This window comes from Nitratireductor sp. ZSWI3, assembly GCF_024655565.1.
Taxonomy (GTDB): Bacteria; Pseudomonadota; Alphaproteobacteria; order Rhizobiales; family Rhizobiaceae; genus Nitratireductor.
This window is the reverse complement of the sequence record NZ_JANKOF010000022.1, coordinates 1-57671: the sequence shown is the minus strand read 5'-3', so window position 1 is coordinate 57671 and position 57671 is coordinate 1. Positions and strand designations below refer to the sequence as shown.

Annotated in this window: 48 protein-coding genes (1 of these 48 running past the window's edge); 21 read left to right on the top strand and 27 right to left on the bottom strand. The window is 60.6% G+C overall.

The annotated features are described in order from the left end of the window. On the top strand, positions 1 to 73 hold part of the coding region annotated (locus NUU27_RS09695; RefSeq protein WP_257761896.1) for a hypothetical protein (this coding region is incomplete at its 5' end). Its footprint begins 498 nt before the window's first position; 73 of 571 annotated nt are visible. 219 nt (positions 74 to 292) lie between these two features. After that, positions 293 to 2038, top strand: coding sequence for a recombinase family protein (locus NUU27_RS09690; RefSeq protein ID WP_257761895.1), 1746 nt, complete (start codon positions 293 to 295; stop codon positions 2036 to 2038). Here NUU27_RS09690 and hflC read toward each other — a convergent pair. The 11 genes from hflC to NUU27_RS09635 form a co-directional block, all read right to left on the bottom strand. Next, entirely contained in the window at positions 2000 to 3031 is a 1032-nt protein-coding gene (gene hflC, locus NUU27_RS09685) for a protease modulator HflC (RefSeq protein ID WP_257761894.1), read from the bottom strand. The genes NUU27_RS09690 and hflC overlap by 39 nt on opposite strands. Further along, complete coding sequence (gene hflK, locus NUU27_RS09680; protein ID WP_257761893.1) at positions 3028 to 4092, bottom strand: FtsH protease activity modulator HflK; 1065 nt, start codon at positions 4090 to 4092, stop codon at positions 3028 to 3030. Before hflK ends, hflC begins: the two co-directional genes overlap by 4 nt. A gap of 173 nt (positions 4093 to 4265) precedes the next feature. Continuing rightward, a complete protein-coding gene (locus NUU27_RS09675; protein WP_257761892.1) occupies positions 4266 to 4484 on the bottom strand; it encodes a hypothetical protein in 219 nt (72 codons plus the stop codon). A 323-nt stretch (positions 4485 to 4807) separates the two neighbouring features. Continuing rightward, on the bottom strand, positions 4808 to 5554 hold the full coding sequence (locus NUU27_RS09670; protein ID WP_257761891.1) for a hypothetical protein: 747 nt from the start codon (positions 5552 to 5554) through the stop codon (positions 4808 to 4810). Further along, the gene (locus NUU27_RS09665) at positions 5551 to 6069 is read right to left on the bottom strand and encodes a hypothetical protein (RefSeq protein ID WP_257761890.1); all 519 of its coding nucleotides are present in this window, start codon (positions 6067 to 6069) and stop codon (positions 5551 to 5553) included. The genes NUU27_RS09670 and NUU27_RS09665 overlap by 4 nt, the downstream gene beginning before the upstream one ends. Positions 6070 to 6193: 124 nt before the next feature. After that, complete coding sequence (locus NUU27_RS09660) at positions 6194 to 14629, bottom strand: GH36-type glycosyl hydrolase domain-containing protein (RefSeq protein WP_257761889.1); 8436 nt, start codon at positions 14627 to 14629, stop codon at positions 6194 to 6196. Positions 14630 to 14835: 206 nt separating this feature from the next. Further along, the gene (locus tag NUU27_RS09655; protein ID WP_257761888.1) at positions 14836 to 15141 is read right to left on the bottom strand and encodes a hypothetical protein; all 306 of its coding nucleotides are present in this window, start codon (positions 15139 to 15141) and stop codon (positions 14836 to 14838) included. A gap of 6 nt (positions 15142 to 15147) precedes the next feature. Further along, complete coding sequence (locus tag NUU27_RS09650; RefSeq protein WP_257761887.1) at positions 15148 to 15426, bottom strand: hypothetical protein; 279 nt, start codon at positions 15424 to 15426, stop codon at positions 15148 to 15150. Positions 15427 to 15486: 60 nt separating this feature from the next. After that, entirely contained in the window at positions 15487 to 15741 is a 255-nt protein-coding gene (locus NUU27_RS09645) for a DUF1488 domain-containing protein (RefSeq protein ID WP_257761886.1), read from the bottom strand. Then, positions 15738 to 16097, bottom strand: a complete 360-nt coding sequence (locus NUU27_RS09640; protein ID WP_257761885.1) for a hypothetical protein — start codon at positions 16095 to 16097, stop codon at positions 15738 to 15740. The genes NUU27_RS09645 and NUU27_RS09640 overlap by 4 nt, the downstream gene beginning before the upstream one ends. A gap of 33 nt (positions 16098 to 16130) precedes the next feature. Then, positions 16131 to 16283 (bottom strand): hypothetical protein, encoded by a 153-nt coding sequence (locus NUU27_RS09635; protein ID WP_257761884.1) that lies wholly within the window; start codon positions 16281 to 16283, stop codon positions 16131 to 16133. Positions 16284 to 17405: 1122 nt separating this feature from the next. Here NUU27_RS09635 and NUU27_RS09630 point away from each other — a divergent pair. From NUU27_RS09630 to NUU27_RS09600, 7 genes are all read left to right on the top strand, one after another. Further along, entirely contained in the window at positions 17406 to 17756 is a 351-nt protein-coding gene (locus tag NUU27_RS09630; RefSeq protein ID WP_257761883.1) for a hypothetical protein, read from the top strand. A gap of 261 nt (positions 17757 to 18017) precedes the next feature. Continuing rightward, positions 18018 to 18227, top strand: coding sequence for a cold-shock protein (locus NUU27_RS09625; protein WP_257761882.1), 210 nt, complete (start codon positions 18018 to 18020; stop codon positions 18225 to 18227). Between the two features lie 17 nt (positions 18228 to 18244). Further along, positions 18245 to 18589: a hypothetical protein gene (locus NUU27_RS09620; protein ID WP_257761881.1), complete on the top strand. Its 345-nt coding sequence runs from the start codon at positions 18245 to 18247 to the stop codon at positions 18587 to 18589. After that, positions 18589 to 19617: a fatty acid desaturase gene (locus NUU27_RS09615; RefSeq protein ID WP_257761880.1), complete on the top strand. Its 1029-nt coding sequence runs from the start codon at positions 18589 to 18591 to the stop codon at positions 19615 to 19617. Before NUU27_RS09620 ends, NUU27_RS09615 begins: the two co-directional genes overlap by 1 nt. 462 nt (positions 19618 to 20079) lie before the next feature. Next, positions 20080 to 21165 (top strand): putative zinc-binding metallopeptidase, encoded by a 1086-nt coding sequence (locus NUU27_RS09610; protein ID WP_257761879.1) that lies wholly within the window; start codon positions 20080 to 20082, stop codon positions 21163 to 21165. Then, entirely contained in the window at positions 21162 to 22481 is a 1320-nt protein-coding gene (gene nhaA, locus NUU27_RS09605; RefSeq protein ID WP_257761878.1) for a Na+/H+ antiporter NhaA, read from the top strand. Before NUU27_RS09610 ends, nhaA begins: the two co-directional genes overlap by 4 nt. 725 nt (positions 22482 to 23206) lie before the next feature. Then, complete coding sequence (locus tag NUU27_RS09600; RefSeq protein WP_257761877.1) at positions 23207 to 23434, top strand: hypothetical protein; 228 nt, start codon at positions 23207 to 23209, stop codon at positions 23432 to 23434. A gap of 257 nt (positions 23435 to 23691) precedes the next feature. Here the strand turns inward: NUU27_RS09600 and NUU27_RS09595 are convergent, their stop codons facing one another. Beyond that, a complete protein-coding gene (locus NUU27_RS09595; RefSeq protein WP_257761876.1) occupies positions 23692 to 23958 on the bottom strand; it encodes a conjugal transfer protein TraD in 267 nt (88 codons plus the stop codon). Between the two features lies 1 nt (position 23959). Then, a complete protein-coding gene (locus NUU27_RS09590; RefSeq protein WP_257761897.1) occupies positions 23960 to 24286 on the bottom strand; it encodes a conjugal transfer protein TraD in 327 nt (108 codons plus the stop codon). Positions 24287 to 24467: 181 nt separating this feature from the next. Between NUU27_RS09590 and traA the strand changes: the two genes are divergently transcribed. The 6 genes from traA (at position 24468) to NUU27_RS09560 (ending at position 30533) form a co-directional block, all read left to right on the top strand. After that, positions 24468 to 27464, top strand: coding sequence for a Ti-type conjugative transfer relaxase TraA (gene traA / locus NUU27_RS09585; protein WP_257761875.1), 2997 nt, complete (start codon positions 24468 to 24470; stop codon positions 27462 to 27464). Between the two features lie 130 nt (positions 27465 to 27594). After that, positions 27595 to 27810 (top strand): AlpA family transcriptional regulator, encoded by a 216-nt coding sequence (locus NUU27_RS09580; RefSeq protein WP_257761874.1) that lies wholly within the window; start codon positions 27595 to 27597, stop codon positions 27808 to 27810. Continuing rightward, on the top strand, positions 27800 to 28027 hold the full coding sequence (locus tag NUU27_RS09575; protein WP_257761873.1) for a hypothetical protein: 228 nt from the start codon (positions 27800 to 27802) through the stop codon (positions 28025 to 28027). The genes NUU27_RS09580 and NUU27_RS09575 overlap by 11 nt, the downstream gene beginning before the upstream one ends. Before the next feature lie 48 nt (positions 28028 to 28075). Then, positions 28076 to 28540 carry a putative toxin-antitoxin system toxin component, PIN family gene (locus NUU27_RS09570; protein WP_257761872.1) on the top strand — a complete coding sequence of 155 codons (465 nt, stop codon included), beginning with the start codon at positions 28076 to 28078 and terminating at the stop codon, positions 28538 to 28540. Then, complete coding sequence (locus NUU27_RS09565) at positions 28537 to 28791, top strand: type II toxin-antitoxin system HicB family antitoxin (protein ID WP_257761871.1); 255 nt, start codon at positions 28537 to 28539, stop codon at positions 28789 to 28791. The genes NUU27_RS09570 and NUU27_RS09565 overlap by 4 nt, the downstream gene beginning before the upstream one ends. Before the next feature lie 71 nt (positions 28792 to 28862). Next, a complete protein-coding gene (locus NUU27_RS09560) occupies positions 28863 to 30533 on the top strand; it encodes a recombinase family protein (protein WP_257761870.1) in 1671 nt (556 codons plus the stop codon). Positions 30534 to 30799: 266 nt separating this feature from the next. On the opposite strand, the gene NUU27_RS09555 is transcribed toward NUU27_RS09560, so the two are convergent. Both NUU27_RS09555 and NUU27_RS09550 read right to left on the bottom strand, forming a co-directional pair. Beyond that, positions 30800 to 31669 carry a helix-turn-helix domain-containing protein gene (locus tag NUU27_RS09555; RefSeq protein WP_257761869.1) on the bottom strand — a complete coding sequence of 290 codons (870 nt, stop codon included), beginning with the start codon at positions 31667 to 31669 and terminating at the stop codon, positions 30800 to 30802. A 4-nt stretch (positions 31670 to 31673) separates the two neighbouring features. Further along, on the bottom strand, positions 31674 to 32264 hold the full coding sequence (locus tag NUU27_RS09550; protein WP_257761868.1) for a ComF family protein: 591 nt from the start codon (positions 32262 to 32264) through the stop codon (positions 31674 to 31676). Positions 32265 to 32446: 182 nt separating this feature from the next. On the opposite strand from NUU27_RS09550, the gene NUU27_RS09545 reads away from it, so the two are divergent. From NUU27_RS09545 to NUU27_RS09535, 3 genes are read left to right on the top strand one after another with little or no spacing between them, the layout of a single operon-like run. Continuing rightward, positions 32447 to 34501, top strand: a complete 2055-nt coding sequence (locus NUU27_RS09545; protein WP_257761867.1) for a DEAD/DEAH box helicase family protein — start codon at positions 32447 to 32449, stop codon at positions 34499 to 34501. Next, positions 34494 to 34736, top strand: coding sequence for a hypothetical protein (locus NUU27_RS09540; protein ID WP_257761866.1), 243 nt, complete (start codon positions 34494 to 34496; stop codon positions 34734 to 34736). The genes NUU27_RS09545 and NUU27_RS09540 overlap by 8 nt, the downstream gene beginning before the upstream one ends. A gap of 11 nt (positions 34737 to 34747) precedes the next feature. Continuing rightward, positions 34748 to 35215 (top strand): hypothetical protein, encoded by a 468-nt coding sequence (locus NUU27_RS09535; protein WP_257761865.1) that lies wholly within the window; start codon positions 34748 to 34750, stop codon positions 35213 to 35215. Between the two features lie 338 nt (positions 35216 to 35553). On the opposite strand, the gene NUU27_RS09530 is transcribed toward NUU27_RS09535, so the two are convergent. The 3 genes from NUU27_RS09530 to NUU27_RS09520 all read right to left on the bottom strand — a co-directional run bounded on the left by NUU27_RS09530 (position 35554) and on the right by NUU27_RS09520 (position 38899). Beyond that, positions 35554 to 36699 carry an ImmA/IrrE family metallo-endopeptidase gene (locus tag NUU27_RS09530; RefSeq protein WP_257761864.1) on the bottom strand — a complete coding sequence of 382 codons (1146 nt, stop codon included), beginning with the start codon at positions 36697 to 36699 and terminating at the stop codon, positions 35554 to 35556. A gap of 2 nt (positions 36700 to 36701) precedes the next feature. Then, positions 36702 to 37313, bottom strand: coding sequence for a hypothetical protein (locus NUU27_RS09525; protein WP_257761863.1), 612 nt, complete (start codon positions 37311 to 37313; stop codon positions 36702 to 36704). A gap of 224 nt (positions 37314 to 37537) precedes the next feature. Then, on the bottom strand, positions 37538 to 38899 hold the full coding sequence (locus tag NUU27_RS09520; RefSeq protein WP_257761862.1) for a hypothetical protein: 1362 nt from the start codon (positions 38897 to 38899) through the stop codon (positions 37538 to 37540). 177 nt (positions 38900 to 39076) lie between these two features. Between NUU27_RS09520 and NUU27_RS09515 the strand changes: the two genes are divergently transcribed. Next, entirely contained in the window at positions 39077 to 40633 is a 1557-nt protein-coding gene (locus NUU27_RS09515) for a Fic family protein (protein WP_257761861.1), read from the top strand. A gap of 67 nt (positions 40634 to 40700) precedes the next feature. Here NUU27_RS09515 and NUU27_RS09510 read toward each other — a convergent pair whose 3' ends face one another. The 9 genes from NUU27_RS09510 to NUU27_RS09470 form a co-directional block, all read right to left on the bottom strand. After that, positions 40701 to 44318 (bottom strand): DEAD/DEAH box helicase, encoded by a 3618-nt coding sequence (locus NUU27_RS09510; RefSeq protein ID WP_257761860.1) that lies wholly within the window; start codon positions 44316 to 44318, stop codon positions 40701 to 40703. Continuing rightward, positions 44311 to 45279, bottom strand: coding sequence for an aminotransferase (locus NUU27_RS09505; protein WP_257761859.1), 969 nt, complete (start codon positions 45277 to 45279; stop codon positions 44311 to 44313). The genes NUU27_RS09510 and NUU27_RS09505 overlap by 8 nt, the downstream gene beginning before the upstream one ends. 64 nt (positions 45280 to 45343) lie before the next feature. Next, a complete protein-coding gene (locus tag NUU27_RS09500) occupies positions 45344 to 46756 on the bottom strand; it encodes a nuclease PIN (RefSeq protein ID WP_257761858.1) in 1413 nt (470 codons plus the stop codon). Next, positions 46753 to 48528 carry an SIR2 family protein gene (locus tag NUU27_RS09495; RefSeq protein ID WP_257761857.1) on the bottom strand — a complete coding sequence of 592 codons (1776 nt, stop codon included), beginning with the start codon at positions 48526 to 48528 and terminating at the stop codon, positions 46753 to 46755. The genes NUU27_RS09500 and NUU27_RS09495 overlap by 4 nt, the downstream gene beginning before the upstream one ends. Further along, positions 48516 to 49598 carry a BsuBI/PstI family type II restriction endonuclease gene (locus NUU27_RS09490; RefSeq protein WP_257761856.1) on the bottom strand — a complete coding sequence of 361 codons (1083 nt, stop codon included), beginning with the start codon at positions 49596 to 49598 and terminating at the stop codon, positions 48516 to 48518. Before NUU27_RS09490 ends, NUU27_RS09495 begins: the two co-directional genes overlap by 13 nt. Beyond that, positions 49598 to 51430 carry a class I SAM-dependent DNA methyltransferase gene (locus NUU27_RS09485; protein WP_257761855.1) on the bottom strand — a complete coding sequence of 611 codons (1833 nt, stop codon included), beginning with the start codon at positions 51428 to 51430 and terminating at the stop codon, positions 49598 to 49600. Before NUU27_RS09485 ends, NUU27_RS09490 begins: the two co-directional genes overlap by 1 nt. Continuing rightward, a complete protein-coding gene (locus NUU27_RS09480) occupies positions 51430 to 51624 on the bottom strand; it encodes a ribbon-helix-helix protein, CopG family (protein WP_257761854.1) in 195 nt (64 codons plus the stop codon). The genes NUU27_RS09485 and NUU27_RS09480 overlap by 1 nt, the downstream gene beginning before the upstream one ends. 150 nt (positions 51625 to 51774) lie before the next feature. Continuing rightward, on the bottom strand, positions 51775 to 52299 hold the full coding sequence (locus NUU27_RS09475) for a DUF6650 family protein (RefSeq protein ID WP_257761853.1): 525 nt from the start codon (positions 52297 to 52299) through the stop codon (positions 51775 to 51777). A gap of 244 nt (positions 52300 to 52543) precedes the next feature. Further along, positions 52544 to 54181, bottom strand: coding sequence for a DUF6119 family protein (locus NUU27_RS09470; protein ID WP_257761852.1), 1638 nt, complete (start codon positions 54179 to 54181; stop codon positions 52544 to 52546). Between the two features lie 398 nt (positions 54182 to 54579). Here NUU27_RS09470 and NUU27_RS09465 point away from each other — a divergent pair, with 398 nt between their 5' ends. Beyond that, positions 54580 to 55773: a DUF932 domain-containing protein gene (locus NUU27_RS09465; RefSeq protein ID WP_257761851.1), complete on the top strand. Its 1194-nt coding sequence runs from the start codon at positions 54580 to 54582 to the stop codon at positions 55771 to 55773. Between the two features lie 174 nt (positions 55774 to 55947). Further along, positions 55948 to 57671: ParB/RepB/Spo0J family partition protein (locus tag NUU27_RS09460; RefSeq protein ID WP_257761850.1), on the top strand; the 1724-nt coding region annotated here is incomplete at its 3' end.

Here is a 57671-nt window from a genome sequence, read left to right as displayed (position 1 = left end):
GAATGGCGATGCCCCCGACGAGCGCACAATCCGCCGCCGCCTGAATCCCATCTGGCGAGAGCTGCGTGCGTAATCCGGCACTTCCGGTGGCGCGGGCGCGGACGCGCGCCGCCACCTCGCGCCATCCTGCCAATCCTCTGCGGTGACAGTCTCGCTGTCAGTCAAACGGCAGAGAACAGCACGCCTATGGCAGGCCGCAGCAGCACAGAGCGAAAACCCCAACGGCCCGAACTGGAGCCTGAAATCCGACGCATCGTCATAGCGCTTGCACTTGACGCGGCGCGGCGCGATCATGTCGCCCAAATCGCCGCCAACTCCAAGCAAAACGACGACGATGCCTAAAGCCGCCATCTACGCCCGCTTTTCCTCCGACCTGCAGCGCGACCGCTCCATTGAGGACCAGATTGCTGTCTGCCGCGATTACGCAGACCGGATGGGCCATGAGGTGGTGGAGGTTTATGCCGACCGCGCCCGGTCGGGAGCATCGCTCCATGGCCGCGACGGGATGCTACGCCTTCTCGCCGATGGCCGGGAGCGCATCTTTGACGTGGTCATAGCCGAAACGATGAGCCGCATCGGCCGCGACGAAGGCGACCGCGCCAACATCCGCAAGCAGCTCACATTTTCCGGGGTTAAGATCATGACCCCGACCGATGGCGAGGTGACGCGCCTGACCGATGGCATCAAGGCCATAATTGACAGCCAGTACCTCGAGGACTTGAAAGTGATGATCCGGCGCGGCATGGCGGGCGTCACTCGAGACGGGCGCCATGCCGGCGGGCGCGCTTACGGTTACCGGCCGGTGCCGGGCAAACCGGGCGAGTTGGAAATCCATGAAGAAGAAGCGCAGGTGGTGCGCCGGATCTTCGAGAACTATGTAGCCGGCAAGTCCCCGCGCGGGATCGCTGGCGAACTCAATGCCGAACGCCTCCCGCCACCGCGAGGGGTGCGCTGGAACGCCTCGACCATCAACGGCAACAAGACGCGCGGTCACGGCATCCTGCTCAACCCGCTCTACGCAGGCGAGATCGTCTGGAACCGGGTGCGGATGGTAAAGGATCCGGATACCGGCAAGCGCATCTCACGGGTTAACCCCGAGAACGAATGGATGCGCGCCGACGCACCGCACCTCGCCATCATCGACCGCCCCACCTTCGATGCTGCCCAGGCGCGCAAGGGCGAGCGCACACATATGAGCCAGAGCCGCCGGCGCGCGCCCAGGCACCTGCTCTCCGGACTGCTCAAATGCGGCTGCTGCGGCGCGGGCATGTCGATCAAGGACCGGCGCGGCGGACGGGTGCGCGTACAATGCACGGCATCAAAGGAAAGCGGCTCCTGCGACCACCGCACGCCCTATTTCCTCGACACCATCGAGCCGGTGGTGGTCGACGGTCTGCGCGAGCGACTGGCCAGCCCCGAGGCCATCGCACTCTACCTCAAGACCTACAATGACGAGCGGCGGCGCCTCGCGGCGGACAGCATCAACAGGCGCGCCAAGCTCGAGGCGCGGCACAGGGCGGTGTCCTCCGAACTCGAACGGGCCATCCAGCTAACCATCAAGGGAGTGCTCGCCGAGGATGATGCCAAGGCGGAAATCGCCCGGCTCAAGGCGGAGCGCGCCACCATCGTCGCGGAACTTGAGCAGACCGACGAAGCACCGAAGGTGGTGGAGCTGCACCCCGCCGCCGTCCGCGCATACCTCGACGCGATCGAGCGGCTGGCCACTACTCTTCGAGAGAATGGCGAGCACGGACACCAGGAGGCCTATAAGCCGATCCGCGATCTGGTCGATAGCGTGACCATCCAGCCGATGGTCAACGGCCCCTTCATGATCGAGGTAACCGGCCACCTGCAGAAACTCATCGGAGGCGCGCATTTCCCGCACGCAAGGCTGGGGGGGTATGGTGGTAGCGGAGGACCGCTACCGCCAATACAGTGCTGCAATCGAGTTCATGTGTTGACGACCCAAAGGGCAGACCAACCGCAAAGCGAGGACATTTCAGCGGAGCACGTCACGTGCGACCTCGCCGCCATTTGATGGCTCGTTGCCAGGGGCGTTGACTGCGTTGTCGGGATCCATACCCTTGAGAAACTTGAATAGCTCGCTATCCGTGGACAGGACAAGCGTCGTGTTCTCGGCAATCATCGCCTTGTACGACTTCATGGTTCGCGTGAATTCGTAGAACGCCACTGATGCAGGAGTTTGATTGTAAGCCCTCGCGTAGATTTCGGTGGCTTTCGCGTCGGCAAGGCCCCTGATCTCTTCGACCTCGCGATAGGCTTCCGACTGAATCTTGTTCAGGTCGCGGACGCGGTTGCCGCGGATTCTGGCTGCCTCGCCGTGGCCCTCCGACAAAAAGCGCTCCGCGATCTGACGGCGCTCGCTGATCATGCGGTCGTAGATCTTGGGTCGGACGCTTTCATTGTAGTTGATCCGCTTGAAACGAATATCGAGCAACTCGATACCGAACACCCGAACCTTGTCGGCAGCGGCAGTGAAGATCTCTTCTTCGACCAGTTTGCGCCCCTTCTGAATCGGCACGAGAGATCCAATATCCTGCTCCCGTTCCGCCTCGGTCAGGAGCGCGTCGCGCAGGGGCTCGCGACCTTTGGTGGTTCGGATGATCTCTATCAGTTCGTGCTTGGCGACGGCGTTGCGGGTTTCACTGCCGAGGATGTCGTCGAGACGGGACTGGGCGCTGCGCTCATCATGCAACCGGAGAAAATACTGGAGGGGATCGGTGATCCGCCAACGGGCGAAGAGATCAACCGAGATATAGAGCTTGTCCTTGGTCGGCATGTCCGACGGGTTGCCGTCCCATTCGAGGACCCGCCGGTCGATCGGATTGACTACCTGGATGAAGGGCATCTTGAATTTCAGACCGGCTGTGGTCACCGGGTCGCCAATGGGCTTGCCGAACTGGGTGATGATCGCCTGCTCGACTTCGCTGACCGTATAGATCGAACTCACCGAAACATACGTTCCAACGGCAAGGAGCGCCACGACGGCTATGACTGCTCCCTTATTCATGGCCTCTCTCCCTGTGGCGAACCGAGATTGAGCAGCGGCAGAATGCTGCGTGTCTGCTCATCGACGATGATCTTCGAGCGGAGTCCCGGCATGACGTCCTGCAGGGTCTCGACATAGATGCGGCGGCGCGTAACCTCGGGGGCCTTGTTGTACTCCGTCAGCAAGGCACCGAACCGGGCGACATCGCCTTCCGCCTCATTGATTCTTTTCAGGCGGTAGCCGTCGGCCTCACGGATGCGCTGATCCTTCTCGCCCTCGGCCAAGGGTATCACTTTGTTATAGTCACGCCGGGCCTCGTTGATCAGTTTCTCCTTCTCCTGCTGGGCCTGGTTCACCTCGTTAAACGATTCCTGTACCGGCTCAGGCGGATTGATGTTCTTGAGCTGGACCTGATCGATGCTGATCCCCATGGCGTATTTGGTGGAGAGCGCCTGCATCTTGTTCAACGCCTCGGACTCGATCTCTTGACGGCCGATTGTGATCACCTCGTCGACGGTGCGGTCACCTACGACCTCTCGCATGACGGATTCGGAAACATAGCGCAGCGTTTCACTCGGCTCGCGGACCTCGAAGAGAAATTTGACGGGATCCGAAATGCGGTACTGGATCACCCATTCCACCAATGCGGCGTTCAAATCGCCGGTCACCATCTGGGTCTCGCGCGTCGCTTCCTGTGGGCGGGGACTTTGAAACGGATCTGCAGCACCAGGGGTTGTGAAGCCAAACTCCTGTTTCAATTGCCGCTTGACGGGAACGATCGTTGCCGTATCGACCCCCAGCGGTATCTTGAAGTGTAGGCCGGATGGGACCTCCTTCAGGTACTTCCCGAAACGCTGCACAACGGCGACGGAGTCGCTTGGCACGGTATAGTAGGTGGTCCATGCCCCCAGTGCGACAAATGCGAGCCCGGCAAAGATCAGCAATCCACGCGGGTTGCCGCCGGGCATGAACTGTTTGAGTCCGTCCTGCGCCTGTCGGATGAAATCTTCGAGGTCGGCGCCGGGCTGGGTTCCGCCGCCCCAGGGGCCACCTCTGCCGCCGTTCTCGTTCTGGGATGACATTATGGTATCCTTTCATGCCCATGCACTGCATTGGTTCACGAACTTGGCCTGATGATGGGCGGTGCTCCATCATGGCCGCGCTACGCGTCGCGTTTCGTGCGCGGGATGATTCATCACGCGTTCAGCGGAACTCAGCACCTGCCGAAACCGCTCGGGAGCCTTGCCGTAAAGTGTCAGAACCGCTTGCCTTGCATCCAGGCGCCGACATCCAGTTTCGCCTGTTCATCTGTGATGCCGCTGCGCGTCTTGACCATCGATCCGAGCTGACCTTCTGTCTTGATCGTCGAGCAATCGAAATTGGTCAGAAATGGCCACTTTTGCTGCGCGTCTTTCATATAGGACTTCTTGCGCGCGACAGTGTCCGTGCTTTCGCCGCCTCGAAATCCGAACATGATTGATCTCCGCGAGAGCGGGTGATTCCAAAACACTCCTGTAAGGAAAAAGAGTTTATGAAGCTGCTCTCTTATTTTATATATGCGTAATTTGGATCTTTTCAAGACAACAAAAAAATAAATATCGCATTCCCGCGAAGTAAAAATATTAGAAGTTTTTGAGTTGAAGTCATTTTTTGATCATGATGTATTATATACTCAGAAATATTATATGCTGCGTGACCTGCGCAGATAACGAGAATTCGATAATAATATTGCTCCGGTCAAGCGCATCATCAGCCCACCGGCATGACGCTACATTCGTTGAATTCGAAGTCGAGTTGTCAGGTCTTCCCTGTTTTTTGTTCCTTGGCGTGCCGCCTGGCGCCTTTCGAGTCGTCTTCCGCCCTGTGCTGCGACTCGGCGGATGAATATCCTCCGATCGCTCCGCCCTCATTGTCCCACCGCTCGAGCGCCATTCGCTTGGGTGTTACGGAAGCCGCAGGGATGTCAAAATTAACATCGAAACCCGCGGAAGAAGCTTCGCTGGCAATAGCATCCAGAAGACCGTCATCCGAGATTTCGAGGTCGGGAAAGATGCGCCGTACCGCATCCAGCGCTTCCGATACCGCAAACGGTCGGGTGTTTTTCTGGCATTCGCTGAGAAATGCGCTGATCGCGGCCCGCACATCGGCGGGAATATGATGTGTCCTCCTTGATTCGTTCATGGCAGTGCTCTCAAGTCCAGCTGCAAGGTCGTCCGCACGCAATGATTTCGCGCTCACTTCAGCAAGTTCCGCCTCAAGCATAGAAATCCGATCAGCTGCCTGACGCATGAGGTGATCTGCATTGACGATGTAGCGGATCGTGTTGTCGACTTCCGCATCGGCATGCCGCCTTAGCTGGTCAATGAGGCGGTCCGTCGGCAGAAAGGAGAGATACGCCCTTATGCAATCCCGCATTCCTTCGGCCAACTGTTCGGAGCTTTCAGCGCGCAAGTCTGGATAGCGCGAGGCATCGGACCCCACGGCCGCCAGGTAGGCTACCAGTCCAGCATCGAGCGCGCGCTCGTCGAGGTGAATCGGGATCATCTTGTGGACCCCACGCTCGAATGTTCCAGCGCCATCGTTCGTACCCAGTGAACGGCCTCGAAAGGCTTGCCGTCATCCACACGTACCCAGTGCCCGCTGCGGTCATCCGCACCGCAGCCGGGGACCCAGGAGATGACGGCCGTTTCGCCAACTGCACTGCGACCAATTAGTGTCTCCTCATCGTGGGGTGCGGCGGTCATTGGATGGATTGTCTCGGCCGCGTTGAACTCCTCTTCGGGTGACGGGAGCATGTGCTCTTGTCTGTGGGAGGGCGCGTCAGCTTCGGCCCTCCACCGGCGAGACGAACGGTCGAGACTGTTGTTTAGGGAAATGTGCTTGGCCAATAGGCTGCGCAAGTCCGCCTCGATCGAGATTCCATCCGCAAACGCGTAGATGAGCAGGCGCGCCTGGGCGGTCTCGATATCCAAATCGCGGTCACGTTCGATGACTCGAAACTCGCTAAGCAGCCGTTCGATCATCGTCAGGTTGTCGGAAGTGAGATGGTTGGAAGACATGGCGTCCTCCTTAGGTCAGGGCTAGGGCGCAAAGGCCACCCTCAATCGACGGCGCCCGTATAAGTAACCGCCGACACTTTTACCATACGCTATTTCTGCGTTAATCGCAAAGTGATTCAGGAGCTCAACCGCCGGATCGCATTAAACTGAGGCTGTGTTCGTACCCGTCCAGCGGAACGCGCACATAGACTCCCAGGTTCTGCAATGCCTTGTTGTCCATCACTGCGGACCATGTATCAGAGCCTCCTTGCATCGCGTTATCCACGCGGATCTCGTAGCGGGTCGACCCCACCTGCACGGTGGCTTCGAAGCCCGGCCAAGCCGACGGGATACACGGATCAACAACGAGGAATTCCCCCTCGCGCCGAATGCCCAGAATGCCTTCGATGCCGGAACGGTACATCCACGCGGCGGAGCCGGTGTACCAGGTCCATCCGCCCCGGCCGACATGCGGCGCGACGGAATAGACGTCGGCGGCAACGACATAGGGTTCGACCTTGTAGCGTTCGATCTCCTCGGGCGTAAGCGCGTGGTTGATCGGATTGAGCAGCGAGAACAGATCGTGCGCCTTGTCGCCAGCACCCGACTTCGCAAAGGCCAGGATCGCCCACATGGCCGCATGGCTGTACTGCCCGCCGTTCTCGCGCAGGCCCGGCGGATAGCCCTTGATGTAGCCGGGGTCGCGCGGCGTCTTGTCGAAGGGCGGCGTGAACAACAATGCCATGCCGTCTTCCCGGCGGATAAGATGCTTCTCCAGCGATGCCATTGCCGTTGCCGCCCGGGTCGGATCGGCGGCGCCCGACAGGACGGCCCAGGACTGGGCGATGGAGTCGATCCGGCATTCTTCGCTGTCCTTCGAGCCGAGCCATGTGCCGTCGTCGAAGGTCGCGCGGCGATACCATTCGCCGTCCCAGGCGTGCTTCTCGAGCGCCTTGCGCACCGAGGCTGCGTGGGCGCGCCAGCGTTCGGCGCGTCCCGGGTCACGCCCTTCCGCCAATGGCGCGAACAGCTCGATTGCGCGCAGCAATAGCCAGCCGAGCCAGACGCTCTCGCCCTTGCCGCCTTCGCCGACACGGTTCATGCCGTCGTTCCAGTCGCCGGTGCCGATGAGCGGCAGGCCGCGCTTGCCGGTGAGTTCGAGGCACTGATCGAGGCCACGGGCGCAGTGCTCGAACAGCGAGGCGGATTCGGCCGCCTCCGTGGGATGGAAGAAGGCATCGTGCTCGCCGGGGCTGAGCGCCGGTCCGTCGAGGAACGGAACGATCTCGTCCAGCACTGCGGCATCACCCGTTGCATCCATGTAGGTCGCCGCCGCGAATGCGAGCCAGACGCGGTCGTCGGAAATCCGCGTGCGCACACCTTGCCCCGACTGAGGCAGCCACCAGTGCTGGACATCGCCCTCGACGAACTGCCGACCGGCCGCACGCAACAAATGGCGCCGCGTCTCGTCGGGCCTTGCCAGCGTCAGGGCCATGCCGTCCTGAAACTGGTCGCGAAAGCCGTAAGCGCCGCTCGCCTGGTAGAATGCCGAGCGCGCCCAGATGCGGCAGGCGAGCGTCTGGTAGAGCAGCCAGCCATTGAGCATGATGTCCATCGCGCGATCCGGCGTCTTGACCTGAACCGCCTGCAAGACGTCGGCCCAGTGATCCGTCACCTCCCGGAGGACCGCATCGAGATCGGCCGCACGATAGCGCGCAAGCAGAGCCTGGACCTCCTCCTGCGAGCCGCACTGCCCGAGAAACGAGACGATCTCGACCGTTTCGCCCGCGCCGATCTCGATGGTCTGTTGCAGGGCCGCGCAGGGATCGAGCCCGGCGCCGGTGAGCCCGGACAGCGGCCGATCGCCTGCGAGCGCGCGAGGCGCCGAGGGATGGCCATAGCGGCCAAGGAATTCGGTCCGGTCGGCGGTCCAGGCGGTTTGCCGTCCGCAAAGGTCGGCAAAGGCGATGCCATCGGAGGAATTGATGCCCCAGGGATTGCGCGCCAGCATCGCGCCGGTGGCCTCGTCCATCTCAGTCACAAGGAATGGTGCCGTGGCGCTGCGCGAGGTGCCGAGCACCAATTCCGCATAACTCGTGACCGACAGACGGCGCGGGCGACCGGAAAGGTTGCGAAGGGTCAGGCGCGAGATCTTGATGGGGTCGGCAAGCGGCACATATTGCAGGAGATCGAGCGCGATGCCGTTCGCCTCGTGCTCGAAACGGCTGTAGCCGAAACCGTGGCGCGAAACATAAGCGCCGCCGCCGCGGATCGGCTGCGCGGTCGGGCTCCAAAGTTCGAGGGTCTCTTCGTCGCGGATGTAGATCGTCTCGCCGCTCGCATCGACCACGGGATCGTTCGACCATGGCGCAAGCTGGTTCTCGCGGCTGTTTTCAGCCCAGGTGTAACCGTTTCCCTCCGCCGAGACCTGGAAGCCGAAACCGGGATTGGCGATCACATTGATCCATGGCGCGGGCGTGACGGCGCCGCCCTTGAGGATCGTCACATATTCCCGCCCGTCCTGATCGAAGCCGCCGAGGCCATTGAAGAACTCGAGCGGTGACGTGTGCGGCGCGGAGGGCTCGGGGATCTTCCGCCCAGGCTTTTGCAGGAGGGAGACGGAGGAGTGATTGCCGGCTGAGTTCGGCAAATGATCGAGCTGCTCTTCTATCGATCCACGTCGCGCCGAGAGCGTGACACGGGCAATCGAACGGAGGCGCGCGCGCGCCTCGGCGCTCATCAGATCCGCGCGAAGCGCAAAGACGGAGCCTTGCGCCAGCTCCAACCCGAAGTGCGGCCGCGACTGGCTGCTGCGCACTGCGGTCTCGATGGCGATTTGCAGATCCTGCGTATAGGAGGATGCGCGCTCGTTGACGATCACCAGGTCGACGGCGAGGCTTTTCATGCGCCAATATTCGTGGGCGCGCAGCAGCTGGCGAACCTGGGCCATGTCCTCGGGATCGTCTATGCCCAACAAGACGATCGGCAGGTCGCCGGAAATGGCGAGATGCCACAGGCTGGATTGCGAGCCGGCACCGCGGACAATCTCTTCCGACGGCGCCCTGTGGCGCGGGTCGACGTAGATGATGGGTGCGGCCAGGCGCTGAAAATCCGCGGCCTCTCCGGCGTCGATATCAAGATGGCGAAGCTGGACCTGCCCTTGCGTCCACGCCAAGGTCCTGGCGCGTTCGAACGCGCTGCGATCATGGTGCTTGTCGATCAGGTCCATGAGTTCGGCGCGCGACGATGCGACGACATTCCAGTATGCGATGCGCGCGACCCTTCCGGGCGCGATCCTCACCCGCTGGCGCAGCGAAAAGATCGGATCGAGAACCGTGCCCACCGTGTTCGAGAGCGCCTTATCTTCCGCCATTGCCGCTGCCGTGCGAATGGTGTTGCCGCGCCCGATGAAGCGGGCGCGATCGGTCTCGTATTGCGGATCGGAGACGATCTCGCCTTCAACGACGGCGAGATGGGCAGCCCAAACCTGCGGTTCGGCATGCGAGCGCTGGCGCCGCGTTGCGATGAGTGCGCCGAATTCGGCGACATGTTCGGTCTCGACGAACATTTTGGAGAACGCCGGATGCGCCGTGTCGGCGGCCGGCGGCGCCAGGACGATTTCGGCGTAGGATGTGATCTCGATCTCGCGCGGCCGCCGCCCTGCATTGCTCAAGGACACGCGGCGCACCTCGCAATCGTCTTCGCCGGAGACCAGAACGTCCATTGTGGTCGTCAGCTTGCCATCTCGGTGGATGAACTGGGCGCGATCCTCATCGAAGATGATTTCGCGATTGTTCCCCTCGACGCCGAGGGGCTGGGCACCGGCGGACCAGACATCCCCGCTGTGGACATCACGCAGGAAGATGAAGGAACCCCAGTCGTCGCGGGTGGCGTCCTCGCGCCAGCGTGTGACGGCGATGTCGCGCCAGCGACTGAACCCCGCTCCCGCGGCGGTAAGCATCACCGCATAGCGGCCATTTGACAGTAAATGGGTAACCGGAGGGCCAGCCGTGGTCGCGGCGATGCGGCGGTAGGTCGGGATTTCCGTGCCCGCCGTGGCCGGGGAAACCTTCACCTCTTCGGCTTTCGGATGTCCGATCGCGACGTTGCGGGGCATGCGCTCCTGCAATAGGAGTTCGCTTGCCTGGATCATCGGTTCGCGATGAAAGCGGGCACGCATCTCGCCATCGTGCAGCGCGTTGGCGATGGCGACGATGGACATGCCCTGATGATGGGCCATGAAGGTGCGTACGATGGCCACGTTCCTCTTCTCGGGGAGTCGGGAGCGGGTGAAATCAAGCGCTTCGAAAAAGCCGTAGCGGCCGTTGGCGCCCATCTGTGAGAGACGGGCGTAGTTTTCGCGCGCACCGTGCGGGTCTATCATGGCCGCAAGCCCCGTCGCGTAGGGTGCGACAACCGCGTTCTCTGAGAGACCGCGCTTCAGACCGAGACCTGGAACGCCAAAGTTGGAGTACTGATAGGTCAGCTCTATGTCGCGCGCGTTGTATGCGGACTCGGAGATCCCCCATGGAATGTCGAGTGATCGCGCGTAAGCCTGTTGGCGCTCCACCACCAGCCGATTAGTCTGTTCGAGCAGGCTGCCTGCGGGAGCGCGCATGACGAGCGACGGCATCAGATACTCAAACATGGAGCCGGACCACGAAATCAGCGCCGATGCATTTGCAAGCGGCGTCGCGGCCCGTCCCAGGCGAAACCAGTGCCGTGTCTCGACGTCGCCCTTGGCGATGGCGAAGAGGCTCGCAAGCCGCGCTTCCGAAGCGAGCAGATCGTAACAGCTCGGATCGAGGCTATCGTCGGCTAGGGAATATCCGATCGACAACAGTTTGCGTTCGGGATCGAAAAGAAATGCGAAGTCCATCGCCAGCGCCATCTCGCGCGCTTGTGCGGCAAGCGCCTGCAGCCGGTCCTTCAGGACCTGGTCTGAGGATCGATCCTGCGCGTGTTCGACCACCGTCTTCTTGAAGGATTCGATCCAGAAGACGAGATCCGGGCCGCAGTCTTCGGCATCCGTCGGGATCATGTCGCGCGCCGCAGCGGCAGCCTTATCCGCGAGGCGCGTCAGCACAGGCGACAACGCCTCGAGCGTTTGGGGACCTTTCAGCTGGGCTTCGATATCATCGAGCATCAGGGAGAGTTGTACACCGCGTTGGTCGCGGGCGGCGGACAGGGCGCCGAGCGCATGACGCGCCAGTTGGAGATTGTCCGTCATACCGAGCCGCACATTTGGCGGTTCATCATTGTCGGCCCACTCCTCGCATGCGTTGGCAAGGACGATCAGATGTCCGGCGAGGTTTCCGCTGTCGACCGACGAGATGTAGGCGGGTTCGAGGACACGAAGGTCCTGCGTCGCATACCAGTTGAAGAAGTGACCGTTGTGCCGCGCGAGCTTGCGCATGGTCTGCAACGTGGCTTCCAGCCGCTCCACGGTCTCGACCGTACCCGCCCAGCCGAAGTCGCGGGCGGCAATCGCGGAGATGAGATAAAGCCCGATATTGGTGGGCGACGTCCTGTGCGCGACAACAGGCTTCGGATCCTCTTGGAAATTGTCCGGGGGCAGCATGTTGTCATCGGGCGTCACGAAGGTCTCGAAGAAGCGCCATGTGCGGCGCGCGATCAGCCGCAGTTCAGTCGCATCCGGGTCGGAGATCGCAAGGCGCGGCCCGTCTCTCGGCGACCGGCTCGCCCACAAGGCGACCGCCGGCGCTGTAAGCCACAACAGCGCGAAAGGTAGGACCAGCGGCCAGGAGGAAGGCGAAAGAGCCATCGCGCCAAGGGCCATAACAAGTCCAAGCAGCGTGCCGGATGCCATGCGGCGATAGAAACCGGCGAAGTTCAGGCGCGGGCTTCCCTTCGATTGCGCAGCCGTGGTCCATTCAAGCAGATGGCGGCGGGACCAAAAAAGCCGGACCAGCGTTCTGACGATGGCGTCTACCATCCGCCATGCATGGTCGGGCAGGAAAACGATGGAAAGGGCGCTCTGGATAGCTGCGAGCCGCAGGTCTGCGGCAAGCGTTGCGAAGTGATTGCGCATACGAATGCCGGCGCGGTGCGGCACGAGGGTAAAAAAAATCGGCAGGAAGGTAGGGATCGCGACGGCTACAAGAAGAAGCGCCGTTCCCGTGATCGCGGCCGGCAGCGGCATCAGCCAGGTGAGCCCCAGCGCAAGGACGGTGAACGGCGCCAAAAGCGAACGCCTCAGGTTGTCAAGCATCTTCCCGCGGCCGATGGATGGAACCGCCGAATGTCCTCTTAGCAGCCCCGTCACCCAGGGTAGGAGCTGCCAGTCGCCACGCGTCCAGCGATGCTGACGCTTGGCGGCGACGTCGTACCGTGATGGGAATTCCTCGATCACCTCGACATCTGAAGCCAGGCCGGCGCGCGCGAACACGCCCTCGAAGAGATCGTGGCTGAGCATCGAGTTCTCCGGCACGCGGCCGGAAAGCGACGCCTCGAAGGCATCGACATCATAGATGCCCTTGCCGGTATAGGTGCCTTCGCCGAAGAGATCCTGATACACGTCCGAGGCGGCAGCCGCGTACGGATCGATGCCTCCGGGGGCGGAGAAGACGCGCTGGTAAAAGGATCCTTCACGGCCGACCGGGAGCGAGGGGGTGACGCGCGGCTGGAGAATACCGTAGCCATCGACGACACGCTGCTCGGCTTCGCTGAAGCGCGGTCGATTGAGCGGATGCGCCATCTTGCCGATCAGACGATGCGCGGCATCGCGCGGCAGCCGCGTGTCGGCGTCCAGCGTGATGACGTAGCGCACATCCGGCGGCACCTGCGGCGGCCTTCCGTCTATGGGCATGAAGGTGGTGTCGTCGGCGCCGCGCAGAAGCCGGTTGAGTTCGTGCAGCTTTCCGCGCTTGCGTTCCCACCCCATCCATTTGCCTTCGGCCGCGTTGTAGACGCGGCGCCGGTGCAGGATGAGGAAGCGGCTCCCGCCGGCAGCGGGTTCGTGACGCCGGTTCAGTGCGGCGATCGCCTTGGCGGCACTATCGAGCAGTCGGGCATCGTCCTCCATGACTTCCCGATCCGCATCCGTCCCGTCGGTGAGGAGGGCGAAGACGAGGTCGCCGCCGACGCCGGAAAGATGATGGACCTCGAGGCGTTCGATCTGTTCCAGAAGGTCCGCTTCGCTGGTCAGAAGCGTCGGCACCGCGACTAGTGTGCGCAGCGATGGCGGAACGCCTTGCTTGAGCGCCAGACCGGGCAGGATGGTCGCGCCGAAGCTCCAGGTCATCGCACGGTTGACGAGGGCGGTCGCCACATCGGTCGCGGGAAGAAATCCGATTAGGGCGAACAGCACGAGCCAGCCCGTGTCGAGCCCGGAGCGCGAAAGCGCCCACAGCGCGAGAGCCAGCACCAGCGCCGTGACAAGCAGGATCGCTCCCATATAGCCGCCAATGCCGAGGCGGGCGTTGAGGCGGCTGATCCGCAGCCGCGGCGGCGGCCGAAACCGGATTGCCCGCTCGAGCGCGGGTCTGCCCTGGGCGATCAGGTGGTAGCCGGGATCGCCGGTGCGTTCCGCGCCGGCCGGATCGCCCGCCTCACGCGCCGCATCGAGTGCTTGGTCCACAACCCCGAGTTCCGAGAACGAAGAGCCGCGGGCCAGTTGCTCGATCGCGTTCCTGTAAAGGTCGCGGGTCGGGAAATCCATGCCGGCAAAGGCGCTTCGCGCGCGCAGCCGCTCGTCTACAAGGCTGACGCTCTCGAAAAGCTCAGCCCAGTCGATATCGGAAATCAGCCGCATGCTGGTGACGATGTTGCGCACGGTGACATTGGATGCGCCTTGCCTCTGCTGGGCATGCTGCACCACCTCGTCGACCGACACGCCCTGATGTGCGAGACGCTCTTCCAGCCATCCGAGCGCCGGCGTCGTTTCGGGATCCTGATTCCTCAATAGTTTGGCCAATTGCGCGGCGAAGACTTCGGACAACGGTTCCTGTGATCGGGAGGCGATATCCGTTTCGAGCGCAGTCCTGCCACAGCCCGAGAGGAGAAGCCGCTCGGCCAGCGCTGCCGCATCCGCGCGCGCCGCGCGGCCCGCGGTCATCTGGTCGGCGAGCCGGCGCAGGTTTTCGATGAGAACAATGCGCAGGGTGATCGCAACGGCCCACAACTCACCGATCGTCAGGGGCTGAACCCGCTGATAGGCCACGAGAAATCGCCGCAGTTTCTCACGCTCGAACAGGCTGTCGGTATGCGCCACGAATGCCCATGCGAGCCCGAGAACTCGCGGATAGCCCGCAAACGGTCCCTTGCTCAGCTTCGGCAGCTGACGATAGTAGCCGGGAGGCAGGTCATCCCTGATCTCGTGGATTTGCTCCTCGACCAGATGATAATTGTCCAGCAGCCATTCGGCGGCCGGGACCACACCCCTGCCGCTCTCCAGTTCCGCGGCACTCGCCCGATAGGCGGCGAGCAGAACTGCCGCATTGTTATTGAGCCTCTTGTGCAGGGACAGGACAGCTGGCGGCCGGTCGGTCACCGGCTGCGCGGCGGCGAGGCTTTGCGCGTGCTGCTCGAGCCGCTCCGCGCTGAAAAGCTCCTCCCTCACGGGCGCTCCATCGTTCCACGGCGGCAATGAGGAGCGATGCCAGTGTAGGCGGGGGGTCGATTTCAAGGAGTGCCTTTCCAGCCCGCGCGCGTACGCCGAACAGCTGATTTGTTGAAGTGTCGGCTCCCGTGCGGTTTCGGGCAAGGAGACGGGTCAATCTCCCAACTTGGATCGATCGACGATCACATGCCGAGGAGATCGGACGGTCAGTGGCGCCATTCGGATTGTGGCGGCAGGTCGCCGGCGACATCCACATGCGCGGCATCGCTGGCCGCCGGTAGATGCTTTTCGGAGAAGCGAAGGCGCAGAAGCCGTCCGTTGCCCGTCAGGAGATGGAGATCCTCGCGGCCGAATACCTGCCGCAGAGTATCGGGAGGCATCCGGATTTCGCCGCTGCCAATCACTTCACCCGGCTTCCTGAGGAAACCGTCGAAATCATAGACCACGCGGGCAAGTGTCTTGCCCCCACCTTTCAGGACGCCGGTTCCGTGAATTCCACCAAGATGCTGCATGGCCGACTACTCCTCGACAGTCCGGCACGCGAGCGCATCCGCGTCCAATGCCGCTGCCAGTTCCTCCGGATCGACCTCCACCACCTGATGTCGGCTGCTTTTGATGGAAATCGCCGGAATGTGCAGCATCGTGGCCGTGCGCCGGTAGGCGAGAAAGGAAAGACCGAAGATTTCTTCTTCGTCGATCACCAGGCGATAGGTTCCTGCCGGTTGCCGAGTGTCAAGGGCGTTCAGCATGAACGGTTGCCTGAACGTGACCTTTGTGTCGGTGGTGCGAACGGTCATGGCAGCATCCAGTTCTTCTGGCGTATTTGCATCGAGGGTGGGTCCGAGGAAGCCACAGGGTTACCGGAAGTCCGCCGCCGTTAGCACATATACGGACCTGCGGACGTTCCCGTAGATTTCTCGCGCGACATCGTGGATCGTGGTGCGGGCCGCATCGAATGCGGCCAGACAATGTGCTTCGCCGGCCGCTGTAGGGCGGAGCGCATCGGCCTCCACGAAGAACGGCACCTCGAACATGCCGTCATGGCCGATAAAGCGAACACGCTGCCCGGCTTCGTCATAGCTGCGGCTTCTATTGGGGAAAGTGAGTGTCATGATCGGATACCTCGTTGGCATTGGAAGGAGAAATTCACTGATCGCGGCCCTGCGGCTCCTGGTAAGGACGAGCGGGCGACAGCGCCGCCTTCATTCTCCCAAATGCTGATCTCGCGAGCGTCATAATCCATTCCGGCAACATGGCCGGACCCGACCGCCGCGCAATAGAATGCGTTTCCCTGATCGTCAGAGATCGTGACGATGTCCGGTTCTTGCGGCATGGCGAGTGAGCACCGCAGTGATGCGGCCAATTCGATCGCCGCCTCCGTACCGATCACATCGCGGCTGACATGGCCAACCTTTGCGCGAGCGTCGTCGACCGCGCGGACTCTATAAAATTCGATGACAACCTTCATCCTGATACCTGCCGGCGGAATGCAATCCCGCTGCTAACCAGGCCGGGCCTTCTCCTTGCCGCGGGGTGTGTTGCTGTTGCCCGCTTGCTTGACCTGACTGCCGAACGGCGCCTCCATTTGCGCAGGCTCCTTCTTCTGCTTCGGCTTTCTTATCTCGCGATTGCTGCGCTTTTGTCCCTTGGCCATTGTCAAACTCCGTTCTTCGGTTGCGGCACAGCCCGGCCGGGCTGCGCCTCGACACTGCGAAACGATGATCTGTCATGCTCTTCACCTGACCGGTGCCGCAGGTGGTGATCGTGCGGGATTGTCACAATCCAGTCGCCGTAGCGCGCCGTGTTTGAAACGTGCAGGCAGCAAGCGCCGACGGTGCGGTCGTCGGCTGCCCGGCTGCCTGTCATTCTCGGCGCTGCGATCGATCAGGCGGATGGTCGGTTGCGTAAAAACTGCCTTCAGCGCGTCGAACAACAACAGCGAAGGGAACGATTTTTATAAGCGTTCTTTCTTGAGACCGCGTCTTTGAAGCCACACCCTCATATAGGTTCTACGGCGGATGAATAACAGGAGCGCCGGTACGATTGTTCAAGAACCAGGGATTTCCCCGGTGCAGGCCCTGTGCCACGTGGCTTCGCTCATCGGCTCGCCTTTCGGTTTCTGGTAGTGGATGTCGGAGACGCGGTCGCGCTTCTCCGGCATCCCGCGCCGTTCGAGCGATAGGCCCGGTGCCAAGACCCGACATGGTTGCTCAAAAAGTGATGCTGGTCAGGACCGCGTATAGAAGAGCGCTTCCTGCACCGCCGATCATGAGGAAGAGCAGCCAGAGCGTCGGATCGGTGCCCAGTTTGCCGAGATATTTCATGCGACGGCGTCCACCATGATCGTCATGGTTGCCAACGTCGGATGTTGTGGATGTAACGAGGCGGAAGACATGACTGCCCTCCTTCCTTGGCTGGGGCGGGGGCGCCACATAGGGCGACCCTCAATCGGCAGCGCCCTGTTTGAAGCCGCCGACGGATCAAACGGTACCAGTATTCGTCCTGGAAGGCGAGGATATTCGCTGGAATCGCGCACTGCCGTTGGGCGGTTGGTTCTGCCCGCGCGGATCTCTCAACGAACCGGCAGGTGCCGGTCTGCATCGTCGCCCATGACGGTTTTAACGGAATTTTGCTTGCTGTTATGTTTCGTGATACGCTTTCACCACTCGCACGCGATCATGCGTGCTTGTCCTCACTCTGATTGGACAATCTCATGGAATCCCCCGTATGGACGAAACCCGCCCTCGTTGGCGCGGGTGTTGGAGCTGTGACGGCAATGATCGTCGGGTTCAGCTGGGGCGGTTGGGTCACGGGCGGTACCGCCAGTGAGATGGCTGCAAAGGCATCCCGGGACGCCGGCGAGCAACTGGTCGCTTCGATTTGTGTCGAAGCCTTTGTCGCCGACCGAAACGCCGCCGGCAATCTGGTTTCGCTCAAGGAAGCCAAGACCTACGAGCGAGACAATTTCGTCGAGGACGGAGGCTGGATCATCGTTCCGGGCCTTGAGAAGCAGATTACTGGCGCCGCGGACGTATGTGCGCAGCGGCTCCTGGCTCTGGAAAGCCTGCCGGAAAGGGTGGTCGTGCCCGAAGCATCCACCACCGATACCATGCCCACCGAAGGTTGAACCCGAGCAAGCGCCTCGCGATGCCGCAAACGGCTCCGTTGCGGCGGAGCCCTCGCGTGACCTACCAGATAGTTGGCTGTGTGATGGAACCTTGTCTTGCGGACCGGTGAGGCTTATATGTTGGAGATCGATCTTGTTTGCCGAACTTTGTTTCCGCGCCCCAGGCGCTCTGCTGATCTTCCCTCTCAATGTCGACCTACATTGTTCTCCGTGCTCCGTGCACGGCGAACATTCTCTATGACTGATTGAAAGGAAATCGTCATGAACACTGGAACCGTAAAATTCTTCAACGCGACCAAAGGCTTCGGTTTCATCCAGCCTGACGATGGCGCTTCGGACGTTTTTGTCCATATCTCCGCCGTCGAACGCGCCGGCATGCGCACCATCGTGGAAGGCCAGAAGCTGAGCTTCGACGTTGTCCAGGACAGCCGTTCGGGCAAGGGTGCTGCGGATAACCTGCACGTTGCATAAGCATTCGTCTTCGAGACGTGACCACGGATGTACTGGCACGGATCGTCGAGACGAGAGGAGAGGTCGGGCTTCTGCCCGGCCCTTTTTGCTTTCAACCCTGTCGGAAGGAGACCGACGACATGGCTGTAGCCATAACCAAGGACAATCTGTTCCGGCTTGTGCGGCCGGGCCCGCAGACCAAGGCTGAGATCACGAACAGCACTGCGCGCGCGATCATCCAGGCGGAAGCCGACAGCCGCGAGGCCAAGACCCAAGGGCTGCGGCAGGCCCGTCTGCAAATGGAAGCACGGCAACCGAAGCCTGCGCCGGCCAAAGGCCGCGGCAGAAAGGTGGCCGGGCGCATGCGCAACCCGGAAATCTGATGAAAAGCAACATTGACGGCGGTGCGGCCGTTGAACCAAAGGGCGCCTCCTGGACTACGGTTCTCGCGCAGTATCGCAAACCCAGTGCGATCCGCAGTACGGTCGAGATCGCCACAACGGCGCTTCCTTTTGTCGCGCTGTGGGCATTGACGGCGGTGGCTGTTGCAAATGGCTATTGGTGGGGTCTCCTGCTGACGGTCCCTGCGGCCGGCTTTCTGGTCCGCCTCTTCATCCTGCAGCACGATTGCGGCCATGGCGCCCTCTTCGCAAGTCGCGGCATCAACGATTGGACCGGGCGCGTGATCGGCGTCTTCACGCTCACGCCTTACGACTACTGGCGCCGCACCCATGCTGTCCACCACGCCACGGCGGGCAATCTGGACAAGCGCGGGATCGGAGACGTCAATACGCTTACGGTCGGGGAATATCGCGCGCTGTCCTGGTGGGGACGCGTACGCTATCGGCTCTATCGCCACCCTGCGGTGATGTTCGGTCTCGGTCCGGCCTGGCTGTTCATCTGCCAGTACAGATTGCCGCTCGGCCTCATGCGGGCCGGTATCCAGCCCTGGACGTCGACGATCGCCACCAGTATCGGAGCAGCGCTTCCGGTGGCTGGCCTGATATGGCTGATGGGGATTGGCCCCTTCCTCATGGTGCAAGTGCCGGTCACCCTGATGGCGGCAACCGCCGGCGTCTGGCTTTTCTACATTCAGCACCAGTTCGAGCAGACGCACTGGTCGGACGGCGAGGACTGGAAGTTCCAGGATGCCGCGCTCTACGGTAGCTCGCACTATGATCTTCCGTTCCCGCTTCGCTGGATTACGGGCAATATCGGAATCCACCACGTCCACCATCTGGCTGCGAAAGTGCCGTTCTACCGTCTGCCCGAGGTGCTGCGGGATCATCCCGATTTGCGGCACATCGGCCGTATCACGCTTCTTCAGAGCCTCAGCTGCGTCAAACTCGTGTTGTGGGACGAAAAAACGAAGCGCCTCGTATCGTTTCGAGAGGCACAGATGGCCACCTGATCTCCAGCGCGTCCGGCGCGAAGGGACCTCTCCTGGCGTCGTGACGAACCGCCGTGATCCGAACTTCCAATCGGTGCTTCGGTTCCATTGTCCGCCCCGATTGTTGCGCGGACTATGACCACGCCTAGTCGACGCAGTCTTCCGTTGCGAGGTGCGGTCGATCAAAACCCGTTGTATCGGATGTCTCTCGAGGTGGCCTGCTGCCCTCTGTAGGACTTGTCATCCAGGGCGATAAGAACTGACCGACATGCGGTTGGCTGTTATGCTTGACCGAACGTGGTCCTGGCGGGAGCCAACATCAGGCTAACGAAGTGCAGGACATGGAAATCCGAGAAATGCGGTCCATCCTATGCCCTTGTCTCAGAAATCGGCACCAGCTCTTCCCGAGGTGCTTGGCGCCTGCGGGCGCTCCCTAACAACGATGTTTCAGGTCTGTCATTCGGAGTTCTTGAGGATCCGATCATGAAGCTTTTCGAGTGCCAGCAATGCGGCCAGTTGCTTTATTTCGAGAATACCCGGTGTGAGCGCTGCGGGCACGTCCTAGGTTATCTGGCGGAACGATCGATATTGAGTGCGCTGACGGGCATAGGCGACAAGCGCTGGCGTCCGTTGGCCGTTTCCGACGAAGAGTACCGCTTCTGCACCAATGCCGACAATGGCGTCTGCAACTGGCTGGTAGCTGCAGATGGTGCGGATGCATTCTGTCCTGCCTGTCGCCTCAATCGGACGATACCCAATCTCGACGCTACCGATAACCTCCTGCTCTGGCAGCGTCTGGAGACGGCAAAGCATCGGCTGGTCTATGGCCTGTTGCGGTTCGGATTGCCACTTTCAAGCAGGTTCGAGGATGCCGAGCAGGGCCTTGCATTCGACTTCCTTGCCGGCTCGGGCGGTGCGTTTCAGGAAGGACCGCCGGTGCTCACAGGCCATGCGCAAGGACTGATCACCATCGACATCGCTGAAGCCGACGATGCCGAACGCGAACGCCAACGCCGCGACATGGTAGAGCCGTACCGGACGGTTCTCGGCCATTTTCGTCATGAAGTGGGTCACTATTATTGGGAGCGCCTTATCCGGAACGGGGTTTGGCACGAAGCCTTCCGGGAGATGTTCGGCGATGAGCGCCGCAACTATTCCGCGGCGTTGGCCGCGCACTATGCGAACGGCCCGCTGCGCGACTGGCAGGAACGTTACGTCAGCAGCTATGCCGGGTCCCATCCTTGGGAGGACTTTGCCGAGACTTGGGCACACTATCTGCACATTGTGGATACGCTGGAGACCGCGGCTGCATTCGGCCTCCGCGTCCAACCCCGGATCGGTCGCCACCCCGTAATCGAGATGGATGTCGACTTCGATTCCTATGAGCAGCGTGACTTTAATGCGCTGATAGCGGCATGGCTGCCGTTGACCTATGCGGTCAACAGTCTCAACCACAGCATGGGGCAGCCCGACCTCTACCCCTTCGTCCTGACGCCGGCGGTTATGGGAAAGCTGCGCTTCGTCCATGGATTGATCCACGGGACCGGGGCGAGTGAAGAACTGTCATGACCGATCGGAGCAGCACGGACCTGCCGCATGCGATAGCCGACCGCGTTACCAAGCCGTTCGCGCGATTTCTGAAGATCGAGGCGGCAGCAGGAGGACTGCTGCTTCTTGCAGTGCTTATCGCGTTGCTCCTGGCAAACTCACCATGGTCGGCGCAGTTCCTCGAGCTGTGGGAAACGCCGATCGGCCTTCATTTTGGTTCGCTGGATTTCAGCCGTTCATTGCGGCACTGGATCAACGATGGGCTGATGACGTTCTTCTTCTTCGTGATTTCCCTGGAGCTCAAGCGAGAGATTGTCCTTGGTGAATTGCGGAACCTACGAACGGCAGCGCTTCCTTTCGCAGCGGCCCTGGGTGGTATGCTCATTCCGGTGGCCGTCTATTTGGCGTTGATGGGCGGTCAACCGGGACTGCACGGATGGGGGACCGTCATGGCCACCGACACGGCGTTCGTGATCGGTTGCCTGGCACTGTTCGGCTCCCGTATCCCGCCAGCTCTGCGCGTGTTTCTGTTGTCTCTGGCAATATTCGACGACGTCGGGGCAATACTGGTGGTGGCTATAGGCTACGGCGAAGCGTTGAATTGGTTCGCGCTCGGCCTCGGCATGCTTGGACTTGGCACAGTTGCAGGCGTTGCCGGCCTCGGAATTAGAAGCGTTCCCGTCTATTTTCTGCTGGGAGGCGTAGTGTGGATGTGCTTCGACGCATCCGGCATCCATGCGACGATCGCCGGTGTTGTTCTCGGCTTGATGACGCCGACGCGTGTATGGGTAAGCGACCAGCGTCTGCGTGCGATCCTCGGGCGTGTGCTCGCCTATCCGGGAGGCGAGCGTTTGAGCGGCGACACCACGAACCGCCGCGATCTCCGACAGGCGAGCAGGGCGGTCGCGGAATCGCTTTCTCCGGTGGAGCGGCTGGAGACGATGCTGCACCCCTGGGTGGGCTTCGCGGTTATGCCTGCCTTCGCCCTTGCCAATGCCGGCGTGGCGATCACTGTCAAGGATGTCGGCCAGTCGGTCTCACTGGCGATTTTTGCAGGTCTGGCTCTGGGCAAGCCGGTCGGTGTTTTCGGTTTCAGCTGGCTTGCCGTCCGTTTCGGTCTGGTCGACCGCGCGTCCAGCTTGAGTTGGCCATTCCTGGTTGCCGGCGCCTTCCTGACAGGTATCGGCTTCACCATGTCTCTGTTCATCGCCGACCTTGCATACGTCGCGGCAATGCTCGATGCCGCCAAGCTTGGTATTCTAGCCGGTTCCGTCTTTTCAGCCGTGGCCGGCCTTGCGACGCTTGCTTGGTTGACCTCGCGAGAACGAGCTACCTGAATGTGAAACAAGTATTCACGGCAAACTCGGCAAGCGGTGGTCTATCGTCGGTATCGGTAACTCCCTTTCGGTCAGATTGAAGTCGCGAACGTCACTTTATCAACAGGCTTGATGATCACCCCAGGCCAGGTGGAAGCGACAACCAATTCTTCACCTTAACCGCCCAGAACTTTCGGCACGAATAGGCCCAGCACCGGCGCTGGTCACGGGGCCCGTATCCCGGTTCGCGCGATAGAGATCGTTGCATCCGCCATACATCGGCTTGCAGGACCCCATGCGATCCGGCGAGGTGCTGATGGATTAATCCTCTCGCGAACGCGGGAGAAGCGGAAAAACGCGGCCGGTGGCAACATTCCAAGGCCGGTCATCGCGCACATAGATCCACAGATGGTCTTTTCGAACTGCCCCAAAGCGGAAGTCTGTCTGATCCAGTCGAACTCTCACTGATGGTCCAAGCGTGGCCGTCACCATTGCAGGTTCGTTACCCGGGTCAATTTGCTCCCTGTCAATAGAGAGCCTACGGTGACTGCGAGTCGAAGAAGAGGATGCATCGCCTCATTTATCTGGCGTAACCCTATGACGCAGACACCACAACGGGATCGGCCTCATTCGGGTATCGGGTAAAATGTCCCAATCACACTGCATAATCCCGGTGGCGCAATCAGTCCGCCATCAACCAACCCGCCATCGTGATCACCAGTGGTTGGCAGCATGGGAGAGTGACAATGGCAAATATCGAATTGATCAAAGTTGAGGAGCGGCCTGGTGGCCAGCTTCTATTTAGTGTTCGCGTGACCGCGGCCGCAGGCAAGATAGAATTGCCGATCGCAATCAAGGACCAAGGATCCGTCGCTTCAAATGAAACGACGGTTCTTCAGTCCGCACTTGGTTTTGCCAAAGAACTGGAGGCTTCGATCCGGCTTCGTCTTGGAATAGAGCAACAGAGTGTTTAGCGGCGAGCCACTGCGTGCCAATCATCTGGCCCCGAACACGATGTGAACGCGATGCGCTGATCGGCCCCACCGACGGGTCCAGTGTGAATGTTAGTGCATTGATGGTCGCGGTGCCAGCGCGGGCGGCGTCGCTGGTCTGGGTTGTAGAGCAGCCCGCGGCGAAGGCGGGGATGAAGGCCTCCGGTGCGGGCGGCTTGTAGCCGAGTGATCCATGAGGGCGCAGTATTGTACAACTTGACGGCACCGCTCGTCATCGGTCATGCCTGATCGTGCTGCACTCGTGAAACGGCGGGCGTCTCGTCCTTGCCGTCTGCTGTGAACGCCTGCTTTCCCTTTTCGGCCCAAAGTTCCCGCGCGTATTCGCCCTGATCACTGTTGAGCTTGTCGGCCACCCAGAGCATCGCGCCGAGGATCATGACGCGGTCGTCGCCAGTCAGTTCCACTATGCCGGCCTTGACGACGAGACCGCCGAGCTCGATCAGATGCCGGGTGCGCTTGCGGCGCTCGACCTGCCAGGTGCGCATATCATGCCGCGCCCGCGCCGCCTGATGGCGGTAGCGCGCTGCCCGGTTGCGCTGGAGCGCCGCCAGCGTCGCGATCAGATGCAGGAGCAGATCGCCGCGACTTGCTTCGAAAGAAGGCGGCCCCCCGCTTCGCCCACGCCTCCCTCTTTGCGGGGTCTTTTGTTTCCGCCAGCGCGACCAGCGCCCCAGCCAGTTCGTCGGCGGTGAGATTGTCCGCTCCGGTGGCGATCACCAGTTCGCCGAGCTGCTGTACCTTTCGCGCTTTCAGTTCACGCGCCTTGTCCTCCAGCGCCTTCAGTTCCGCATCATAGTCCCGCGGCTTGCGCATCGTTGCCTCCAATCGTTCCGGAAAGTTGTCGATGCAGAGATGATAGTTGAGCACCTGCCTGAAGGCTTCTATGTTGCCGGGACGGTTTGGCACGGCCCGGTCCATCCCGAGATTTTTTCGAGGGAGGGCGCGCTTATACGTCGTTCCGACGTGCGCTTGGCCGTGCCAATTCTTGATCGCAATGGCGATCTATCATCTTCACGTCAAGGTCATCGGCCGCAAGGCCGGGTCGAGCGCGGTGGCCTCAGCCGCCTACCGTTCGGCTTCACGGATGTGCGATGCGCGACTGGACCGCGTGCAGGACTTTTCCAACAAGCGCGGTGTCGTCCATTCCGAGGTGCTGTTGCCGGAAAATGCACCGGAGCAATGGTCCGACCGCGAACGGCTCTGGAATGATGTCGAGGCGTTTGAGGTGCGCAAGGACGCGCAGCTTGCCCGCGAGGTGGAGTTCGCCATTCCGCGCGAGATGACGCAGGCGCAAGGCATCGAGCTTGCCCGCGACTTCGCCCAAGCCGAATTTGTCGATCAGGGCATGATCGCCGATCTCAATGTGCATTGGGACATAGGCGAAGACGGGATGCCCAAGCCCCATGCCCATGTCATGCTCACCATGCGCGAAGTCGATGAGGAGGGGTTCGGCAAGAAGGTACGGGACTGGAACCGCACGGAAATGGTGGAGCGGTGGCGCGAACGCTGGGCCGAGCTTGCCAATGAGCGCCTTGCCGAACTCGACATAGATGCGCGCATCGACCATCGCAGCCTTGAGGCGCAGGGCATCGAACTGGAACCGCAAAGCCAGATCGGAGCACCCGCGCAGCGGATAGAGGGTGAAGGGACCGAGGCCGCCGACCGTGCGGACATGCACCGCGAGATCGCCCGCAACAACGGCGCGCGCATCATCGCCGATCCATCGGTGGCGCTGGACGCGATCACCCATCAGCAATCGACCTTCACGCGGCGCGACATGGCGATGTTCGCGCATCGGCACAGCGACGGCATCGACCAGTTCAACGCGGTGATGGGCGCGATGCGCGGCTCGCCCGATCTGGTCGAACTCGGGCAAGACGGCCGGGGCGAGGATCGGTTCACGACCCGCGACATGATCGAGGCCGAACAGCGGTTGCACCGCGCAGCCGAGATGATGGCCGAGAAGGAATTGCACGAGGTCAGCTACAGAGACCGCGAAGCCGCTTTGGCGCGTGCCGAACAGCGTGGCCTTGCGCTGTCCGGCGAGCAGGCCGACGCTCTGGCGCATGTCACGGACGGGCGCGATCTCGGCGTCGTCGTCGGCTATGCCGGGACGGGAAAGAGCGCCATGCTCGGCGTGGCACGCGAGGCTTGGGAAGCGGCAGGCTACGAGGTGCGCGGCGTGGCGCTGTCCGGCATCGCCGCCGAGAATCTGGAAAGCGGATCGGGCATCGCGTCCCGCACCATCGCCAGCATGGAACATGGCTGGAAGAATGGCCGTGACATGCTCACCAACCGCGATGTGCTGGTGATCGACGAGGCGGGCATGGTCGGCACGCGGCAGTTGGAGCGGGTGCTGTCTTATGCGCAGGACGCGGGGGCAAAGGTGGTCCTGGTTGGTGATCCGTGGCAGTTGCAATCCATCGAGGCGGGCGCGGCCTTCCGCTCGATCCACGAGCGTCATGGCGGCGTCGAGATCGAAACCGTGCGCCGCCAGCGCGAGGACTGGCAGCGGGATGCCACCCGCGACCTGGCAACGGGGAGGACCGGCGCGGCCATCCATGCCTATGACGCACACGACATGATGCATATTGCCGCGACACGCGAGGACGCGCGAAACAATCTGATCGAGCGTTGGGACCGCGATCGGCAGGCGTCACCGGATCGCAGCCGCATCATCCTCACCCATACCAATGACGAGGTGCGTGCGCTCAACGAGGCAGCGCGGGAAAGGATGCGGGATGCCGGACAGCTTGGCGATGAGGTGCGCGTCACGGTCGAACGCGGCGAACGCAGCTTCGCTAGCGGGGATCGCGTCATGTTCCTGCAAAACGAGCGTGGGCTTGGCGTCAAGAATGGCGCGCTCGGGACCATCGAGCAGGTCAGCACGCAGAGCATGACCGTGCGCACCGATGACGGGCGAGGCATCAGCTTCGATTTGAAAGACTATGATCGCATCGACCACGGCTATGCCGCGACGATCCACAAGGCGCAGGGCATGACGGTGGACCGCACGCATGTGCTGGCGACTCCCGGCATGGACGCCCATGGCAGCTATGTCGCCCTGTCGCGTCACCGCGAAGGCATGGACCTGCACTATGGCCGCGACGACTTCGCCAATCAGGACAAGCTCATCAGTACCCTGTCGCGGGACCGCGCCAAGGACATGGCGACGGATTACGACCCGGCACAGGATTATGCCGAGCGGCGCGACATTAGTTTCCGCGCCCGCGTCGCCCAGATCATGCGTAAGCTGACGCCGGAGCGCGTGCGAGATGCCGTCGATGGCATGATCGACGGGCAGCGCCAACCTGACGATGCGGTGCTTGGCCGCGGCGCCGAGGCCGGGCCGGAAAGGAAAAGTGCCGGTGACGAAGGCGGGCGAGTCGCCACGACAGGAGAGCGGCAGACGGAGATCGACCCCGATGAAGCCTTGCGCCGCGCCCGCAGGCAGGCGCTTGTCCGCCATGCACGCGCTTGCGATGCTATCCTTGAAACCAAACATCAGGGCCTCGCACCCTCCGTTGAACAGCGGCGCGAGCTTGGTGCTGCGCGGCGGGCTTTCGAGGAAGTCCGCCCACACGGCTGGCAGGATGCGGAAGCGGCCTACAGCAAGGACAATAGCCTCGCCCGTGAACCAGGAACGGGCAGGGTCAGCCGCGCCGTCCGCGCGCTTTACCAGGAAACCGAGCTGCGCATGGAACGTGACGAGCTTGCCCGGCGTGCCGATGGTTTTGTCGAGCGCTGGCGGAACCTCGACCGGGCCGTTGAACAGAAATATGCGGCGGGAGATTATTCTGGCTATCACGCCGCGCGCAATGAGATGGGCAACATGGCGAAAAGCCTTGAGCGCGATCCGCAATTGGAATCCATCCTCGAAAACCGCAAGCGCGAACTCGGCATCGATCTCGAACCGGGCCGAAGCCTTGGCCGGGCGCTCGCCTTCTCCCACGGACTCGACCTCGGCAGAGGGCGCGGAATCGGATTGTAGAACCGTCCTATTTGCCGCCGATTCTATCCGGTAGCCCTACGGCGACTAAATACTTCTTGCACAACGATAAATCGTCTCTCTGTCTGGTCCCTGCAAACGTCAGAAACAACCAGCAGGAGGCAGCGCAACCATGCCCCATCCAGACCGTATCGTCCGCATGAAGACCATTCTCGCCCGCACCGGCCTGTCCCGCTCCACCATCTACCGCAAGATCGCCGAGGGTACGTTCCCGCCCCAACTCAAGATCAGTACCAACGGCGCAGGGTGGCGTGAATCCGACATCAACCGATGGGTCGCCGATCCGGTCAGATGGCGGCCGGAGGAAGAGGCTGGCAATGGGCGGTGACGGAAAGCGTCCCGGCAGAGAGAGGCCCACCAATGACAACCGCCTGCCAGATGGACAGGATGTCAAAAACGAAACCGATGCCGCCGAGAAGCTGGACGCGGTGGTGCTGTCCATTGCCCGCCTGATCGGTAGGCGGCTGGCGCGTGAGGACTATGAAAAAGCTACGCGTGCGGCCAATGACAATGCGCCACCCGAAGCAGGCGACGACGACCGGTGAGACCGTGGTCCGCGCAGATCGGGGATACCTCGCATGACTGGATGTGCTATGCGCAGTATTGACATCTTATGGGATGTCTATAGTTTATCTTCCATGAGGCTGGTTCTGGATACCAACGTGATCGTGGCGGCGTTCCGCAGCCGCAACGGGGCGAGCAATCTGCTGCTACGGTTAGTTGACCGGGGCATGGTGACGCCGCTTTGTTCTACGGCGCTGTTTCTGGAATATGAGGCGGTGCTGAGCCGGGAGGAAACCCGGAAGGTGACGGGGCACAGCTTGGAGGATGTCGCGGCGGTGATGAGTGCGCTCGCCGCTGTGTCCGAGGGCGTCGATATTTCGTTTCGGACGCGGCCCATGTTGTCCGATGTCGCGGATGAGATGGTGCTGGAGACCGCGCTGAACGGACAGGCGGAGGCCATCGTGACGCATAACGTCAAGGACTTCCGCCCGGCCTTGACGCTGGGCGTGACCATCGCAACGCCGGGAGAGATCGTCAGGAGGCTGAACACATGACGCAGACCCAACGCTATAAATACCCCCTGCAACTGCCGCAGTCGCTCAAGGAGACGGCGGCGCGTCTTGCTATGGAGGACGGCGTATCACTCAATCAGTGGATCGTCTCAGCCGTTGCACAGAAGATCGGTGCGGTGGAGACCGCTGCCGATTTCCTCAAGGCGCGCGCAGGCACGGCGAAGCGCGGCGACCTGACGCGACTTCTGGACCGGGCACCGGATGTTCCGCCGTCGTCGGAGGATGCCATCTGATTTGCGTGCGCCGCCTCGTCCTACCGGGGTGAGCGCGAAGCCGACAGGAATTGACCCGAGGGAGAGCTACTATGACCCGCGCAGCCCTTTATGCTCGCTATTCGTCCGACAACCAGCGAGAGGCCTCGATTGAGGATCAACTGCGGTTATGTCGCGAGCGCGCGGAGCGTGAAGGCTGGCAGGTCGCGGAAAATTATACCGACGCCGCTATCTCCGGTGCCAGCGTGATCCTTCGGCCAGGCATAAAATCACTTCTCACGGATGCTCAGGCCGGGCGGTTCGACGTGGTTCTGGCCGAGGCCCTCGACAGGCTATCGCGTGACCAGGAAGACATCGCTGCGCTATTCAAGCGACTTCGCTTCGCCGGTGTTCGAATCGTTACCTTGTCGGAAGGAACGGTAGACGAACTGCATGTCGGCCTGAAAGGCACCATGAACGCTCTCTTCCTTCGGGACCTGGCGGCCAAGATCAGGCGTGGCCAGTCCGGTCGTGTCATCAGCGGCTATTCCGCCGGAGGCCTGTCCTACGGATATCGTGTAGTCAAGAAGCTTGACGAACGAGGGGAGCCGATCCGAGGCCTCCGTGAAGTGGATGAGGGACAGGCTGGTGTAGTCCGGCGCATCTTTCAAGAGTTTGCCTCGGGACGTTCCGCCCGGACCATCGCTGCTGGTCTTAACCGCGATGGCATTCCCTCTCCATTCGGCCGAGAATGGGGAGCTTCGACGATCAACGGCAATCTCAAACGTCGCAGCGGAATACTCTACAACGAAGCCTATATCGGGCTTCTGGTTTTCAACCGCGTTCAAATGGTCAAGGATCCGGAGACCGGCAAACGCATCTCCCGCCCGAACCCGTCCGAACAATGGCAAGTGGTGGACGCTCCTCACCTGCGTATCGTCAGTGACGAGCTATGGAACGCAGTCCAGGCACGTAAGCAACTCTACGGTGGAACCCGGCTGCATAAACGCAGAAGGCCGAAACACATGTTCTCCGGTCTTGTGCGGTGCGGATGTTGTGGCGCCACCTACACCATCAAGTCCCAGGACCAACTCGCCTGTACAGCGCATCGGGAAAGGGGGACATGCACGAACAATCGCACCGTCCGTGTGGCTGGCCTTGAACGTCGTGTACTCGAAGGCATCAAGCAGCGGCTACTTTCCCCCGATGCCGTTGCCGAATTCCTCGCTGAGTATCATGCCGAAAGGAAGCGCCTCAATGCGAGGATGCGGCATGATCGGCAGCAGATTGGTAAGCGGGTTGCCAATCTTGAAAGGCAAATCGCGAATATCATCGACGCCATAGCCGATGGTGTTGCAACGGCAGGCATGAAGTCGCGGCTGATCGAGATGGAGGCGGAAAAGGAGCGCCTTGCCTCCGATCTGGGCGCGATCTCCAATGCAAGTGATGTCGTGGAATTGCATCCGGCTTCGATTGAGGTTTATCGCTGCAGGATCGCCGAATTGCAGGAGGCGCTGCACTCCAACGAAGATGATCGCAGGGAAGCGGTTAATGCCATTCGGTCGCTTGTTACAAGCATCGAAGTCATGCCGCGCGAAGGACGTGGGAAATTTAACCTGAACGTCAATGGCGCGCTGGCAGAGCTGCTCAATCTGCCTCGCCGAAAACCGGGCGAAATACCAAACACTGTAATGGTGGTAGCGGAGGACCGCTACCGTCAATCCCCACACCTACCGGAAATACGCTACAGGCTCCGATTGTTCTCTCGGCTTCTGGCCGCATAGGCATGCTTCCGGATGACCTGTTGGGGGGCCGTTAGGCAACTGGCAGGTTTCAGTTGTAAGCATAGCGAATCTGCCTTTCCTGAGCCAAATGATAAAGCCTCGAAGACACATCTCCGGCCATTCACCAACGTTTGAGCGCCCTCCATACCGAACGCTTGTACAGTCTTCCGACGTCGGATTGCCCTCCACTGACCTGTCATCTACTACTCGAGGACGATCCGAGCATCCCAAGCGCTCAGACCGAAACTGAAGAAACTCAAACTGTGTCAGCCGGTATCGCCGTGAGGCTCGCGAACTTGCATCTCCACTTGCAGGCCGGCGGTAGCAGCCATGTTGACCAATGTGTCGAGGCCAAACAGATCGACTTTACCTCGAGAGAGATCGGAAATCCTTGGTTGGGTCACGCCAAAAACTTTGGCGGCTTGGGATTGGCTCAAACCTGCGCGGGAAATATGTTCTTTGAGGGCTGTCATAAGCACCGAGCGGAGCTTTGCGCTCTCGCTTAGCATTTGGCTTGGTTCGGGAGGTATTGTGAGGTCGGGCTCATTCGCTACCTCTGAAGAGGTCTGCTTTTCAGCGCCAATACCCAACGAGAACTGCTCGTGTGCGATACCTGCGATCTTCGCAGTCAAGCCAATCTTTTCTTCCGCCTTCGAGAGAGCATGATCCGACATGAAAGCGACGAGACGCTCCAAACCGCTCTTGTCGGAAATCGTGACGAAATCTTTATTTTTGTTCACGAAGACCACGGACTTCTTCTTTTCTCGAAGAAGCTCGATGACATTGCTTAGCGTGCCGGTGCTTTTGCAATCCCAAACCATGAGGCCATAGTCGCTGTCGCGAGCCATCTCCAGGTCTTTGGCGGTAAAATAGGCGCGCGTGCCAGCCTTCGCCTTCGAGACGACCTTGTGGACCGGCCACTCTGCGACATTGTTCCGGGGCGAAACGCCGGTGCAATACACGGTCACCTTTTCGGCTTGGTACCGCTGGAGGCATTCTTGAATTGAGGTATCGGCACCATCGGCATCTCCGACCACGACGTTGAAGCCTGAACATACGATCTTGTTGATCCTATCCGCCACCTTCTCATGCAGGCGACTGATGGAGATTGATCCGGCGATGAAGACAGTGGTCATGGCATTACTTCCATGTGATCGAAGCGGCGTAGATGTGGTTGATTTTCTTGTACGTGCGCAGCGTATTGCAGACGGCGTCCATCGTGGCGCCCGTGTCGAAGAGGTCGTCAAGGACAAGCGCGTTCCAACACCCTTCGTTGGTGATGGACGGGTTGATGCTGAACCGGCCCTCCAATACGGCGTCCTTAGCCTCGCGGCCGTGCAGATTCTTGAGCTGCGGGCTGCCTTCGGGCGCGGGTGCCTTGACGATGATGTCGTCGAACACCGGCGTTTTCGTCAGTTTGCCGAGTTCGTTGGCGATCTCATTGACCGGCTGGCGCGCGCGCACCGTGGAGGCCGGCATTGGGATAATCAGGCCGATCTTGCCGAACAAAGGCAGCAAGGATTGCTGCACCTGCGCTGCGAGCGCCTGCACCTGATTCCAATCGGCTCGATATTTAAGCTGGTATAGTGCCTCGCCGGGCTCTGAGCGCGTCGTGTCAAATCGAGGGTGGCCGTATTCGTCGTCGCCCAGGTAGACGCTCGACAGCGTATGCTTGTGGAGCGCGTAACCGAGATCCCAACTGCCTTCGAGCTTTCGAACCTGAACCTGCATATGAAGAGTGTTCCTTGCAGGCCCTCGGAACGCCATCCGCAAGGCCATCTCACATATATACAAAATCTTGTATGATACGCAAGGGCCTCAGGGCGGGTCGTCAACCGGCATCCGGAGCTCACGGCGCTAGGATTGTCACGTAGAGGATTGACGAATTGCATAAGGTTGCATAATGTTACCGTATGTCACAGAATGATGCCCCTGATTTCCTGACCCTTGCCGAGGCCGCCGAGTATGTTGGCGTCTCGAAGGACACGCTTCGACGGTGGGATGCCTCCGGCAAGCTCAAGCCGGTGCGCCGCCCAGGGAGCGGCTATCGCTTCTATCGCCGGCCTGACCTTGAGCCCTTCCGCCTCGAGTACCGGCGCGCCGAACAAGCGGCCGACGAGCCGGACCATATGTTTCAGACCCTGACCGCAGACATTGAGGCGAACCCCAAGATACGCGAGCCGCAACAGGGCGCTCACCGGGCAGTGCGGACCCACTTCGAAGCCTCGAACGAGTCGGTGATCCTGCAGATACCCGTCGGATGCGGAAAGACTGGCGTCATTGCGACATTGCCCTTCGGCGTCGCCAAAGGGCGCGCGCTCGTCATCACACCGAATCTTACGATCCGGTCGGGTGTCGCGGAGTCGCTCGACATCAGCAACCCGAAGAATTTCTGGCGGCGGACGGGGGCGCTCCACGATTTTTCCGCGGGGCCATTTCGCGCAGTTTTGGATGGCGTCGATGCCAATCTCCACGACTGCAACGCAAGCCAGTTCGTCGTGACCAACATCCACCAGTTGGCCAGCTCGGCCGATCGTTGGCTCCCGCAGTTTCCGCCGAACTATTTCGACATGATCATGATCGACGAGGGCCACCATAACGTGGCGCCGAGCTGGGCGAAGGTCTTCGATCGCTTTCCAAACGCCAAGGTCGTCAGCCTGACGGCGACGCCGTTCCGGGGTGACGGAACGCGGCCGGTCGGCAAGGTAATCTATCGCTACCCGTTCACCCGGGCGATGGTGAAGGGGTACATCAAGCAGATCCACTCTCGGAACGTCGCGCCGTCAGAACTGTCCTTCACCTACCGTGACGACACGAAGCGGCACACCCTGGAAGAGGTGTTGGCCTTGCGGGAACATGCTTGGTTCCGGCGGGGGGTCGCGTTGGCGCCCGAGTGCAATCGTCACATCGTCGACGCCAGCATCAAATACCTCCAGGAGCTGCGAGAGCGCAGCGGTTTCCGTCACCAGATCATCGCCGTTGCCTGTTCCGTCGACCATGCCCGCCAAGTGCGCGCGCTGTACGAAGAGCGGGGCCTGAAGGCGGCCGAAATCTATGGTGAGATGGATCGAGACAAGCAGGACGCCGTTCTTGCCGATCTGCGCAGCGGCAAGCTCGATTGCATCGTGCAGGTGCAGATGCTCGGCGAGGGCTTCGATCATCCGCCTCTGAGCGTCGCGGCCATCTTCCGGCCGTTCGCAAGCTTGTCGCCTTACATCCAATTCGTCGGGCGCGTGATGCGCGTCGTCCACGAGTCGAAGCCGGACCACCCGGACAACAACGCCTTCGTGGTCTCCCATGTGGGTTTGAACACCGACGCTCATTGGGACGATTTCCGCGAACTCGACTTCGACGACCAGGCGATGGTCAAGAAGTGGCTGGAGGCCGGAGACGAGAATGGCGATGGCGACGGCTCAGGAGAGCCTCGTCGCTTCGATATCGGGATGCTGGTCGATAACGAGATCGTCGGCTCATTCATCAATCGGTCCTTCCTTGATCCGGAAGACGATCGCGTCCTTGAAGAGATGCTGGACCACGAGATCGGCGCGGGCCTTCGCCTGCGCGACGTCATCGCGAAGGACAAGCTCCGGGAGACGCTGCGCCGAAAGCAGGCGGAGCTGTCCCAGGTCAGTAGTTCCGGCGACCTTCCGGTGCAGCCGCAAGCGCGGCGGGTCGGCGCGCGTAAGCGGCTCTCCGAACGCACAGGCTCCGTCGTCGCCCGCATTCTCAAGGACCTGAAGCTCTCGCCCGCCGGCCGCGAGGTTGGACAGCGAGACAAGACCGTCGCGGGGCGTGACAACCGGGCCGCCGTTACATCGCTGCTGAACAAGGCGATCAACGAACATCTCGGAATCAACTCCGGGAGCCGGAAGGAGCCCGATGCGGGCGACAATGAGGACGCATTGGCTGCGCTCGACATGCTGGGAGACAACGTGCGCGACGCCCTGAAAGGGAAGAACGATGGCTAAAGTCAGGGACATTCTGATCGACGTGAGGATCGAGCAGGCGCAGCGCCAGCGCAAATGCCGAAGGAACAGTTCCCACGTCATCCCGAAGGGCGAGTGGTGTCTCGTTGTTCGAACCAACGCGACCAACGATGACTACAGCTACAGCCGAGACGCTGCGAAGCCCATGCTCGATGCGGCTTGGGCGAAGCTGAGGACCATCTACGAAGGACTCGGAATGTCACCGCCAGAGAGCTGAAGGACGGGGGAATGGCCGACGGATACAACTTTCATCAGCTCAAGGCCGCTATTTTGGCGCTGAGCCGGGCCACTGATTGGGAAGTGGCCAAAAAGGAGTGGCGCCTCGTAGAGATTTCCGAAGCCGACGAGCCCGAGACCTGTCTGTGCGGCCATTTCCCGATCATCGAGTTGTGCACCATCTCCAATGCTACGACCGGAAAATCGGTGGACGTAGGCAACGTCTGCGTGAAGCGGTTCCTGGGTTTCCGCTCCGATTTGATTTTCCAGTCTCTGAAGCGTGTCCGAGCCGACCCAGATAAGGCGATCGGCCCGGATGCCACCGCGTTCTTTCACGAACGCGGGGTCATCAACGATTGGGAGTATCAGTTCCAGCAGAGCACTATGCGGAAGCGCAACCTGTCTCAACGGCAGTTGGCGACCAGGCGTTCGATAAATCAGAAAGTGATTGCGGCCGTGAGGCGTCGTGGTCTTTCATAATCCCGGGCCGACGACGGCTCCAGGCCTCTCTCCCGCGAGCCATATGAGGGCGGCTGCGCGAACTCCGTCTCCTGCTGGTCAGCAAGGTTCAGTGATGTTTTTCGTTCCGAAGCCACAGCACGCCAACATGCTCATTGCGTAACTGAATCGGTTGCTCTCGGCCAAAGCCAAGACCAACTGGCGGATCGAGCAAATCGGCTAATTCTAGAGGAAGTGTCCGCCTCAAAGGGTCCACTGGCTTCCGAGTTCGTATCGCGCCGCCACTTTTTGCCTCATACCCGGGCAGAAAAACATCGCCCAGCGGATTCACTACGTGAAGCCGAATACGGAAGCGGCACCTACAATAGCGAAGCCGTACCGATCGGTACAATATTGTCAGGTAGCGTCGGCATGCGCTCTCCTGTAAGTCGGCTGAACAGCTCGGGGGCCATGCCAAGTTTGGCAAGCAAATGGTGCAGGACAATCGCGTCGCGGTTGGAAACCCAGCTGATGGACGCTCGCAGCAGCTCCGGCTCCTCAACTGCAACTCGCTCGTCATAGCGCTCCGCCTTAGCTTGTCCGGTCTTTACCAGTTGGATGTTTGCGGTACGATACTGCGCAGCGTCGATCAGGCCCAGATCAAACGCGCGGCGGGCAATTGCGCGCACTGAAACCTTCCAACGAAGCTTCATGGCAAACAGTGCATTCCAATCGAGGGTCCGCCGACTTCGGGGAAATTCACGCGCGAAGGCGGTGCGCGGGATTAAAAAGGCGCCAGCGAACCTGTGCGCTTCCCCTTCAGTGACGCTGTCGCCGGTCACGATGCCTTGGTGCATAATCAGGTGAGCTGCTTCATGTGCGAGGTCGAAGCGCAAGCGGGCGCCCGCAACTTTCGCGGTTGAGCGAACGATGATAGGTCGGCGCCGAGCCATAGACAGCGCATCTATGCGGTCAGTGAGATCGTCGAAGTTGACCACGACCGCACCAGCATTCTCCACAACACGCATCATACTGGTGATTGGACCATCGAGGCCCAGGCCCCAGTGCCGTCGAGCATTCTCGGCGATGCGCTCAATCGCGTCGGGCGAAGCGGGGCGCGCCTCCTCTGGAAAGTCGACGATCGGCATGCGCACCTGACCCTCGAGCGCGTCAACCAGCGCCTCCAAAGCTGTCCCACGGGCCACCGTCTGCGCAATCAGCGCTCGTGGGGCGCTCGCCAGCCGACGGAAGTGGCAGTCTTCTTCACGCACGAGGTTTGTCGCCGGCATTGCGAAGAACGCAGACGTCACCGACAGCGCGGCTGCCAGAGCATCACGCATCTCGTCGGTTGGTTCTTTGGCTCCCGTTTCAAGCTGATGAATAAACTGCCGACTAGCGGCCACGAGCCCGCCCAACTCATCGAGCGACAGCCCTGCGAGCAGTCGCGCCAGTCGGAGCTTGTCTCCGTAAAAGAAACGTGCCCGATCCGCTGGGCCTTGGCCCGGCGCACTTGCCTTGGTTGTCACGCTTACACCCCGTCGGAGTAAGAGGCGCTATCGTCGCGGCGCTCATCCTCGTCGTCCCCATGATCGCCGACACGCGGCGATGAAAGTTCAATACCCTCGGGCCGCGCGTCATCGAGCAGCACGATCAAAGGCTCTGCCTCAGCAAGGGGCAACGGCCACACGACTTCGGGCTGGTCGTTGCGTAGCGCGACGAAGCTAGCCCCGAGGAGCGCACCATCCATGTCGGTCGTTACACCGATTCGAAACAGCATACCGGCGGTCGGGTTGCCCGGCTCCAGATCAAGCAGCAGTTGCTCGAAGGGAGTGGCGATCGATATCTTTGCGGTAGGCTCTGCTGGATCTCCGCGCCAGAAGCGCATCGGAACACCGCCGATGCTGAACTGGAAATGCTTGCCGGGATCGATCACACCCAGCCATTCGAAACCCGGTGTGCCCGCAGCTCGCGCGATCTCGAAGCAGCCGTAATTGTAGGCGCAGACTCCCAAAGTCCAATTGTCGTCACCGATCGTGGGGTCAAAGCGATCGACCGCACTGCCGCGGCCCATCGCGAGCAGTTGTGCAACCTTGACCAGCCGTTCTACGGTCAACTCGGGGTGATAATCCCAAGGCAGCATCGTTATCCCCCCTTTCCGAATCGGGCATTTTTAAAATTCTGTCAACCATCCGGGCTATTGTCAACCACTGCGTGAACGAGCGTCAATATGCGCTTAGTAGGGTGGGAACGAAACAGACCCGGTCGATCGACGGCGGGTTCTAGGCCTAGCGATCAGAATGTTGAACGGCTGGCAGGAACCGAAGCAGCCATTTGCGGTTCGATCAGCTTGTGCGAACATGCCAATCACTTGTCACCCTCAAAATGCAGGCTCAACGTGTCCTGCAACTTCCCCAATGTGCCATCTTTGCGAAACCGCGTACCGCTGATGATGAAGGTGGCGCCCTTGTCGTTCGCGTAGAGGGTAATTCCCGTGACGGAAAGGCGTAGGAAGCGCCCGCGATTTTCCGCTGCCACGATGTCCCCGACTTCAATGCCCAGTATGGATTGGGCCAGGGCGGAACGCTCGGCTTCCAACTCCGTCTCCCAGTCGGCCAGTTCATCTTCGAGACGCGCCAAAGCTTCCCGGGCCGACCGAAACGGGCGTCCGGTTCCGAACCATATTCGGTCCGCGAGCAAGAGCTTGTCGTCTGGGACTTGGCGTTCGATCGCGTATGTGGCGTGCGATAGAATCTCGTATACGCGATCAGCCTCGAGCAATCCCTTCAGGCGCTCTCCGTAAGGTTTCACAGTGGCTCGGGAAACGCCCGGAGGCAGCTCGATTTCCCGAACCGGCATGAAATCGATCGGCATGATATCGCGCAGCTTGAGTCTGCCGGTGGCGACCCGCTCAGGCGGATCCTCGTCGCGCCACGCTCGCCGGGCACTTTCCACCCAGACTTCGGTGGCCGAAACACACAAGGTACTGTCCAGGAAAACATGGGCTGCTGGCGCATAAAGATGCCGGGCCGACCACGCGTGATCCGCGGCCATCAGCGGCATGACAATATGGTCCAGTTTCTGGTCCCGGACTATGCGCACCAGAGAGGCAATCCGTTCCTGCAGATGTGCTGTCAGGCGTACGAAGACCGAAGGGCCATTTGCCGTGTATTGCCCAGGTTCGCGATCGCTCTCGAACATCGGGAGCTGTGGTCGCGCGAGTGGCAGGAGCTTTCCAACCAGACTGGCCGCGCTGGCCTGAACTGAATGGCTCCAGTTGGCGGCGACTTGTCCCTCTTTGACCCAGTAATGCCCGCGGTTTTGAATGAGGAGCAGGATCTGCGCGGCGAGATCGGGGTCGAGTTCGGGCAGCCTGGCCCCGCGCGTCTCAGTCTCACCCACATCCACACCACGATCGGCCAACTCTTTGAGCGCAGCCTCGTAGAATTGCTGCTGCAGTTTCGACAGTGTTCCAACTACCTTCGCACGTGCGGTTTCCCGGCGTTTGCGATCAACCTCTTCCCGGAACGCCGCAAGCGGCGGACGTTTCGGGATCTGCCCGGACCGAACCCTGGCCCAGTAGCCTCGCGGCGGTTTGGGAACCTGAAGACGAGCGCACAGCTTGGCAATTGCCACATCCGAAACGCCAAGTTCCTTCGCCACCTCTTGCGTCGGCTTCTCCCAAACCAGTGCGAACAGTTCCTCGCGCGAGAGCTCTTTTGACGGCATTTTGGCTCCTTTCTGGTCAATGGCGCCGGGCACCCTTCGTCTTGCTATCGACACCTATGTCTCTTGATGAGCGATTTTCGACATTGGTGATTGATTTTCAATCCTTGGACTGTAAATTCATTTCGACAGATGCGCGATCACATGATCGCCTTTCGACGGCCATGAGAGAAAGCCGACATGAAGCTGGATATCGGGAAGCCTGCCCATTTTCAGAACGAATCCGTTCCAGAGGGCGCGCGGCTCGCGGGGTGGGCGGCACTTGTCCACGCGCTCGACGTGAAGGCGCCCGCGAGAAACCCCGCCTGCATCTCTGAACGGCATGTACGCGGCAATCGCCGGGGGGAGGGCATCTGGGAGGTCTATGATAAACGGTATCAACCAGAAGACACCCTGGATGGGCATCTCGGCTTTGCCCTACGCCATGAGCCGATCGATCTTCTGGTGCTCAAGCGCATCCTTGATGCGTTGCCAGAACAGGATCTCATAGGCTTTATCCAGCGGACACCGACCGGTGCGGTGACGCGGCGCGTATGGTTCTTTTACGAAACCCTAAGCGGCAAGCGGCTCGATATCGATGACGCCCCTACCGTCACCGCGGTCGACGCACTCGATCCCGAAGCCTATTTCACCGGCCCCGCATCTCTGTCCCTGCGCCATCGGGTGCGCAACAATCTGCTTGGCACGGGCGAATTCTGTCCGATCATCCGGCGCACAGAAAAACTGGAAGCATTTCTGGCCCTCGATCTTTCCAGGAAGGCGCAGGAGACGATAGGGCGAACGGGCGCTCACATCGTTTCCCGAGCTGCAAGCTTTCTCCTGCTGGCGGACAGCCGCGCGAGCTTCGAGATCGAAGGAGAACGTGCGCCAGCCAGTCGGCTCGAGCGTTGGGGACGCGCTGTTCTTGAGGCCGGCAAGCGTCCGCTCAACCAGACCGAGATCTATCGCCTGCACCGCATCCTGATCGGTGATGACCGGTTCACCGAGATCGGATACCGCAGCGAGGGCGTGTTTCTGGGTGAGCGGGATCATAACCATGATCCGCTGCCCGAGTTCATCGGTGCCAGCCCTCAGGATGTTCCCGACATCATGACCGGCCTCAATGAATGCAACAATAGACTGCGAACCTCGGACGTCGATCCGGTCCTGCAAGCCGCTACGATCGCATTCGGGTTCGTCTACGTTCACCCACTGGCCGACGGCAATGGCCGCCTGCATCGCTGTCTCATCCATCATGTGCTCGCCGAGCGCAAATATACCCCGCCCGGCATGGTGTTTCCTGTCTCGGCAGTCATGCTGGATCGGATCGACGACTATGCCACGACCCTGAAGGGGCATTCCGGCCCCTTGATGGAGTTCATCGACTGGCGCGCGTTGCCTAACCACAATGTCGAAGTCACCAACGATACGGCGGACCTCTATCGCTATTTCGATTGCACCGAGGAGGCCGAGTTCCTCTATAGCTGCGTGCAGCGAACCGTCGAGATCGACTTGCCGCGCGAGATCGACTACCTCAAATGCCGCGATCAGGCGCTGACCGCCATCATGAACCTGGTCGAGATGCCCGACCGCATGGCGCAGGATCTGATCATGCACATCCGCCAAAATGGTGGATCGCTCAGCAAACGACGCCGCACCGGCGAGTTTGAGAAACTGCGGGACAACGAGGTTCAGCAGATCGAGGCGATCATCGTGGACGCTTTTGAAGAATTCGACCGCAAATACAGTGCAGAATAGTGAGCCTCAGCCAGTGCTTTGTTCGGAACCAAACATCGTGGCTCGGGCCGATCGAGAACCTGCAACCTCACCCGGCGAATGTCCTGTCCACAAAAGGCCGCCTGACGTCGGTATGGAGCTCGAAATCCTGACGATGGAACCGGCCGCGAAACGGCGAGTCATCACGTTTTGATCGAGCAAGAACATAACCGGCCGCATCGATCCAGTTGATGGCGTCGTCCGCAACCACGGGGACAACACGGTACAGGCCGCGCTCACCTGTCGTGCCGGTCAATTCCACTGGGACACTGTTTCCGCGGCCTGCCGCGCGCTCCGGCTGGGGCAGGCTGCGTTCCCAGGCAAGGAAGAGCTGCGGATCGATAAAATCCTCGGCGTCGAGATTGTCATATTCTGCCTCCAGCCATGTTTCATACTCCTCCCGCCGGGCGGCAGCCGCTTCTCTGGTCTGCGCCAAGCCTTGCGAGAGAGCGAAGGCGACGAACGGGTCGAGTGTTCCCCATCGCAGCAATTCTCGCGCCCAAAAGCCAAACCACGGCAGTCCTGTCGTTTCACGCCAAGCATCCAGAGAGGGTACAGTCAGCGGATCACCGGCACCGTCCGACCAAGCCCGCGCCACTACGGCGCCCACTGCTACGCCTAACCGAAATTCAATGTTATCAGCGACAAAGCGCTGCCATGCGCGCAGTCGGCTCGGATCGGGACTGGCTGCCTCCGGTGCCAGAACCCACCATCCCAGCACGCCTTGCCAGTTTTCGAGGAGCGTCCGATCGGTTTCGGTGGCTCGAACACGAAAGCCGTACCCACGATCGGCGGCAATGAGTTCGCCAAGCGCGACGAAGACGGCGAGACGGTCTTCTGCGGTTGCGCTGCCATAGTCCTGCGCCGCCTCGATCACGGCCCTCATATCCGGTGCGATTGCTTCAAACCGCCGCCCGACATACGGCGTGAAACCATATTGGTATAACCGGCTGCGTTCCTCCGCATCGGGATAAATTTCGTCGATGATGGCGCGTCCACGGCGTACGAATGCACGCTCCAGCCATTCTTCCTGGGCTGCTGCGTAAGCGGAGAAAGTCCTGCGCCAAAGCTGCATAAATGCGTCTTCGGCTGCCGCTCCTTCCAGCCCTTCTGCCCGCAGGCGCTCGATTTCTTCGATGGCGCTCAGGAGTATCCCGTCGAGTTCGTCCACGCTATCGGCGAGCCGGCTTTCTTCGGAGGTTTCGGCACGGCCCGCCTCATCGCTGATATCCGGAGGGATTGCGGCTTCAAGCCATTCCAGAAAGGCGTCGCCCTGCAATCCAAGCAAGTCCCGCACGCGATCTGCAATGCTCTGCAGCAGCAATGCCAGCGGGCTATCGACTTCGGCCTGCTCAAGTTCTTCCGCGAGGAGCCTGCGCCTAAGCGCGTCGTAATCATCGCGAAGGGCGCGAATCTGGCGGCGCTGCAAGGGAATCTGTTTAGGCGCAGTTGATGCAGGCCGCCTGGGTATGGCAACCAGTGTGATGCCTTCCATACCATTGCTCGCGCCCGGCCGTCCGGCCCTGCCCGACAGATTGCGGAATTCAGCCGCGGAAATCGGCGTTTCAACGGGGGTGTTGTTCACCGGATCGTATGTCCGGCGTTTCAACGCCGTGAGAAAGATGATGTCGAATGGAAGATTGACGCCTTCTGTCAAAGTTGCGGTGGCCACCGTGATCGGGCAAATTCCCCGGTCGATGAGGTCGGTCATAAGCCTTCTGAGGCGCTGTGGCATCTGCCCGTGGTTAGTAGCAATGCCCTGGTCGAGCAGTGCGAGTTCGTAGGAATCCTCACCGCAATAGTCTATGCAGGCCGCTCTTGTCTCATCAAAACGGGCGCGTCCCTCGTCGTCCTCGGGAGGTTCAAAGGTCAGCGCGTCCTGCCAGCTTTCGAGTTCCAAAGCGTCCTTGTACCACCCCATGGTCTTTTCCGGCTGCTGGGCAACCGAAATGAGGATGCGACGGTCATCGTCGATGAGATGCAGCGCAGTCCACAGAACGTCCAGTTCATTGAAACGATAAATGCTGTGGCGCATCGCCGCCGATAGGTCAGGCATCGGCGGCGTGCCGAGGCGCAGATAAACGGGTTCGTCGCGTCCACGCACAAACAACGGCCGCCCGTTCATTAGTTCAAGCAGCATCCGGCCGGAACTGCCATATGCCGTCTCGAAAACGCCGACAATCTGCCTTGTGCTCCGGTAGCGCGTTCCGACTGCCTGCGCATCCTCACGACCCTCGATCCAGCGTGCAACCGGAGACGCGGCTCCGCCGGCCACGGCTGTCAGCGCAATCCTGACGATATCCGGAGATTGAGCCAGCAGGCGTGACACAAATCCTTCAAGCCGAATTGAGCGGTTGGAATGTTCTGCGAAATCCGCTTGCGTCCGTTCATTATCCTCAGGAACGACCTGGTGGGCTTCATCGACGATTAAGAGCCGCAGGCGGCGCAACAATAGCGGGCCGAGATAGCGCATTAGGGCATCGGCCTTCTCGACCGTCGCTATGAGGACAGTTGGCCTGTCTGCATCAAGCCAATAGTCGGTCACCCCCCAATCCGAACCGCCATAGAGGCCTGTCACGATGAGGTCGCGGCCAAGTTCCCCCGTCAGCTTTGCCTCCACTTCGCCTGCCAGCGCTCTTGAGGGAACCAGATACAAGGCGAGCGGCGCGGGATCTTGCTCTTCCCGCAGAAGCAGCTCCTTGACGAGCGCGAGATTGGCAACCAGCGTCTTCCCGGAGCCGGTGGGCGTGCATAAGGCAAATGATGATTCTTCGAGAAGCCGCGCTATGCCGTGCCGCTGCGAGGTCCAGAGAATGCCGCGCTTGCGGCTGAACTGGGTTCGGGCAAAGGCCTCAAGGCGTGGCGCACGTTCAGGATTAAGAGCGCCAAGTGCGCGAACCGGCGTATAGATGCTTGCGTCCCGATATGTAATCGCAACCTGATACAAGAGCGCCACAAGGGCAGACGCATCGTCACCCAGGGTGCGCACGGCCATCTTGTCGAGTGCGGATAGCTTGGCGAGCGCGCGGTCAAGGCGCTGGTCATCACCGCGGCGCAAGGCGTCAGCAATGGCGCCGAGCGCACGGATCAGTTCGACCGTGAAATACCAGCTAACCTTGTCCTCACCGTCATCACCGAGCAGGCGTCCGGGGGCCTCCCGGTCGGTGATGTCCAGATGATCGCGCCAGAACGCGGTAACGGTGCGGATTACGCCATCAAAGTCGGCGCGCAGGAACCGTGCATAGAGTCGCCTTCCGGCGCTGTCGAGGCGCACCTGCCCAAGCAGCGCAGCCGACATCGCCGGCAAGCCGCCCAACTGGTATGATGCAGCCGCAAGCAGTTCCAGCGGCACAAAAGTTTCGAGGTCGTCATGGGCGCGTGTGAGCCATTCCAGCAATTCGCCGGCACGGCGGTAGCACAGGATGGCATTCGCAGAAGCTTCACCTTCGACCTTGCGGAAGATGGCGGCGGCATCGAGCAGGCGCCGCGCATCATAGAGTTGACTTCGGGATTCCGCATTGCCCCATTGAATGGTCGGCACTTCCCATGCGGTCTGCAATCCCCGCACGAACGATCGCGCCTGAATGGGTGTTAGCGTGTCCTCCGGCGCGACCTCGCGTCGAAGCTGTTCAGCGATTTCCAGCCGATCCTGGTCCAGTTCAGGCATCACCGCCTCCATCAGACCAAAGGCTCTCATAGAGAGCGTCGATCAATTCCTCGCCGTCTTCGAGGATGACTTCCACCAGTTGCAGATCGTGTCCTGCGGTATAGTCGTCGGGCATTTCCTTGAATGGCAGAAGGCAGTTCATTTTTTCGCGCGTGGCAGCGCCGTTGCCGACGATGATGATAAGGTCGGTCCTGGGAAGCGGCTCGGGGTCATTTAGGACCAAAGCCCGTTCCATCGACAATATTGCCGCATCGTAGCCGTCGGGATCGTGCTCCTGCAAAAGCCTCATAAGTTGGCGCACACCAATTGGGACGGGCGGGTCATTATTCACGTCGTTCCAGACGCCTTTACCAGAATGGACTTTCCCTCCTCCGCCGGCAGGATCGTCTATCTTTTTTCCGTGCATCAGCGAATCCACTACCGACTGCGTCAGCGTCTTCCGCCATTTGGCCTCACCCGCGATGAATCTTACAACGGCGCCATCCTCGTCTAGGAGCAAGCCAATGAAATCAGAACCAAGGCGTCCGATTGTCTGGCGCTTCCTTTCCGGGTTGCGGGCCAGCGCGAAAAGGTAGTTCCGCGCATCCTCGTGATAGCGGAACAGGAAAATCGGCACACACCAGTCATGCGCGCCAACTAGTTCGTAGCCCTCGGTGATAAGCCCGGCCATCACTTCGCCAAACAGGCCCTTCCGCGTCGTGCCGGGAAGACAGCCGGGGTACTCTATGGGTGCGTCGCCGCCATCACCTGCGTCGGGGTGGAGGTCAATGCCGATATCGGCATGGAAGACCTCCCGCGCATCAAGGTGGGCTGATTCAAAATAGGGAAGTAGAGCCTGGCATAGAGCTTCGCGGTCGATCTCCTTCTGCAAGAGCAGAAGGTGGCCGAACTTGCCGTTGGTTGAAGGGTGGCCCTCCAGCCATTCTTCAAGAGCGTCATGCGGTGGTGGACAAGTGTGCATCCCGCCCCCCGCGGTCGCAGCGACAGCAGCAGTTCAAACTTTCTCGCTTTCCGGACCGTACCATCTACATAAAATTCCTGAAATCATAGACTGTATCAACGATGTTTGGATTCTGTTGTACAATATCGGCAAAATATTTTGAGTAAACTAACGTAACCGGCAGCTTCTTGTATAGTGTATTGTTATTCCAATCCATTTTCGTCAGGCCAAGAACGGCCGCGCAGGTTTCGTGCCAGCCGCCAGCGCCGGTAAAGCGGCGAAGCAATATGGGAGATGGCGTCGGCTTTAACACCCCTTCCTTGTAAACATTCCAGTTCGGATTCTCGACATGTACGCCAATGACGCTCCCTTGCGTCCATAACAACGCTTCGTTTCCTTCGATCGGGACGTAGGTGCCTCGTTCGACGGGATAGTTGTACGGCTGCGGCGGCGTCTTCGCGTCGAACCGGACAGCTTTCCAGGAGACGTTCTTTACGATCTGGACGAGTTCGACTTCAGTGCCATCCCGGAAGCTGTCGAGGGCGCCCAGAATCTCCTCATCCTTGAACGGCGTATTCTTGTGAACCGTAATCTTCCTCGGCGTTTGGCCAAAATGCCCGCTCTGATAGATTTCCAGGCTCCGTGAGAGGACCGATTGCATCTCGTAGTAGGACAGGTACGGGTTGCGCCTGCCGTCTTGTGTGAACTCGCGGGCATCATAGGCAACGAACCGGAAGCCGGTGCCGTCGGGATCAAAGACCTGGCTGCAGCATGTACTGTACAAATTTCCACCACGGTCGGTTTTGATAGCGTAGCTGATACCCACAAAGGCTTCGTCCTGGCTCAGGCCGGTCAGTTTCCAGGGCACGCCGCCGGCTTTGGCAAAAGCGGCGACACTTAATCCCCACATGACATTCGCGCGGCAAGTACGCTCGAAACTGGACTCCCGCACGATCTGGACCGGGATGTTCGAGGGCGCGCAGTAGGCCTTCAGGAAGTCGTGGAAATTGAAATTCTCGCCCTCGAAGCAGGAGGACCAGTGAGGCGGCAGATAGATCAGTGCGAGATCGAAGCTTCCCCGCGCGGCCTTCAATTGCGAGACGCACTGGAACAGTTCCCGCGCCAGATCGTGTTCCGCACCCGCCTGCGCGTGCGCATCGAGACTTTCCGGTAGCACGATCTGCACGCGCTCATCGAGCGGCGCTATCGGAATGCGGAATGCCTGCGTGAAGCCCGGATATTCCGGATAGTAGTTCTTGGCCTCTTTGGGCGCGGCCGGCTTGTCCAGTTCCCCGACAAGGCCGCGCAGCTTCCCCATATCGCGCTCAGGTGCAACGAGGGCAAAACGGAGTGTAGTCGGCGCGCCGAGTTTGAGGCCGTAGGGACCGTGGTTCAGCAACCCGAGCAAAGGATGCTTGTGCCTGCCGTTTTCAGCGAACATCAAAACGGGTTCGGACAGCTTGGTATAGCCGGACAATTCCTCGGTGCCGCCGCTCATCTCCCGAGCCTCCGCGCAAAGGCCGTGCGGCTTCCTATGAGGAAAGCGGGATTACCGGCGTCTTCAGAACCGTCGAACGCTGCAAGCCGGACATCAACACCCCTTTGGTCGGTGCCAAGGATGATCTGCACCCATGCGCTCAAAAGTTCGTTGTACTTGCTATTCAAGCGGTCCCGGCGGCGCTGGTCGAGGAACTCGACTGCATCCTGACGAGCTCTGGCGGGCCAGATCCATATGTCCGGATCAATCAGAAGCCACACGGCGCCGTTCTTCATGTCGATCGAAATGCGCGCTGCTTCGGACCAGCGCACCTGTTCAGCTTGCGGATGTTCGTCGGTGACTGCCGAAAACAAGCCGGGGACAATCCCGGAGGTCTTGCCGACGATGCGAGACAGCGGTCCCAGTGCGCCCGCATCTTCTGTATGCGGATCAGCGATAAGAAAGGCCGATGAGCGGGTAGTGCGGGACAGGACGGGGCGATCACGCGCAATTGCCGCGCAGATCGCTTCTTCCAGAAACCCCTTTACGTGCAGATTTTCAGCCTCAGTGAAATCAGACGGAAGGTCGGCTTCCGACACGGAGACAAGATCGTCGCCGAATTGCGCGGTGACGGCTTCCCTCTCGCCCCAGCACCAGACGGCATCCGCCCTGGTGAAGATCAGTTGCCCCTCCGTGTCGTGCCGCGCTTCCCTCAAATCAGCCCATTCCTTTGGCGTCTTGAATGACAGGGAAAGGCAGCGCTGCGGAAGTTCCCGGATTGGTAGCGCATTGAAACGCAGAAGCGGCTTGGCCTGACCGGTCACCGGCAGCGGAATGCTCACCGAAGCGGAGCCGGTTTTCTGCACCTTCGCATTGAGGTCGGCGGGTTTGTTGTCGATGTTCCGCCAAAGCCGAAGCATGAGCGTGTCAAATGTCTCGATCTCGGCATAACGCGCGTTGACCCCTTTCGCCGCTGCCTCCTCCAGAAGTTGGTTCACCGGAGGCGGGATTGGGCTTCCTTTCAGGCCGGTCCAGAACAGGCCGTGCGGGAAAGCGTTATCGCCATCAAGCACAGTGCGCAGCAGCTTCATAATGCTGGCGTCGCGTCCGCTATAGCCCGCGATGATAAAGCCGAAGCGCCTGCCGGCATTCACCATGCAGGCAGCAAGCGCGTCGTTCTGGCGCGCAAGGTCGGCCGGGAGGTTCTTGATGCTGTCATAGCGAAAATCGCCGTGCAGCTTACAATAGATTGGGAACTCTTCGTTGTTCAGTGCCTGGTTTGCGGCAGATGAACCCTCAAGATGAAAGGCCGAAAGCGAACCGCCGGAGACTTCGGCGACTCCTTTTTCGACAACGGTGTCGAAATTGGTGCTGAACACGATGCGCGTGAGCCCGGAAGAGATCAGCGCGCCGAGCACGCGGTTGCCGACCGAGAGGGCCACCCGGTCCTCGGACAGCATCCCTTTCAGATAGCGCCGCTGCCGCTCCCTGTCGGTGCCGAAAATCTTTTCAAAGTAGGTCGCATATTCGTCGTCGGCCCATTGCTCGGGGAATCCCCGCGCGTCCATGAAAGCTTGGATGCGGGCCTGAACCGCTTCGTTCTGGACATCTTGCCGGGCAATCTCCTGGTTTTCTTCGCGGCAATAGTGGCGCCGCTTCAAATCCCAGATAACGTCTGTGGCCGTGGGCAGCCCCGCCGACCTTGATGTCCCCGCGCCGAGGAACCAGGCGAAATTTTGAGGTCTCGCGCAAAAGAGACCGGTGAGTTCTGCCTGATCGATCAACTCCGCCATTGCGTCAGGGTTCTCACGCTGGAGGCTTCCCCCTCATGGAGATGGATGAGGTGCTCCGGTTCGGATGCGAACCAGACGAATGCGCCCCACGCGAGGGAATCAACGGCCTTTTTGAAGGCGGAATCGCTGCGGTCGAGGAAGGCAGTGGCAAAGACGACGTGTTCGGCGGGGAAGCCGGCATTCTGCGCAAGTTCGGTCAGCGCCTGTTTGCGCTCCCGCGTTACCGGGCCGTCGGTTGCCACGACTTCGATAAAGACGAGGAGAGGATGTTTCGGCCCAAGATCAGCAAGAACGATGTCCGGCAGGTTCTTCTCGGCGCGAATCTGCAAGCCGATGGCCTTGGCGAGATCGTCGTCCCGGCTGACAACCTTGTTGCGGCTTTCGCTCAGGAAAATGACTGCAGGCTGCTCAAGAAAGCGCGGCGCGAATATCTCGATGACGGCCTTGGAGATCACCGAACTCGGTCCTGGCGCCATGCGCCGGGTCTCGCCGCTCGGATACTTCACCATGATATGGTCGCCGCCCGCAACGGCGCCTTTGCGGACCATCGTAATGCGGGCAAGCGCGCCCGCATTCAGGTTGTCGCCCTGCCAGGTGGCGATGGTGGAGTCCAGTTTGGTTCCCTTGAGCGCGGGATTGAACAGCGCCGCAAAATCCCCCTTAAGGGCGTAGCGCGGTGAAGGAGAAGTGGTTGGAAGCCCGCCGCGTTCAACGACGACGCCATTGGCAAGGAAGCCTGCGCGGATCGTATCGTCGCGGATAGATTCACGGGTATTGACGGCGTACCAGCGGCCGGGAATCTCGCCCTTGCTGCTCTTGAGCGATTCTTTCGTCCAGGCGTGCCGCGCGGCTTCGTCGGCCTTGGATGCCTGATCGTCCGTCATTCGGGTGACCTGATCGGGCCTGATCCAGATATCCGCGCCTTCAACGGCGCCGACATAAAGCATCACGAAAACGGTCTTTGCGGCGATTTCCCACGTGCAGTTCGCCCGGTTCGGGCTGCCTTCGGGAAAGATCAACTGGAGGCGTTGATGAATGTCGGGGACAGGCAGCAGCGGCGGCAACGACATCAGCGCCCCGCTTTCTTGAACAGATCAGTCGCAGCCGTCTCGATTTCAAGCCGTGTCGCTCCTCTGAGGACAAGATTCTCAAAGGCTATCATCGCCTTCGGGCCAGGCAGCGGCAGCGCTTCGAGTTCATAGGCCGAAACGGCCACGCTGCCGTTAATGCAGCGAAAGAGCTGGTCGATGATCTCGGTATTCAGCAATGCCGAAAGCGCTTCGGCTGACACCGCCGGTTTGCCGTTTAGCGGACGGATCATGTTGAGGTGGTTTTCGACAACCACAGCGCCATGCCGATCGATGAAGCTTTTCGGCAGCGCTGCGGCGATCAGCCTGCGTGATTGCTCCTTTGCGGTTGTGCGCTGAAGGAGAACACAGGGAAAATCTGTAACGACCCATCGTTCCTCCGGGCGCGGCTCAAAGAACGGCTTGTGGTTCCGCTTTTCGGCGCGGAATTCAAAGCGCCCGTCGGCGCGCACAGATTCAGCCCAAATCAGCGGATAGCGGTTTTTCCCGCCCGCATCGCGCAGGCTCTTCTTGTGGCGATTCCAAACAAGGGGGCCGGTGCTGACCTTGTAGCCATAGTCGGCTAGGCGATGTGGCTTGTCGGCAACGCTTCGGATCAGTTTGCAATGTGATTTCAGGCGGGGGACAATCCAGGGATTATCTGGTTCGGAAGGCAGGCTGAACGAACCCGCGGCCGTCGCTGCAAACCTGCCGTCCGCCGTGGGAGAAAGGAAGTGGACCTGGCCGACATCGGGTGCGCCGCCGCGACGATATGCTGCCAGCAGCGTTTCTTGCAGGACATCCGCGAAGACCCCACGCCGTTCGGTGATAAAATCGATACTTACAGGTGGCGCTTCGCGGCCAAGAAGGCCGCGCAGCGCCTTGAAGTACTCGCCGCCAAGGAAGCTGGTCGGCGTTACATAGGCAACGATCCCGCTGGGGCGGGTAAAGCGTAGCGCAAGATCGGTAAAGACGCCGTACAGGTTCGCGTGTCCAAAAAGGCCGCGACGGAACCGCTCGCGCAGTTCGGTGGACAGAGTAACGCGCCCGTATGGTGGATTTCCTATGACGAGATCATACGCCGATCCTTCCGGCTCGCGCTCAAGGCTGTCGCAAACATCCACGAGCGTCGGCAATCTGGTGCCGGATGCGATGCAAAGCGGCGCAAGAGCATCCTCAAGAAAGACGTGCGACATCCATGCGGCGAATGGATCGAGCTCGAATCCCCTGAGCCTGCCAACGATGTTCTTCAGGGCAATTCCGGGGGCGCAATCGGTCAGTTGCTCCGCCATGCGCCGCGCGACAGGCGACAGGAAAGCACCGCCGCCGCAAGCCGGGTCGAGCACCTTCGCCGTCCGCCAGTCAACCCCAGCTTCGGTCGCCATGTCCAAAAGGCGTTCGCACAGTGCAGGCGGCGTATAATACGCTCCGAAATCAGCCCGGACTTTTCCCGGCATCATCGCCGTATAAAGGACGCCAATCAGGTAGCTTGCCTCCATCCCGTCGAGATCGGCGGCAGCCGACCCCATGGAATGGGCAAGAGCGAGAGCTGAGTCCGAAATCGGGGCGCAGTCGATCTCACGAGGGAGGGCAGAAAGGGTCCAGGACTTTGGCCGCTCCTTTTGCGCGTGCGACCAGTAGGAACTGATCGTCGCAAAAACGAGCGCCCGCGCCGTTGGCAGCCGCTCTTCCGGCGGCACCGATGCCGCCAGGGCGCGCGCCATGACAATACCATCCGTCAGAATTGCGCGGGCCGCGCGTTCTCTTTCTTCCGGATCGTCGTGCAAATAATCTGCTGCACTGTTGCTCACGCTTCCCCCGATCGTGCGCTGCATTACTCGTTTCTCGATTCATCCCGCAGGTCGGTCAACGGTAACTGATCCTGACCCTCCTGATACCGATCAAGCAGTTCTCTGATCGCGCGGCGGCCAAGCCATGCCAGTGAGACGCGGTTCTTTTCCGACAAAGCTACGAGCGCCTCGTATTCACTTTCGATCAGGTTGATCGTCACGCGATGCTTTGCGGCCATCGAAATCCCGCTGAATGAACTGCTGCAGACTGCAGCATACCGATTCTCAAGATGACTGCGCATCTCCTGCCGGTCAAGGCAAAATATCGAACAAAAGAAGAACTATGTCTCACCATTTGTCCGGAGCGCGTCGGTTGACACACGACCCGTTCAGCCTCCACCATCAGGGGCACTGTCGCCAAGGGCCGGTATGATCGACGCAAGATCTCCCTCAATGTCGATCCCGTAGCGCCCTGCCAGAAGGGCTACCTGATGGCCGACTGTGGCACGGTAAGCGCCCAAAGCCATGAAGAAGCCGGGCAGGCCGCGACGCGGCCAATCTCCGTCGAAATGGGGGAACTCTTCAAGCTGGTCGTCATGGAACCGACGCCCGGCTTCGCGGATTGCCCGGATCGGCGCGATGGCGAACGCAGACGCAGACAGCGCTTGCAGCGTCTTGGTGCATTCCTCTCGGATTTGGTGGATGGAATGCTCGACTTGGCTTTCCACTTCAAGCTGGAAGGGATTGTAGAGAACGCGGCGGTCTTCGAGAAAGACGAGGAAGCGCCGGACGAGTTCGGTTTCGGATGGACCAGGGTCGGCCCATTGTACGCCGCCGAGAGGCGTGCTGATCCCTGTTATCTGCCGCGCCGTTTCCGCCGTGACCTTGCCGCCTTTGCGAAGCCAGTTTCTCATTCATGCCCCTTTTTCGTTCAACGTAAGCCAAATCCCGCGATCAGCCCCGGGCGCGCCGTGAGGAGCATTTCCAGATGGCTCTCCGGCTACATATCGATCCCGAGCCCCCGATCTGATTGCGCCTGCTTTCCAATGGCTGCCACCGTATCCGCCGAAAAGGTCCGCTCGTTGCGAGTATGACGACATCGACGCGCGGCGGCTCAAGCAGTTTTCCCATCTGCTTGCGTGTCTCTCATGATCTGCCTCAAGTCGGAATGAACCTGAGCACCACATCGAACGTCATTCCCTTCAACGTCCGCGCCTCATCCCTGAGCGTAATGCGGCTGAAAAATGGGATCGTAAACGAACCGTCCGGGCGTGGCGCGTCAATGATGTGGAATTCGATCACCCAATCGGAGAGAGAGTCGCCTAGATTGGCTTTCAGTGCCTCCGCAGTGTCGTTGTCCGTCAGAGCATGCACCCGTTCCACCAGAATTTGCCGGGCTTCGGGATATGTCTTAAGAAGCCGTGCCGAATTGCTACCCTGCTTGAAGAAGTGGCTAAGAACGCTGGATTGCCGCGAACTCTTTTTGACGTGTATCAGTCGCTTGCTGGCGATGTCGAGCAGATCGCAGGCCTCAAATTTCCCGTAAGGAACTGATGGAACCAGGAGAATTTCCTGATCCAGACAAATCTGGCTGTAGGACACCGCGCATCGTTTGTTATATTCAAGCTCGCCCTCGAAACCTGTCTTCTTTCCGTCCTCCGATACCTTTTTGATTATTTTCAACGGAGCTGAGGACCATTCCTTAACAAGCCCTTGAAATCCGAGATCGACATCATTCTTGAACTGCTGATCCAGCCGATACCATTCCCCTTCGCTGATCGCGTACAGACCATCATCGATCACCACCGAGCCAATTAGTGCCTTTTTTAGGCTCCAGCGCTTCTTCACCATCGCATCATTGGCGAATTCGGCAAAAACGCCATGCTTTTTGACCAGCGAGTTCACGTCCAGACCGGCAATGTTATCGCCAAGTTCAGCGCGATAATTCGCCATCAAAAGGTCGGGAAAGCGTCCTTTGACATACAGGCCGCTGAATCCGAAATAGACGACATCCTCTTCCGACCACCCAGGCATCGACAGCTCGAAATTATCTTGCCCGGCCTTGATAATTTCCACCGCCTTTGCATCCAGCGTCATCAACATGGTCTGATCGAGGATTGGTCGCACCTTGTCGATGATCTGAAAGCCAGTCTTTTTGTAATCGTCCGACTGGAATCGCGTCAGAGCCTCTTCGGCAATCCCGGCCAAGTCCGACAATGTCATTTCGCGCGTAATTTTCAGTGATGTAGAACCAGCAAGGCTGTTGGCAAAGTCGTCGTCATCCGTCCGCCCCGTTATCCGCCGCACAAGATCGAGCGCTTCGTCGATTCCGAACGCTTGCAGGTCCCTTTGAAAAGCTGACTGGGAAACGCCCTTTATGGCTTCTCCCAGATGGCTACGATCGATCCTCCTCAACTTGCTGTCGTTCAGCGAATTAATGGCAACCCGAAGACCGAAATCTGTTTCGATCTTCGAGTCATCAATGTACTGCCAGCCATGCGCAAACGAGGTGACGAATATCCGCTTCGCATGCTCAAAGACCACAACGGCACATGACGACTTGTTCTTGATCGCAGGCAGCCCACCGAAAACCTCCCCCACATCGGAAAGCCATGTTGGAGGACGTGGGACGTTGTCGAAAATGTAAGCCCTTGCTTTACTGCCCAGCCCCTCAGAGTCAGCTACGACCGCGTCTCCCGCGTTAACGCGGGTTTTCGCCGCTTCCGTCAGCACATGTTCAAATTCCTCGACCTCAACCTTCGCGAGATAGAGCGTAAACGTCTTTGATTTTGACATCTAACCAGCCCCCGCGCTGCAAATCGACTTGCAGAAATCCCAGAGTACTATTGTGGACGAAAGTTGAGCTTTCGCAACATTGGGCACGTGACGCCCACTTCAGCGAAGGCTAGACATGGCATTGCTGGCAAATTCACACGCGGAACCGGCGCTGGCACCCACCGCCGACTTTTCCGCTGATTGGAAGTCAACAAGCCGCTGATTGGAACTACTCGGATCGCGATCTGGAACCTCCGGGAGGGGAAGGCCTTCCCCTGCGGCCGAGCCTGTAGTCTCGGTCGACCCCTTCTGCGGGGAGACCCCGCAACGCCCCCCGAGAGTGAGAGTCTGGAGGGTTTTCCGTGACGGGTTGGAAGTTGGAGGAGAGGCCTCCGGCGCCCGTCATGGAGTTTGATCCCATGACCATGCAGGTTCTCGATGCCCGCCGCGATACGAGTGGGGGCTACAAGGTGGATGTCAGCTGCGGCGAGCGGGTTGGCCGCGTTTCGTCGGAATGGTTCAACCGGCCGGACGACGAGCGATTTCTGTCCCTCGACACCCTGGCGGAGACAGTCCGGTCCCGCGCCGAGCGCAGCAAGACCCGTGTGCTGGAAAGCGCGCTGATCCATGTCGAGGCGAGCCGGGACGATCCCGAACGGCTGTCGCTGATGCTGCCGGGGGCCGACGCTCCGGTCGCGCCGACCCATTGGAGCTTCGGCCAGCTCGCCGGCCTGGTCGGGGCGCCGGCCGCTTATCTACGCCAGCTTCCCGCCGCATTGGCCGGCATCAACCTGCAATATGGCCTGACCTCACACCGCGCCGAGCAGATCAAGACCATGGAGATCGAGAACGGCCGCTTGGAACTGCGCGCTGTCACCGGGCCGGACTATGGCCGCATCTTCGATTACGAGCTGGTCGAAGCCGTGCAGCGCATCGCTGGAAACGGAATCGGCGACACGCGCTGGAAAGTGCCCGGCGTGCTCGACTGGTCCACCGGCATCTACAATCCGCGCGTGGACATAACTAAGGACACGACGACGCTCTACGCCTCGGATCGCGACGTATTCCTGTTTCTCGTCGACGATCTCAACCCCATCGAGGCCGGCAAGCTGCCCGATGGATCGCCCGATCTCTATTTCCGGGGATTCTACTGCTGGAATTCCGAAGTCGGCGCCAAGACGCTCGGCATGGCGAGCTTCTATCTCCGGGCCGTGTGCCAGAACCGCAACCTCTGGGGCGTCGAGGATTTCGAGGAGATCACGATCCGGCATTCCAAATATGCCGCGTCACGCTTCGCCCATGAGGCCGCGCCGGCGCTGCTGAACTTTGCCAATTCTTCCCCCATGCCCTTCGTCAACGGTATCAAGGCTGCGCGCGAGCGGATCGTTGCCCGCACTGATGAGGACCGAACCGACTTCCTGCGAAAGCGCGGCTTCTCCCGCGCCGAAACCGGCCGGATCATCGATACGGTGCTGGCCGAGGAAGGCAGGCCGCCGGAATCCATCTTCGATTTCGTGCAGGGGATTACCGCGCTTGCCCGCGACAAGGCGCACCAGGACGCCCGCCTCGAGATGGAGGGCAAGGCGAAGAAGCTTCTCGATCGCGCGGCCTGATATCCACAAAGCCGGAAACGCGTTCCCCCGTGTTTCCGGCTTTGCGCTTCCGGTGCCTCTCCATCTGCCGTTTTCGTGGCGCTGCTCTCTTAGAGGAAGAGGGCGGCGCTACGCTTCATGACGGGTTTTCAGGCCGAGAGAGAGGCTTTCGGCGCCCGTCGCGGAGTAAGGAACATGGCTACTGCCGCTCAGAAAATCACCCTGTCGTCCTCGCGCGACATTCCCTTCAACAAGCTGGTGCTCTCCCAGTCCAATGTCCGGCGCGTCAAGGCCGGTGTTTCGGTCGAGGAACTGGCCGAATCCATCGCCCGCCGCGGCCTGATTCAGTCGCTGCATGTCCGGCCGGTGGTCGACGCGGACGGCAAGGAGACCGGCATGTTCGAGGTGCCGGCCGGCGGGCGCCGCTATCGGGCGCTCGAACTGCTGGTGAAGCAGAAGCGCCTGAACAAGACCGCATCGGTGCCCTGCGTCGTCTCGGAAGCCAGAGGCGATATCCTCATCGACGAGGTCTCGCTCGCCGAAAATATCGAGCGCGCGCCGCTGCATCCCCTTGACCAGTTCCGCGCCTTCCAGGCGCTGCGCGAAAAGGGCATGACTGAAGAGGAAATCGCGGCGGCCTTCTTCGTTGACGTCAAGGTCGTCAAGCAACGCCTGCGCCTGGCATCCGTCTCGCCCGCGCTGCTCGGAACCTATGCCGAGGACGGCATGACGCTCGAACAGCTCATGGCCTTCACTGTCTCCCCTGACCATGATCGTCAGGAACAGGTCTGGGCGGCGATCAAGGATGGCTGGCAGAAAGAGCCCTACACCATCCGCCGGATGCTGACCGAAACCGCCGTGAGGGCCTCCGACAAGCGGGCCGTTTTCGTGGGCGTGGGGGCCTATGAAGCGGCGGGCGGCATCGTGCTGCGCGATCTCTTCCAGTCCGACGATGGCGGCTGGTTGCAGGACCCGGTGCTGCTCGATCAACTGGTGGCCGAAAAGCTGAAGGCCGAAGCGGAGGCCATTGCCGCCGAGGGCTGGAAATGGATCGAGGTCGCTGTGAGCTTCCCGTATGGCCACCAGCATGGGCTGCGGCAGCTCGTCGGCACTACGGTCGATCTGACCGAGGAGGAGCGCGCGACCCGCGAGGCGCTGCGCGACGAGTTCGACCGACTCGAATCCGAATATGGTGAGGCCGATGAGCTTCCCGACGAGATCGACGAGCGGCTAGGGGAGATCGAACAGGCGCTCGACGCCTTCGAGCAGCGTCCGGCGATCTACGATCCCGGCGACATCGCCATGGCCGGCGCCTTCGTCAGCATCGGTGCGGATGGCGCGCTGTCGGTGGATCGCGGCTATGTGCGCCCCGAGGATGAACGCGCGGTCGAACCCGATGGCAATGACGCATCGGAGCCAGGTGGCGATGCCGATCATGCGAACGGACCCGCAGGCCAGCGTGCGGTCATCACGATCGGCGGCCAGCCCGCCGAGCCGGAGGAAGACGAGGATGACGGGGTCAAACCGCTGCCAGAACGTCTCGTCATCGAGTTGACCGCGCATCGCACGCTGGCGCTGCGCAACGCTGTCGCCGAGCATCCGGACGTCGCCATGACCATGTTGCTGCACAAGCTGATCAGCGACACCTTCCGGCGCACCGCGCCGACCGGGTGCCTGGAAGCCAGCGTGCGCCATGTCTTCTTCGCCGCGCAATCGGAGGAATTGAAGGACAGCACACCTGCCCGCGAAATTGCCGAGCGGCATGAACGCTGGGGCGATCATGTTCCAGCCGACGATCAGGCGCTCTGGGACTGGCTGACCGATCTCGACGACACCTCGCGTCTCGATCTCCTCGCCCATTGCGTCAGCTTCGGGGTCAACGCGCTGTTCGAGCGGCCGAACCCCTATGGCGGAACCGG

Coding starts and splice junctions, on each gene's coding strand:
- NUU27_RS09600 (WP_257761877.1), top strand. CDS start 23,207: ATGGCAAATATCGAATTGATCAAAGTTGAGGAGCGGCCTGGTGGCCAG.
- NUU27_RS09520 (WP_257761862.1), bottom strand. CDS start 38,899: ATGCCGTCAAAAGAGCTCTCGCGCGAGGAACTGTTCGCACTGGTTTGG.
- NUU27_RS09495 (WP_257761857.1), bottom strand. CDS start 48,528: ATGGCGGAGTTGATCGATCAGGCAGAACTCACCGGTCTCTTTTGCGCG.
- NUU27_RS09560 (WP_257761870.1), top strand. CDS start 28,863: ATGACCCGCGCAGCCCTTTATGCTCGCTATTCGTCCGACAACCAGCGA.
- NUU27_RS09470 (WP_257761852.1), bottom strand. CDS start 54,181: ATGTCAAAATCAAAGACGTTTACGCTCTATCTCGCGAAGGTTGAGGTC.
- NUU27_RS09665 (WP_257761890.1), bottom strand. CDS start 6,069: ATGTCTTCCAACCATCTCACTTCCGACAACCTGACGATGATCGAACGG.
- NUU27_RS09535 (WP_257761865.1), top strand. CDS start 34,748: ATGGCCGACGGATACAACTTTCATCAGCTCAAGGCCGCTATTTTGGCG.
- NUU27_RS09655 (WP_257761888.1), bottom strand. CDS start 15,141: ATGCAGCATCTTGGTGGAATTCACGGAACCGGCGTCCTGAAAGGTGGG.
- NUU27_RS09540 (WP_257761866.1), top strand. CDS start 34,494: ATGGCTAAAGTCAGGGACATTCTGATCGACGTGAGGATCGAGCAGGCG.
- NUU27_RS09630 (WP_257761883.1), top strand. CDS start 17,406: ATGATCGTCGGGTTCAGCTGGGGCGGTTGGGTCACGGGCGGTACCGCC.
- NUU27_RS09595 (WP_257761876.1), bottom strand. CDS start 23,958: ATGCGCACCTGGCAGGTCGAGCGCCGCAAGCGCACCCGGCATCTGATC.
- NUU27_RS09615 (WP_257761880.1), top strand. CDS start 18,589: ATGAAAAGCAACATTGACGGCGGTGCGGCCGTTGAACCAAAGGGCGCC.
- NUU27_RS09675 (WP_257761892.1), bottom strand. CDS start 4,484: ATGTTCGGATTTCGAGGCGGCGAAAGCACGGACACTGTCGCGCGCAAG.
- NUU27_RS09480 (WP_257761854.1), bottom strand. CDS start 51,624: ATGGCCGCAAAGCATCGCGTGACGATCAACCTGATCGAAAGTGAATAC.
- NUU27_RS09690 (WP_257761895.1), top strand. CDS start 293: ATGTCGCCCAAATCGCCGCCAACTCCAAGCAAAACGACGACGATGCCT.
- NUU27_RS09570 (WP_257761872.1), top strand. CDS start 28,076: ATGCGCAGTATTGACATCTTATGGGATGTCTATAGTTTATCTTCCATG.
- NUU27_RS09525 (WP_257761863.1), bottom strand. CDS start 37,313: ATGCTGCCTTGGGATTATCACCCCGAGTTGACCGTAGAACGGCTGGTC.
- NUU27_RS09500 (WP_257761858.1), bottom strand. CDS start 46,756: ATGAGCGGCGGCACCGAGGAATTGTCCGGCTATACCAAGCTGTCCGAA.
- NUU27_RS09565 (WP_257761871.1), top strand. CDS start 28,537: ATGACGCAGACCCAACGCTATAAATACCCCCTGCAACTGCCGCAGTCG.
- NUU27_RS09475 (WP_257761853.1), bottom strand. CDS start 52,299: ATGAGAAACTGGCTTCGCAAAGGCGGCAAGGTCACGGCGGAAACGGCG.
- NUU27_RS09485 (WP_257761855.1), bottom strand. CDS start 51,430: ATGCAGCGCACGATCGGGGGAAGCGTGAGCAACAGTGCAGCAGATTAT.
- NUU27_RS09490 (WP_257761856.1), bottom strand. CDS start 49,598: ATGTCGTTGCCGCCGCTGCTGCCTGTCCCCGACATTCATCAACGCCTC.
- NUU27_RS09545 (WP_257761867.1), top strand. CDS start 32,447: ATGTCACAGAATGATGCCCCTGATTTCCTGACCCTTGCCGAGGCCGCC.
- NUU27_RS09555 (WP_257761869.1), bottom strand. CDS start 31,669: ATGACCACTGTCTTCATCGCCGGATCAATCTCCATCAGTCGCCTGCAT.
- NUU27_RS09625 (WP_257761882.1), top strand. CDS start 18,018: ATGAACACTGGAACCGTAAAATTCTTCAACGCGACCAAAGGCTTCGGT.
- traA (WP_257761875.1), top strand. CDS start 24,468: ATGGCGATCTATCATCTTCACGTCAAGGTCATCGGCCGCAAGGCCGGG.
- NUU27_RS09575 (WP_257761873.1), top strand. CDS start 27,800: ATGGGCGGTGACGGAAAGCGTCCCGGCAGAGAGAGGCCCACCAATGAC.
- hflC (WP_257761894.1), bottom strand. CDS start 3,031: ATGAATAAGGGAGCAGTCATAGCCGTCGTGGCGCTCCTTGCCGTTGGA.
- NUU27_RS09640 (WP_257761885.1), bottom strand. CDS start 16,097: ATGAAGGTTGTCATCGAATTTTATAGAGTCCGCGCGGTCGACGACGCT.
- NUU27_RS09645 (WP_257761886.1), bottom strand. CDS start 15,741: ATGACACTCACTTTCCCCAATAGAAGCCGCAGCTATGACGAAGCCGGG.
- NUU27_RS09670 (WP_257761891.1), bottom strand. CDS start 5,554: ATGATCCCGATTCACCTCGACGAGCGCGCGCTCGATGCTGGACTGGTA.
- nhaA (WP_257761878.1), top strand. CDS start 21,162: ATGACCGATCGGAGCAGCACGGACCTGCCGCATGCGATAGCCGACCGC.
- NUU27_RS09510 (WP_257761860.1), bottom strand. CDS start 44,318: ATGCCTGAACTGGACCAGGATCGGCTGGAAATCGCTGAACAGCTTCGA.
- NUU27_RS09635 (WP_257761884.1), bottom strand. CDS start 16,283: ATGGCCAAGGGACAAAAGCGCAGCAATCGCGAGATAAGAAAGCCGAAG.
- hflK (WP_257761893.1), bottom strand. CDS start 4,092: ATGTCATCCCAGAACGAGAACGGCGGCAGAGGTGGCCCCTGGGGCGGC.
- NUU27_RS09590 (WP_257761897.1), bottom strand. CDS start 24,286: ATGCGCAAGCCGCGGGACTATGATGCGGAACTGAAGGCGCTGGAGGAC.
- NUU27_RS09515 (WP_257761861.1), top strand. CDS start 39,077: ATGAAGCTGGATATCGGGAAGCCTGCCCATTTTCAGAACGAATCCGTT.
- NUU27_RS09505 (WP_257761859.1), bottom strand. CDS start 45,279: ATGCACACTTGTCCACCACCGCATGACGCTCTTGAAGAATGGCTGGAG.
- NUU27_RS09580 (WP_257761874.1), top strand. CDS start 27,595: ATGCCCCATCCAGACCGTATCGTCCGCATGAAGACCATTCTCGCCCGC.
- NUU27_RS09550 (WP_257761868.1), bottom strand. CDS start 32,264: ATGCAGGTTCAGGTTCGAAAGCTCGAAGGCAGTTGGGATCTCGGTTAC.
- NUU27_RS09610 (WP_257761879.1), top strand. CDS start 20,080: ATGAAGCTTTTCGAGTGCCAGCAATGCGGCCAGTTGCTTTATTTCGAG.
- NUU27_RS09650 (WP_257761887.1), bottom strand. CDS start 15,426: ATGACCGTTCGCACCACCGACACAAAGGTCACGTTCAGGCAACCGTTC.
- NUU27_RS09465 (WP_257761851.1), top strand. CDS start 54,580: ATGACCATGCAGGTTCTCGATGCCCGCCGCGATACGAGTGGGGGCTAC.